Annotated in this window: 56 protein-coding genes and 1 other RNA gene (1 of these 57 only partly in view); 33 read left to right on the top strand and 24 right to left on the bottom strand. The window is 66.5% G+C overall.

What is annotated here, in order from left to right; all coding sequences use genetic code 11:
* The first annotated feature begins 29 nt into the window (after positions 1 to 29).
* Positions 30 to 662: a fasciclin domain-containing protein gene (locus ASF31_RS01370; protein WP_055752966.1), complete on the top strand. Its 633-nt coding sequence runs from the start codon at positions 30 to 32 to the stop codon at positions 660 to 662.
* A 184-nt stretch (positions 663 to 846) separates the two neighbouring features.
* Here ASF31_RS01370 and ASF31_RS01365 read toward each other — a convergent pair whose 3' ends face one another.
* Entirely contained in the window at positions 847 to 1,170 is a 324-nt protein-coding gene (locus ASF31_RS01365; RefSeq protein WP_039244540.1) for a DUF1476 domain-containing protein, read from the bottom strand.
* Between the two features lie 289 nt (positions 1,171 to 1,459).
* Between ASF31_RS01365 and purC the strand changes: the two genes are divergently transcribed.
* From purC to ASF31_RS01335, 6 genes are all read left to right on the top strand, one after another.
* Positions 1,460 to 2,218, top strand: a complete 759-nt coding sequence (purC, locus tag ASF31_RS01360; protein ID WP_055752965.1) for a phosphoribosylaminoimidazolesuccinocarboxamide synthase — start codon at positions 1,460 to 1,462, stop codon at positions 2,216 to 2,218.
* Positions 2,218 to 2,469, top strand: coding sequence for a phosphoribosylformylglycinamidine synthase subunit PurS (purS, locus tag ASF31_RS01355; RefSeq protein WP_055752964.1), 252 nt, complete (start codon positions 2,218 to 2,220; stop codon positions 2,467 to 2,469). Before purC ends, purS begins: the two co-directional genes overlap by 1 nt.
* A 96-nt stretch (positions 2,470 to 2,565) precedes the next feature.
* On the top strand, positions 2,566 to 3,045 hold the full coding sequence (locus tag ASF31_RS01350) for a YbhB/YbcL family Raf kinase inhibitor-like protein (protein WP_055752963.1): 480 nt from the start codon (positions 2,566 to 2,568) through the stop codon (positions 3,043 to 3,045).
* 60 nt (positions 3,046 to 3,105) lie between these two features.
* Entirely contained in the window at positions 3,106 to 4,308 is a 1,203-nt protein-coding gene (locus tag ASF31_RS01345; RefSeq protein WP_055753338.1) for an MFS transporter, read from the top strand.
* 33 nt (positions 4,309 to 4,341) lie between these two features.
* On the top strand, positions 4,342 to 5,004 hold the full coding sequence (purQ, locus tag ASF31_RS01340; protein ID WP_055752962.1) for a phosphoribosylformylglycinamidine synthase subunit PurQ: 663 nt from the start codon (positions 4,342 to 4,344) through the stop codon (positions 5,002 to 5,004).
* 31 nt (positions 5,005 to 5,035) lie between these two features.
* Positions 5,036 to 5,869, top strand: coding sequence for a hypothetical protein (locus ASF31_RS01335; protein ID WP_055752961.1), 834 nt, complete (start codon positions 5,036 to 5,038; stop codon positions 5,867 to 5,869).
* 6 nt (positions 5,870 to 5,875) lie between these two features.
* Here ASF31_RS01335 and ASF31_RS01330 read toward each other — a convergent pair whose 3' ends face one another.
* Both ASF31_RS01330 and ASF31_RS01325 read right to left on the bottom strand, forming a co-directional pair.
* The gene (locus ASF31_RS01330) at positions 5,876 to 6,076 is read right to left on the bottom strand and encodes a hypothetical protein (RefSeq protein WP_055752960.1); all 201 of its coding nucleotides are present in this window, start codon (positions 6,074 to 6,076) and stop codon (positions 5,876 to 5,878) included.
* A 56-nt stretch (positions 6,077 to 6,132) separates the two neighbouring features.
* Positions 6,133 to 6,552, bottom strand: a complete 420-nt coding sequence (locus ASF31_RS01325) for a hypothetical protein (protein ID WP_200918521.1) — start codon at positions 6,550 to 6,552, stop codon at positions 6,133 to 6,135.
* A 75-nt stretch (positions 6,553 to 6,627) separates the two neighbouring features.
* On the opposite strand from ASF31_RS01325, the gene ASF31_RS01320 reads away from it, so the two are divergent.
* On the top strand, positions 6,628 to 7,425 hold the full coding sequence (locus tag ASF31_RS01320; protein ID WP_055752958.1) for a hypothetical protein: 798 nt from the start codon (positions 6,628 to 6,630) through the stop codon (positions 7,423 to 7,425).
* 3 nt (positions 7,426 to 7,428) lie between these two features.
* Here ASF31_RS01320 and ASF31_RS01315 read toward each other — a convergent pair whose 3' ends face one another.
* Together ASF31_RS01315 and ASF31_RS14360 are read right to left on the bottom strand one after the other, a co-directional pair.
* The gene (locus ASF31_RS01315) at positions 7,429 to 7,674 is read right to left on the bottom strand and encodes a hypothetical protein (protein ID WP_055752957.1); all 246 of its coding nucleotides are present in this window, start codon (positions 7,672 to 7,674) and stop codon (positions 7,429 to 7,431) included.
* On the bottom strand, positions 7,671 to 7,811 hold the full coding sequence (locus ASF31_RS14360) for a hypothetical protein (RefSeq protein WP_153922446.1): 141 nt from the start codon (positions 7,809 to 7,811) through the stop codon (positions 7,671 to 7,673). Before ASF31_RS14360 ends, ASF31_RS01315 begins: the two co-directional genes overlap by 4 nt.
* 110 nt (positions 7,812 to 7,921) lie before the next feature.
* On the opposite strand from ASF31_RS14360, the gene purL reads away from it, so the two are divergent.
* The 6 genes from purL to ASF31_RS01280 all read left to right on the top strand — a co-directional run bounded on the left by purL (position 7,922) and on the right by ASF31_RS01280 (position 15,092).
* Positions 7,922 to 10,138: a phosphoribosylformylglycinamidine synthase subunit PurL gene (gene purL, locus ASF31_RS01310; protein WP_055752956.1), complete on the top strand. Its 2,217-nt coding sequence runs from the start codon at positions 7,922 to 7,924 to the stop codon at positions 10,136 to 10,138.
* A complete protein-coding gene (locus ASF31_RS01305; RefSeq protein WP_055752955.1) occupies positions 10,135 to 10,572 on the top strand; it encodes a DUF305 domain-containing protein in 438 nt (145 codons plus the stop codon). Before purL ends, ASF31_RS01305 begins: the two co-directional genes overlap by 4 nt.
* 558 nt (positions 10,573 to 11,130) lie before the next feature.
* On the top strand, positions 11,131 to 12,534 hold the full coding sequence (locus ASF31_RS01295; protein ID WP_055752953.1) for a cytochrome P450: 1,404 nt from the start codon (positions 11,131 to 11,133) through the stop codon (positions 12,532 to 12,534).
* Between the two features lie 61 nt (positions 12,535 to 12,595).
* Positions 12,596 to 13,384 carry a hypothetical protein gene (locus ASF31_RS01290; RefSeq protein ID WP_200918520.1) on the top strand — a complete coding sequence of 263 codons (789 nt, stop codon included), beginning with the start codon at positions 12,596 to 12,598 and terminating at the stop codon, positions 13,382 to 13,384.
* A gap of 26 nt (positions 13,385 to 13,410) precedes the next feature.
* Positions 13,411 to 13,953, top strand: coding sequence for a tyrosine-protein phosphatase (locus ASF31_RS01285; protein WP_235551235.1), 543 nt, complete (start codon positions 13,411 to 13,413; stop codon positions 13,951 to 13,953).
* 65 nt (positions 13,954 to 14,018) lie between these two features.
* On the top strand, positions 14,019 to 15,092 hold the full coding sequence (locus ASF31_RS01280) for a glycosyltransferase family 4 protein (RefSeq protein ID WP_235551213.1): 1,074 nt from the start codon (positions 14,019 to 14,021) through the stop codon (positions 15,090 to 15,092).
* Here the strand turns inward: ASF31_RS01280 and ASF31_RS01275 are convergent.
* The 5 genes from ASF31_RS01275 to ASF31_RS01260 form a co-directional block, all read right to left on the bottom strand.
* Positions 15,089 to 15,910 (bottom strand): TIGR00282 family metallophosphoesterase, encoded by an 822-nt coding sequence (locus tag ASF31_RS01275; RefSeq protein WP_055752952.1) that lies wholly within the window; start codon positions 15,908 to 15,910, stop codon positions 15,089 to 15,091. The genes ASF31_RS01280 and ASF31_RS01275 overlap by 4 nt on opposite strands.
* Positions 15,907 to 16,455 (bottom strand): 5-formyltetrahydrofolate cyclo-ligase, encoded by a 549-nt coding sequence (locus tag ASF31_RS01270; protein ID WP_055752951.1) that lies wholly within the window; start codon positions 16,453 to 16,455, stop codon positions 15,907 to 15,909. The genes ASF31_RS01275 and ASF31_RS01270 overlap by 4 nt, the downstream gene beginning before the upstream one ends.
* An 80-nt stretch (positions 16,456 to 16,535) precedes the next feature.
* Positions 16,536 to 16,696, bottom strand: a non-coding RNA gene (gene ssrS / locus ASF31_RS14185) — 6S RNA.
* Between the two features lie 63 nt (positions 16,697 to 16,759).
* Complete coding sequence (locus ASF31_RS01265; RefSeq protein WP_055752950.1) at positions 16,760 to 17,083, bottom strand: cell division protein ZapA; 324 nt, start codon at positions 17,081 to 17,083, stop codon at positions 16,760 to 16,762.
* On the bottom strand, positions 17,083 to 17,331 hold the full coding sequence (locus ASF31_RS01260) for a hypothetical protein (protein WP_055752949.1): 249 nt from the start codon (positions 17,329 to 17,331) through the stop codon (positions 17,083 to 17,085). The genes ASF31_RS01265 and ASF31_RS01260 overlap by 1 nt, the downstream gene beginning before the upstream one ends.
* A gap of 94 nt (positions 17,332 to 17,425) precedes the next feature.
* Between ASF31_RS01260 and tkt the strand changes: the two genes are divergently transcribed.
* The 6 genes from tkt (at position 17,426) to ASF31_RS14680 (ending at position 24,619) form a co-directional block, all read left to right on the top strand.
* Positions 17,426 to 19,417, top strand: a complete 1,992-nt coding sequence (tkt, locus tag ASF31_RS01255) for a transketolase (protein ID WP_082464946.1) — start codon at positions 17,426 to 17,428, stop codon at positions 19,415 to 19,417.
* Positions 19,418 to 19,591: 174 nt separating this feature from the next.
* Positions 19,592 to 20,434 (top strand): alpha/beta hydrolase, encoded by an 843-nt coding sequence (locus tag ASF31_RS01250; protein WP_082464989.1) that lies wholly within the window; start codon positions 19,592 to 19,594, stop codon positions 20,432 to 20,434.
* Positions 20,431 to 20,835, top strand: a complete 405-nt coding sequence (locus ASF31_RS01245) for a VOC family protein (RefSeq protein ID WP_197458422.1) — start codon at positions 20,431 to 20,433, stop codon at positions 20,833 to 20,835. Before ASF31_RS01250 ends, ASF31_RS01245 begins: the two co-directional genes overlap by 4 nt.
* A 5-nt stretch (positions 20,836 to 20,840) precedes the next feature.
* Complete coding sequence (purT, locus tag ASF31_RS01240) at positions 20,841 to 22,037, top strand: formate-dependent phosphoribosylglycinamide formyltransferase (protein ID WP_055752946.1); 1,197 nt, start codon at positions 20,841 to 20,843, stop codon at positions 22,035 to 22,037.
* A 271-nt stretch (positions 22,038 to 22,308) separates the two neighbouring features.
* Positions 22,309 to 24,396: a carbon starvation CstA family protein gene (locus tag ASF31_RS01235; RefSeq protein ID WP_055752945.1), complete on the top strand. Its 2,088-nt coding sequence runs from the start codon at positions 22,309 to 22,311 to the stop codon at positions 24,394 to 24,396.
* Entirely contained in the window at positions 24,389 to 24,619 is a 231-nt protein-coding gene (locus ASF31_RS14680) for a YbdD/YjiX family protein (RefSeq protein ID WP_369814622.1), read from the top strand. Before ASF31_RS01235 ends, ASF31_RS14680 begins: the two co-directional genes overlap by 8 nt.
* Position 24,620: 1 nt before the next feature.
* Here ASF31_RS14680 and ASF31_RS01225 read toward each other — a convergent pair whose 3' ends face one another.
* Complete coding sequence (locus tag ASF31_RS01225) at positions 24,621 to 25,880, bottom strand: S41 family peptidase (RefSeq protein ID WP_235551212.1); 1,260 nt, start codon at positions 25,878 to 25,880, stop codon at positions 24,621 to 24,623.
* Positions 25,881 to 25,930: 50 nt separating this feature from the next.
* On the bottom strand, positions 25,931 to 26,641 hold the full coding sequence (locus ASF31_RS01220) for an SDR family NAD(P)-dependent oxidoreductase (RefSeq protein WP_055752942.1): 711 nt from the start codon (positions 26,639 to 26,641) through the stop codon (positions 25,931 to 25,933).
* Positions 26,642 to 26,682: 41 nt separating this feature from the next.
* Here ASF31_RS01220 and ASF31_RS01215 point away from each other — a divergent pair, with 41 nt between their 5' ends.
* From ASF31_RS01215 to ASF31_RS01195, 5 genes are all read left to right on the top strand, one after another.
* The gene (locus ASF31_RS01215; protein WP_055752941.1) at positions 26,683 to 27,384 is read left to right on the top strand and encodes an HAD family hydrolase; all 702 of its coding nucleotides are present in this window, start codon (positions 26,683 to 26,685) and stop codon (positions 27,382 to 27,384) included.
* A 272-nt stretch (positions 27,385 to 27,656) separates the two neighbouring features.
* Complete coding sequence (locus ASF31_RS01210) at positions 27,657 to 30,977, top strand: TonB-dependent receptor domain-containing protein (protein ID WP_055752940.1); 3,321 nt, start codon at positions 27,657 to 27,659, stop codon at positions 30,975 to 30,977.
* Positions 30,978 to 31,209: 232 nt separating this feature from the next.
* The gene (locus tag ASF31_RS01205) at positions 31,210 to 31,524 is read left to right on the top strand and encodes a ribonuclease E inhibitor RraB (protein ID WP_038293704.1); all 315 of its coding nucleotides are present in this window, start codon (positions 31,210 to 31,212) and stop codon (positions 31,522 to 31,524) included.
* A gap of 25 nt (positions 31,525 to 31,549) precedes the next feature.
* Positions 31,550 to 34,849, top strand: a complete 3,300-nt coding sequence (carB, locus tag ASF31_RS01200) for a carbamoyl-phosphate synthase large subunit (protein WP_055752939.1) — start codon at positions 31,550 to 31,552, stop codon at positions 34,847 to 34,849.
* Positions 34,850 to 34,919: 70 nt separating this feature from the next.
* Entirely contained in the window at positions 34,920 to 35,198 is a 279-nt protein-coding gene (locus ASF31_RS01195) for a DUF1294 domain-containing protein (RefSeq protein WP_055752938.1), read from the top strand.
* Here ASF31_RS01195 and ASF31_RS01190 read toward each other — a convergent pair.
* A complete protein-coding gene (locus tag ASF31_RS01190; protein WP_055752937.1) occupies positions 35,188 to 36,486 on the bottom strand; it encodes a dicarboxylate/amino acid:cation symporter in 1,299 nt (432 codons plus the stop codon). The genes ASF31_RS01195 and ASF31_RS01190 overlap by 11 nt on opposite strands.
* Positions 36,487 to 36,614: 128 nt before the next feature.
* On the opposite strand from ASF31_RS01190, the gene ASF31_RS01185 reads away from it, so the two are divergent.
* The 5 genes from ASF31_RS01185 (at position 36,615) to ASF31_RS01165 (ending at position 39,428) form a co-directional block, all read left to right on the top strand.
* Positions 36,615 to 36,815 (top strand): hypothetical protein, encoded by a 201-nt coding sequence (locus ASF31_RS01185; protein WP_055752936.1) that lies wholly within the window; start codon positions 36,615 to 36,617, stop codon positions 36,813 to 36,815.
* A 70-nt stretch (positions 36,816 to 36,885) separates the two neighbouring features.
* On the top strand, positions 36,886 to 37,551 hold the full coding sequence (locus ASF31_RS01180) for a glutathione S-transferase family protein (RefSeq protein WP_055752935.1): 666 nt from the start codon (positions 36,886 to 36,888) through the stop codon (positions 37,549 to 37,551).
* 54 nt (positions 37,552 to 37,605) lie between these two features.
* The gene (locus ASF31_RS01175; protein ID WP_055752934.1) at positions 37,606 to 37,806 is read left to right on the top strand and encodes a hypothetical protein; all 201 of its coding nucleotides are present in this window, start codon (positions 37,606 to 37,608) and stop codon (positions 37,804 to 37,806) included.
* 147 nt (positions 37,807 to 37,953) lie between these two features.
* The gene (greA, locus tag ASF31_RS01170) at positions 37,954 to 38,427 is read left to right on the top strand and encodes a transcription elongation factor GreA (protein WP_055752933.1); all 474 of its coding nucleotides are present in this window, start codon (positions 37,954 to 37,956) and stop codon (positions 38,425 to 38,427) included.
* 47 nt (positions 38,428 to 38,474) lie between these two features.
* On the top strand, positions 38,475 to 39,428 hold the full coding sequence (locus ASF31_RS01165) for a mitochondrial fission ELM1 family protein (protein ID WP_235551211.1): 954 nt from the start codon (positions 38,475 to 38,477) through the stop codon (positions 39,426 to 39,428).
* 123 nt (positions 39,429 to 39,551) lie between these two features.
* On the opposite strand, the gene ASF31_RS01160 is transcribed toward ASF31_RS01165, so the two are convergent.
* Positions 39,552 to 39,839: a hypothetical protein gene (locus tag ASF31_RS01160; RefSeq protein WP_055752931.1), complete on the bottom strand. Its 288-nt coding sequence runs from the start codon at positions 39,837 to 39,839 to the stop codon at positions 39,552 to 39,554.
* A gap of 69 nt (positions 39,840 to 39,908) precedes the next feature.
* Here ASF31_RS01160 and trxB point away from each other — a divergent pair, with 69 nt between their 5' ends.
* Entirely contained in the window at positions 39,909 to 40,916 is a 1,008-nt protein-coding gene (gene trxB / locus ASF31_RS01155; RefSeq protein ID WP_039244395.1) for a thioredoxin-disulfide reductase, read from the top strand.
* 16 nt (positions 40,917 to 40,932) lie between these two features.
* Here the strand turns inward: trxB and ASF31_RS01150 are convergent, their stop codons facing one another.
* The 4 genes from ASF31_RS01150 to ASF31_RS01135 form a co-directional block, all read right to left on the bottom strand.
* Positions 40,933 to 41,892, bottom strand: coding sequence for an aldo/keto reductase (locus tag ASF31_RS01150; RefSeq protein ID WP_055752930.1), 960 nt, complete (start codon positions 41,890 to 41,892; stop codon positions 40,933 to 40,935).
* Between the two features lie 70 nt (positions 41,893 to 41,962).
* Positions 41,963 to 42,370: a response regulator gene (locus tag ASF31_RS01145; protein WP_055752929.1), complete on the bottom strand. Its 408-nt coding sequence runs from the start codon at positions 42,368 to 42,370 to the stop codon at positions 41,963 to 41,965.
* Between the two features lie 63 nt (positions 42,371 to 42,433).
* Positions 42,434 to 44,371 (bottom strand): PAS domain-containing protein, encoded by a 1,938-nt coding sequence (locus tag ASF31_RS01140; RefSeq protein ID WP_235551210.1) that lies wholly within the window; start codon positions 44,369 to 44,371, stop codon positions 42,434 to 42,436.
* A 79-nt stretch (positions 44,372 to 44,450) separates the two neighbouring features.
* On the bottom strand, positions 44,451 to 45,632 hold the full coding sequence (locus tag ASF31_RS01135; protein ID WP_055752928.1) for a cell wall hydrolase: 1,182 nt from the start codon (positions 45,630 to 45,632) through the stop codon (positions 44,451 to 44,453).
* Positions 45,633 to 45,867: 235 nt separating this feature from the next.
* On the opposite strand from ASF31_RS01135, the gene ASF31_RS01130 reads away from it, so the two are divergent.
* Positions 45,868 to 49,107 carry a PAS domain S-box protein gene (locus tag ASF31_RS01130; protein WP_235551209.1) on the top strand — a complete coding sequence of 1,080 codons (3,240 nt, stop codon included), beginning with the start codon at positions 45,868 to 45,870 and terminating at the stop codon, positions 49,105 to 49,107.
* Between the two features lie 79 nt (positions 49,108 to 49,186).
* Here the strand turns inward: ASF31_RS01130 and ASF31_RS01125 are convergent, their stop codons facing one another.
* Both ASF31_RS01125 and ASF31_RS01120 read right to left on the bottom strand, forming a co-directional pair.
* Positions 49,187 to 49,543, bottom strand: a complete 357-nt coding sequence (locus ASF31_RS01125) for a DUF6481 family protein (protein ID WP_055752926.1) — start codon at positions 49,541 to 49,543, stop codon at positions 49,187 to 49,189.
* 246 nt (positions 49,544 to 49,789) lie between these two features.
* Complete coding sequence (locus tag ASF31_RS01120) at positions 49,790 to 49,975, bottom strand: hypothetical protein (protein WP_055752925.1); 186 nt, start codon at positions 49,973 to 49,975, stop codon at positions 49,790 to 49,792.
* A gap of 448 nt (positions 49,976 to 50,423) precedes the next feature.
* On the opposite strand from ASF31_RS01120, the gene ASF31_RS01115 reads away from it, so the two are divergent.
* The gene (locus ASF31_RS01115) at positions 50,424 to 51,548 is read left to right on the top strand and encodes a cell wall hydrolase (protein WP_082464944.1); all 1,125 of its coding nucleotides are present in this window, start codon (positions 50,424 to 50,426) and stop codon (positions 51,546 to 51,548) included.
* A gap of 21 nt (positions 51,549 to 51,569) precedes the next feature.
* Here the strand turns inward: ASF31_RS01115 and nadC are convergent, their stop codons facing one another.
* The 4 genes in view from nadC to nadA are tightly spaced (at most 58 nt apart) and all read right to left on the bottom strand, a layout consistent with a single transcriptional unit that may run on beyond the window.
* On the bottom strand, positions 51,570 to 52,427 hold the full coding sequence (nadC, locus tag ASF31_RS01110) for a carboxylating nicotinate-nucleotide diphosphorylase (protein ID WP_055752924.1): 858 nt from the start codon (positions 52,425 to 52,427) through the stop codon (positions 51,570 to 51,572).
* Positions 52,424 to 53,938 (bottom strand): L-aspartate oxidase, encoded by a 1,515-nt coding sequence (locus ASF31_RS01105; RefSeq protein ID WP_055752923.1) that lies wholly within the window; start codon positions 53,936 to 53,938, stop codon positions 52,424 to 52,426. The genes nadC and ASF31_RS01105 overlap by 4 nt, the downstream gene beginning before the upstream one ends.
* Positions 53,935 to 54,795 carry a metalloprotease gene (locus tag ASF31_RS01100; RefSeq protein WP_055752922.1) on the bottom strand — a complete coding sequence of 287 codons (861 nt, stop codon included), beginning with the start codon at positions 54,793 to 54,795 and terminating at the stop codon, positions 53,935 to 53,937. The genes ASF31_RS01105 and ASF31_RS01100 overlap by 4 nt, the downstream gene beginning before the upstream one ends.
* Before the next feature lie 58 nt (positions 54,796 to 54,853).
* Positions 54,854 to 55,398, bottom strand: the 3' portion of a protein-coding gene (gene nadA / locus ASF31_RS01095) for a quinolinate synthase NadA (RefSeq protein WP_055753331.1). The gene runs 535 nt beyond the window's last position; the window shows 545 of its 1,080 coding nt (coding positions 536-1,080); the start codon falls outside the window, past its right edge — the gene reads right to left on this strand; its stop codon occupies positions 54,854 to 54,856.

Below are 55,398 nucleotides of genomic sequence, written 5' to 3'. Positions count from 1 at the left end.
TTGAGAGCGGCCCAAAGGGAACGAAACACATGACCAAACTTCGCAATCTTATGCTCGTCGCCGTCTCCGGCGGCGCGCTGATGGCGCTCGGCGCCTGCGGCAACAACGAGCCGGCCGCCACGACGCCGGCGGAATCGACCGCCATGGCTCCGGCCGACGGCGCCGCCATGGCCCCCGCGACCGACCCGATGGTGGGCGGCGCTGCCATGAGCCCGAACGAGACTATCGTCGCCAACGCCTCCAAAGCCTCCAACCTGACCACCCTGGTCGCCGCCGTGAAGGCCGCCGGCCTGGTCGACACCCTGCAAGGGGCGGGCCCGTTCACGGTCTTCGCCCCTGACAACGCCGCCTTCGAGAAGATCCCCGAGGCGACGCGCACCAGCCTGATGCAGCCGGCGATGAAGGCTGATCTGACCAAGATCCTGACCTACCACGTGGTCGCCGGTCGTCTGACGGCCGCCGATATCGCAGCTCAGGCGGAGGCAAACGGCGGCACCGCCACGCTGAAGACGGTTCAGGGCGAAGAACTGAAGGTTTCGGCCGGCCCGAACAACACCTGGGTCATAACCGACGCCAAGGGCGGCAAGTCCACGATCACCCAGGCCGACGTGGGCCAATCGAACGGCGTCGTCCACGTCGTCGACACGGTTCTGATGCCGTAAAAATATTTGGTTTCGGGCGGCGACGCCTGAAACCAAATCTCGGCCCTGGTGTTCTTCAGGGGCGCGAGACGCACAGTACGCCGGGTGAGACATCCCCCCAACGTCCCCGGCAAGAAGAAAGGGCCGCACTTTCCCCCGGGTGCGGCCCTTTCGAATTCTCAGATCAGTCCAAAGACCGAGGCGATTACTCGCCGGCGCGGATCTGCTCGCGGGCGATCGAGGCCAGTTCATCGATCTTGGAGCGAATCTCGCCCTCCGATACCGACAGGCCCGAGGCCTTGAAGTCGCCGGCGACCTTGCGGAACACGTCCTCGTCTCCCGGCTGTTCGAAATCGGCACGCACCACGGCGGCGGCGTACTGGTCCGCGCTTTCGCTCGACAGGCCCATCTTTTCCGCAGCCCAAAGGCCCAGCATCCGGTTGCGCCGGGCGATGGCCTTGAACTCCTGCTCCTGATCGAGGGCGTATTTGGCTTCGAAGGCCTTTTCCCGATCGTCGAAGGTCGTCATTTCGCTCAGCAAAGCTCCGTCCACCCCGCTAACGTCGGGGCAAGCGCCGTCTATAGACCGCCCGCCCGCGAACGCAACCTGACTTCCGTCGCATGGACATCCTGTCCCCAATGATTGCGGCGCCGGCCATCCTCATTTGTATCGAGGGCCGCCTTCGGCTAAGGAGACCCCGAACGAGATTGACTGCCCGAACGATTCCGAAACGCGCCGCCAGGACCGGGTCTTCCCCCTCCACATATGGCCGCGCGATTTTTGTTTCTGGAGGGCGCCCGTAAGCCGGGACCGGACCATGAACAGCAAGCGCAAGAAGATCTACGAAGGCAAGGCCAAGATCCTGTACGAAGGACCCGAGCCCGGCACCCTGATCCAGTATTTCAAGGACGACGCCACCGCCTTCAACGCGCAGAAAAAGGCCGTTCTCGAAGGCAAGGGCGTGGTGAACAACCAGATCAGCGAGTTCATCATGTCGCGCCTGAACGGCATCGGCGTGACCAACCACTTCATCAAGCGTCTGAACCTGCGCGAGCAGCTGATCCGCGAAGTCGAGATCATTCCGCTGGAAGTCGTGTGCCGCAACATCGTCGCCGGCTCGATGAGCCAGCGCCTGGGCATCGAGGAAGGCACGCCTCTGCCGCGCTCGATCATCGAATTCTACTATAAGAAGGATGAGCTCAACGACCCGATGGTCACCGAAGAGCACATCACCGCCTTCAACTGGGCCTCGACCCAGGAGCTGGACGACATGCTGGCGATGACAGTGCGGGTGAACGACTATCTGTCGGGCATGTTCAGCGCCGTCGGCATCACCCTGGTCGATTTCAAGATCGAGTTCGGCCGGGTGTGGGAAAACGACTTCAGCCGCGTCCTGCTGGCCGACGAGATCAGCCCCGACAGCTGCCGCCTGTGGGACGCCTCGACCGGCGAGAAGCTGGACAAGGACCGCTTTCGCCGCGACCTGGGCAATGTGATTGAAAGCTATACCGAAGTCGCGCGTCGCCTGGGCATCATGAAGGGCATGCCGACGGTGATCCAGGGAGGACTGCACTGATGGCCCCAACCGCTTCAAGCAAGGTAAAAGTTCACGTCTTCCTCAAGCCCGGCGTCCTGGATGTTCAGGGCAAGGCCGTCGAAGGCGCCCTGCAGGGTCTGGGTTGGTCGGGCGTCTCCAATGCCCGCGTCGGCAAGCTGATCGAGTTCGACCTTACCGGCGCCGAAGACCCGCAAGGCGAAGCCAAGAAAATGTGCGAGCAGCTGCTCGCCAATACGGTGATCGAAAGCTACCGCATCGAGGTGGCGTAAACTCTGCTGTCTCCTTTCCCATGTCGCGGGAAGGAGACGGTTGCATCCTTCGGCATCGACGCCAGTTTAGCAGACGGCTTGATTGACGGAGCGCCCATGACCTTCACCCTCACCTCCACCGACATCCAGGACGGCGGCGTGCTGCCCGACGCCCAGGTGCACGCCAAGGGCAACCAATCGCCCCAACTGTCATGGTCCGGCGCGCCGGAGGGGACCAAGAGCTATGCGATCACCTGCTTTGATCCCGATGCGCCGACCGGCTCGGGCTTCTGGCACTGGACGGTGGCCAATATTCCGGCGGATGTGACCGAGTTGCCGTCCGGCGCCGGTTCGCCGGGCGGGCATCTCCCCCACAGCGCCATCCAGGGCCGCACCGACTATGGTCAGCCCGGTTTCGGCGGCGCCGCCCCGCCCCCCGGCCATGGCCCTCACCGTTACATCTTCACCGTCTTTGCGGTGGATGTCGAAAGCCTGGACGTCACGGCCGACAACTCCGGCGCCGTGTTCGGCTTCAACCTGCATTTCCACACCCTGGCCAAGGCGTCGATCACGGCGACCTACGAAAACAAAGCGTGATCGTTGCGGGGCGGCGTCGCCCTTGTGGCGTCATGAACGCTGATTAGTGTGCAGCGCAACATGACCGACGCCGTCTTCGACACTCCCCGTCCCGTCCGCTCGCGCGGGGCGGTCGCCCTCGTGCTGATCGCCCTGGCCATGGGCGGGTTCGCCATCGGCGTGACCGAGTTCGCGGCCATGAGCATCCTGCCGGACTTCGCCGCCGGGCTTGGCGTCGATGCGCCGACCGCCGGCCATGTCATCAGCGCCTATGCCGCAGGCGTCGTGGTCGGCGCGCCGATCTTGGCCGTGCTAGGCGCACGCTACCCACGCTGGCTGCTGCTGATCGCCTTCATGGCCCTGTTCGCCATCGGCAATGTGGCCAGCGCCCTGGCCCCCACCTATCACTGGATGCTGCTGTTCCGTTTCTTAAGCGGCCTGCCGCACGGAGCCTATTTCGGCGTGGCGGCTCTGGTCGCGGCCTCGATCGTGCCGCTGCATTTCCGCACGCGCGCGGTCTCGACCATTTTGATGGGGCTGACGGTCGGGACCGTTCTGGGCGTGCCCGTCGTCAACATCATCAGCCATGCCCACGGCTGGCGCTGGACCTTCGCCATCGTCGGCGTGCTGGCGGTTCTGACCATGGCGCTGGTCGCCCTGTTCGCACCGCGCGATCCGGCCCATCCCGACGCCAGCCCCTGGCGCGAGCTGGGCGCCCTGAAGCGCAGTCAGGTCTGGCTGACGCTGGGCGTGGGCGCCATTGGCTTTGGCGGCATGTTCGCGGTCTACGCCTATCTCGCCTCGACGCTTGAGGCGGTGACGGGCGCCGGCCCCGACGTCCTGCCCTGGGTCTTCGCCGTGTTCGGGGTCGGCATGTTCCTGGGCAATATCCTGGGGGCCTGGGCGGCGGATCACCTGGGGTTCAAGGCGGCGGGCGGCCTGTTGCTCTGGAGCGCAGCGGCGCTGGCGCTTTATCCGCTCGCGGCGCCTCACCTGTGGGCCGTGATGGTCGTGGTCTTCCTGATCGGCGGCGGGGGCGGCCTGGGTTCGATCCTGCAGACGCGACTGATGGATGTCGCCGGCGACGCCCAGACCCTGGCGGCGGCGCTCAACCATTCGGCGTTCAACACGGCCAACGCCATCGGCCCGCTGCTGGGCGGGATGGCGATCGCGGCCGGCTATGGCTGGGCCTCGACCGGCTGGGTCGGCATGGGCCTGTCCCTGGGCGGCTTCGTCATCTTCCTGATCGCCTGGCTGACCGGTCGGGCGCGCGCGACGGCCTGACAAGGCGAAAGAACCCTGCTAAAGGCCCGCGCCATGAGCGCAGCCGTCATCGTCTTCCCCGGTTCCAACTGTGATCGCGACTGCAAGGTCGCCGTCGAACGCTCCACCGGCGAGCCGGTCTCGATGGTGTGGCACGCCGACACCGAACTGCCCCAGGGCCTGGACCTGATCGTCATCCCAGGCGGCTTCTCCTACGGCGACTATCTGCGTTGCGGCGCCATGGCGGCCCAGTCGCCGGTGATGCAGGCGGTCAAGAAGGCCGCGGACGACGGCGTCGCGGTGGTCGGCATCTGCAACGGCTTCCAGATCCTGTGCGAGGCCGGAATGCTGCCCGGCGCCCTGCTGCGCAACAAGGGTCTGAAATACGTCTGCAAGCCGATCGCATTGACCGTCGCCAACGGCCAGACCCGCTTCACCGCCGGCTATCAGGGCCAGCGCGAAGTGACGATGACCCAAGGCAACGGCGACGGAAACTTCTTCGCCGACGCCGAGACACTGGCCCGGATCGAGGGCGAGGGCCAGGTCGTCTTCCGCTATGTCGACAACCCCAACGGCTCGGTCAACGACATCGCCGGCATCCAGAACGCGCGCGGCAACGTCCTGGGCATGATGCCCCACCCGGACCGCGCCTTCGAAGCCGAACTGGGCTCGTCCGACGGCGCGACTTTGTTCCAGAGCATCTACGCGGCCGCTTGACGGCAATCGCAAGTTGGTGCGGATTGGGTCGATGCACAATTGCCTCCGATTCATCTTCGCCTTCGCCGCCCTCGCCGCCGGCGCACCCGTTATGGCTCAGGAAAGCGCTCCGCAGAGCGAGGACTGGACGCTAACGTCCGTGCCCGAGCGCAAGGCCGTGCTGGCCACGATCGACTTTACGTCTGGTTTGGCTATCGCCGCGCGCTGCGTCGATGGAGCTTACGACGTCTTGATCTCGGGACTGCCGGAGGCGCCCCGTCGCGATATGTCGCGTGAGTTGGGCATTCAGGCCGGCGACCAGGAAGAGCCCTACACGTCCGTATGGACGGTGGGGACGCAGCGCAACACCGCATTCAGCCGCATACCCGCAGTCGTGGCGCGCGATCTGGCGAAAGGCGGCAAGCTTCAGGTCATCGTTCCATCCACGTCCGGCGGTCCGCGAACGCGATATGTCATGGATTTGGATCCATCCAGCACCGCGATCGAACAGACATTGACCGCCTGTGGCCGACCGATGATCGACCCACGCGAAGCGCGGGCTAAGGAGATTGACGGCAACGGCCAAGATGGGCTGCCTGATACCGTACAATGGCAGACGATGCCGCGTCCGGTTTTCCCAGCATCGGTGAATGGTCGAAGCCCGCTGGAGGGCTATTTGGTTTTGTCCTGCGTCCTCACTGACGCCGGTCAGATGACTGAATGCCAGACAGAGAGCGAGCAGCCAGCGGGTTACAACCTGTGGCGGTCAGTTGAACGGTCGCTGCCGCGAGCGCGCCTCAAACTGTCCGAACAGGCCGCTGCGGCCGGTCTCTCGCTTGCCGGCCGAATGGTCCGTTTCTCGGTCACCTTCAAAATGGAGCCCTGACGGCCGTCAGATGTCCTTGATCTGAGCGCGACCGTCCGACAGGTCGGCAGCTTCATCGTCTTCGGCCCGATCGTCGTCGAACAACTTTTCTCCGGCCTCGCGTTGAGCAGCCAGTTCGCGGGCGCCGACGCCGAGGCCCTGTTCGATCGCGAGATTGGCCTCGACCTCTTCGGTCAGGTTCAGGTCTTCGTTGTCTGGGTCGGCCATGCGAGCATCCTTTTGAGGGTTTCCCGCGAACAACCGCCCGTGGGCGCCTTCGGTTCCTAACGGCCGAAGAAGGGGTCCAGGCTGGCGCGGGACCGCGGACGGAAGATCAGGAACTGACCGTCCACCGTCACCGTGACCTCATGCGCTTGAGGGCGCTGCAGAAGGGCCGGGTCGTCCAGCGACACGGCGTGGCCTGAGGCGATATCGCGCGCATCCAGCGCCGGGGTCGTCGGCCGCCCCTTTTCGTTGGCCAAGATCGACAGGAAACCGCGCACCTCATTAGCCTGTTGCTGAGGCGTCAGGGCGGCGCGAACCCGTGACCAGGCGGTCTGGACCGAGGTGGGCAGGGGCGCTCCGCTCGTCTGGGCGGACGCCTGGCCCGCTGCCAAGCCTATTGCGCTCAACAGAGCCGGCAGGGAGGTTTTCAGCGTCATGTCGGGCAGGATGAAGCCGCCGCCCGCCAATGCAAGCTTCACTTTTCTGCCGGTCGCGGTGAACCTTCTGGCGTGGCGAGGCGTAAAGGCGGGAACACGCGTCGCACTGGAAATCGAATGTCCTCCATAATCCGTCCCACGCCCCGCCAACGCACCCGTCGTCTGATCGTCCTGGCCGCCGCCCTGTTCGCCATCATCGTGCCCCTGGTTCAGAACCTGGCGGGCTTGGGCCTGAACCAGGCCGAGTTCGCCGCCGACGGCAACAGCACCCTGCGCGTTGCGGGCTACGCCTTCTCGATCTGGGGCCTGATCTATATCGGCATTCTGGCCTATGCCATCCGTCAGGCCCTGCCGCAGACGGGCGAAAGCCCGCTGCTGGGCCGAATGGGTCTGCCGTCCGCCGTCGCCTTCTTCGGCATCGGATTCTGGATCATCGTGGCGGCCCTGAACCTGAAGGCCGCCAGCGTGGGCGTGATTTTCGCCTCGCTTATCGCGCTGTTGCTGCCGATGCTGGCCGTATCCGGCCACATCCGCGCGCTGCGGATGTTCGATCGCGAGCGCATCCTGCTGGTCTGGCCGCTGGCGGCCTTGGCGGGCTGGCTGACGGTGGCTGCGCCGCTGAACCTGATCACGACGGCGACCGCGTTCAACGCTCTTCCCGCCGCCCTGACGCCTGACCTGTGGGCCATCGTCGCCATCGTCGCCGTCACGGTCGTCGCCCTAGCGGTGACGGCGGTGCTGCGCACCCTCGCCTATCCGCTGCCGACGGCCTGGGGTCTTCTGGGCGCGTTCGTCGCCGAACAGGCGGACAAGCCGACCGTCGCCTTCACGGCCTTGGCCGGCGCGATCGTCCTGTTGATCGGCGGCCTGCTGCTGACCTTCCGCCTGCGACCGGGCGTCGAACGCGCTCGCTAAGCCTCAGGGTTTGTCGGTGACCGCGTCGTCCTGAGGCGCATGGTCGTCGGCGCCCACGTCGAAGGCGCCGGTTTCGTCGAAGCCGACGCTGCCGACCCCGACGGCCGAACCGGTCAGCCGCTGACGACGGCTGGCCAGAGCCGCTTGCGGCGCCGCGGCGTCCATCTCCGCAGTGGTTTCAGGATCATTTGAACGATCCATCTGCTGGCCCGAGGCCGGGACGATGCGGTCGGTGTGGGGCTTGCTCACGCCTCGTCCTCCTCGGCATCATCGGCCTGTTTCTGAGCCCGCTCGGCCAAGGCGGAGGCGCCGGCGTCGTCGGCGGCGATCTCGGGCAGGTCGTCATCTTCGGGGGTGGCGGCGGGGTCGATGGGCGTGTCGGTCATAGAGGCTCCTTTGGCTGTCGACGAAATCAACCACCTGCGATGGACGATGTTCCCCGTTCTTGCGCCGCGCGGGCTGACATTCGGCCCATCTGCGGCTAGAAGCGCCGCCCATGAGCGCTCCGCAAAAGACCATGGCTGAACTGGCCGCCGAATACGGCCTGGCCCCCAATGAATATCAGGTCGTCCTCGACCGACTGGGGCGCGAGCCCAACCACGTCGAGCTGGGCGTCTTCTCGGTCATGTGGTCCGAGCACTGCTCCTACAAATCGTCCAAAATCCACTTGGGCAAGTTCCCCACGACCGGAGAGCGCGTCATCTGCGGGCCAGGCGAGAACGCCGGCGTGATCGACATCGACGACGGCGACGCCTGCATCTTCAAGATGGAGAGCCACAACCACCCATCCTACATCGAACCCTATCAGGGTGCGGCGACCGGCGTGGGCGGCATCATGCGCGACGTCTTCACCATGGGCGCCCGGCCGGTGGCCCTGCTGAACGCCCTGCGTTTCGGCGATCCCAGCCATGAGAAGACCAAGCGTCTGGTCAGGGGTGTCGTCTCGGGCATCGGCGGCTATGGCAACTGCGTCGGCGTGCCCACGGTCGCGGGCGAGACCAACTTCCACAAGGGCTACAACGGCAATATCCTGGTCAACGCCATGTGCGTCGGCCTGGCCCGCGCCGACGAAATCTATTATTCGGCCGCGCCGGAGGCGGGCCATGACGTGGTCTATTTCGGCTCCAAGACCGGCCGCGACGGCATCCACGGCGCCACCATGTCCTCGACCGAGTTCGACGACGAGTCGGAGGCCAAACGCCCCACGGTTCAGGTCGGCGACCCCTTCGCCGAAAAGCTGCTGATCGAGGCGACGCTGGAGCTGATGGCGTCCGGCGCCGTCGCCGCCATTCAGGACATGGGCGCGGCGGGCTTGACCTCCTCCTCCGTCGAAATGGCGGGCAAGGGCGGCGTCGGCATCGAACTGAACCTCGATAAGGTGCCCCAGCGCGAAACCGGCATGACGGCCTATGAGATGATGCTGTCGGAAAGCCAGGAGCGGATGCTGGCGGTGCTGAAGCCCGGCTATGAGGACGTCGGCTATCGCATCTTCCAGAAGTGGGGCCTGGACTTCGCTATCATCGGTGTGACCACCGACACCGGCCATCTGGTGCTGAAGCATCACGGCGAGACCGTCTGCGACGTGCCGCTGGCGCCCCTGTTCGACGACGCGCCCCTGTATGACCGCCCGTGGGTCCAGCCGGCGCTTCAGCCCAAGCTGAACCACTCGGACATTCCTGCGCCCGAAAACTGGGCTGATGCGGTGATGAAGGTCGTCGCCTGCCCCGACATGGCCTCCAAGCGCTGGATCTGGGAACAGTACGACCGCCACGTCATGGCCGACACGCTGCAGGACTCCTCGACCGGCGCCGACGCCGGCGTGGTGCGCGTGCATGGCACGGACAAGGGTCTGGCCGTCACCTCGGACTGCACCCCCCGCTACGTCCAGAACGACCCCTATGAGGGCGGCAAACAGGCGGTGGCCGAGGCCTGGCGCAACCTGACGGCCGTGGGCTCGCGTCCGATCGCCATCACGGACAACCTGAACTTTGGCAATCCGCAGCGCCCGGAGATCATGGGCCAGATCGTGCGCGCCATCGACGGGATGGCCGAGGCCTGCCGCGAACTGGTGTTCCCGGTCGTGAGCGGAAACGTGTCGCTCTATAACGAGACCAACGGCGTCGCCATTCCGCCGACCCCGACCGTGGGCGCCGTCGGCCTGCTGCCCAACTACGACGTCGTGACGGGCTTCTCGACCATGGCCGAAGGCGATGCGCTGGTCCTGATCGGCCAGACCCAGGGTGAACTGGGCGCCTCCATCTATCTGCGCGAGGTCCTGGGCCGTGAGGACGGCGCTCCGCCGCCCGTGGACCTAAAGCTCGAAAAGAAGACCGGTGATTTCGTGCGCGACCGGATCGAGGCGGGCGAGCTGACCGTGGTTCACGACCTCTCGGACGGCGGCCTGATCGGCGCCGCCGCCGATCTGGTGCTGGCCTCCGACGTCGGCGTGACCCTGGACGCCTCCAGCGCGGCCCACGCCCACATCTTCCTCTTCGCCGAGGATCAGGCCCGTTACTTGGTCGCCGTCCCCGACGCCGACGCCATCATCGCCAAGGCGCGCGAGGCGGGTCTGCACGCTTCGGTCGTCGGCCATGCGGGTGGCGCCGCCTTCGCCTCCAAGGGCGACAAGGGCGAACTGTTCAGCATCCCTATCGCCCACCTGCGCGAATGGCACGAAGGCTGGATGCCGGGTTGGCTGGGCGACGCCGCATGATCCGCGTCCTGACGCCGCTCGCCCTGCTCGGCCTGCTGAGCGCCTGCGATGGCGGTGGCGATCCGGTGCAGCAGGCGCTTCGGGATACCTCGGCCGCCAACCAGGCTGCGGCGGCGCGCACGACGGAACAGATGGAAGCCGCGGGTCATGCCGGTCACGACATGGGCGGCTCTACCCCCGGAGACAAAGCCTTCGCCGCCTCCGAGGCCGAGATGCACCGCAAGATGGCCGCCGCCTCGGGCCAGACGATCGATCAGGCCTATGTCGCCAAGATGATCGCGCACCACGAAGGCGCCGTCGCCATGGCCAAGGTCGCTCTGCGCGACAGCCGCGACCCCGAAATCCGACGCATGGCCCAGAGCGTCGTCGACACGCAGACGCGCGAGATCGCCGAGATGAAGGCCTGGGCGCCGACCGCCCCTCCGGCGAACTGAGATTGGCCAAGGGACCCTATCGCGGCGGCGGAAAGCCAGCGGCGCCCACCCGCACCAAGGCTCCGTCGACTGGGCGCCCGTCGTCCAAGCCTTCGCAGATCACCAGAGACGAGCTGAGGCATTTCGCCTTTCGTGATCGCTCCAAAGAGGCATTTCTGGACGAGCTCGMCCCCCTGCTCCGCGCCTGTTTCAAAAGCGGCTTCACCCGGCCTAACGAGGTCGCCGGCCTGCTGAACAAGGCGGGAAAGAGCACCGCCTGCGGCCAGCCGTGGACGCCTCACCTGGTCTGGGGTCTTCAACGCTTCCTTTTCGAAAGGCGCGAAAAGAAGAGAGCGGCTCAAGCCGCGGCCCCCGCAGCGACGATTTCAAAACCCGCCGTGTCCAGCCAGCGCGCGAAAGATCTGGCTGCCGAAGATATGACGCGCTTGCTCGCCGCGATCGGCAGGGCGCGCCCGTCGCGTTGACTTCGCATTGATCCCGCATGAACGCAGGAGCCGGATGGCGCGTTTCAGAAGCGATGCGCCTGGCTGAACCGGCGACTTGAACAGGGAGCGTCTGATGGACGCGACGACCGCCGACACCATTTTCCGCCCTGCCATACCGCCCCGGCGCGCGGGCAAACCGCTGTCGCTGCTGCCCTTCCTGTGGATCAGTTGGCGCGATCCGATCCAGATGTGGTCCGAGCGGCATTTCACCGAGCCGCAACTGCACGGAAACTCGGCCTTCGGCGAAATCCTGGTTGTCAGCCATCCGGAAGGCGTGCGTCACGTCCTGACTGAAAACGCCGCCAACTATGAGAAGGGCGACCTGCAACGCCGCGTGCTGGGGCCGATGCTGGCCGAGGGCCTGCTGCTGACCGAGGGCGAGGTCTGGCGTCGCGCCCGGCGTATCTTGGCGCCCCTGTTCACCCCGGCCAAGATGGCGACGCTGAACGCCCGCATGGCCGAGGTGTGCCACGCGCGCGTCGCGGCCTGGTCCCTGTCGGCGCGCGGGCGGGTGCTGGATATCGACAGCGAGATGTCCGGGCTGACCTTCGACATCCTGTCGGCGACCATGTTCTCGGACGAACTGGGCGGCGAGGCGCGCGGGTTCGAACGGGCGCTGAACCAGTTCCTGGCCAATGGCGCGCGTATCGATCCGCTGGACGTGCTGGGCGCGCCGGACTGGGCCCCGCGCCTGGGCCGCCTGGCCAGCTTCCGCTCGGCCCGCTTCTTCGAGCAGCGCGTGACGGCGTTGGTCGAGGCCCGCCGCGCCCGGATCGAGCGTGGCGTCGAAACGGGCGATGCGCCGCCGGCCGATCTGCTCAGCGCGCTTCTGCTGGCGCGGGATGAGAACGGCGGTCCGGGTCTGACCGACGAAGAGGTCGCGGCCAACATTCTGACCTTCATCCTGGCGGGGCACGAGACGACGGCCCGCGCCCTGGGCTGGACCCTGCATCTGCTGTCGCGCCAGCCAGAGTATTTGGCCCGGCTCCAGGCCGAGGCCGACACCTTCGAAGTCTCCGATCCGAAGTGGGCCGAGGCCCTGCCCTGGACCCGCGCCGTGCTGGAGGAAACGATGCGCCTGTTTCCGCCCGCCCCGACCATGGCCCGCAAGGCCCTGGCTGACGACGAGATCGGCGGACAGACGATCAAGGCCGGCGCCACCGTCATCATCTCGCCGTGGATTCTCCAGCGTCACCAGCTGCTGTGGGACGACCCAGACGCCTTCAAGCCAGAGCGCTTCCTGCCCGAGAACCGCAAGGCCATTGATCGCTACGCCTACATTCCCTTCAGCGCCGGACCCCGCGTCTGCATCGGCGCCGCCTTCGCCCTGCAGGAGGCGATGATCGCCTTGGCCGCCATCCTTCGCGTCGCCGATGTCGAGGCCCTGACCACGGTGGAACCCCGTCCGGTCCACCAGATCACCCTGCGCAGCCGCGAGCCCATGCGATTGCGGCTGAGGGCGCGGCGCAAGGGCTGATCCAGCCCAGACTTGGCCGCAAATCCGGCGCGTCGTGGGCCGTCGAAACCGGATCGCCACGATGAGCACCACGCCCGCTGAACCGTCTATCGCCGGCACGGTGGACAAGGTGGCGAAGGTCACATTGGCCTTCTGGTTGATGAAGATTTGCGCGACGACGGTCGGCGAGACCGGCGGCGATCTGGTCTCGATGACGCTGAAGGTCGGTTATGCCGTCAGTTCGCTGATCCTGCTGGGCTTCTTCGTCATCACCCTGATCGCTCAGTTGCGGTCAAAGCGGTTTAATCCCGCCCTCTATTGGCTGGTGATCCTGTCCACCAGCACGGCGGGAACGACCCTGTCCGACTTCATGGATCGCAGCCTGAGCCTGGGTTACGCCACGGGTGCGACGATCATCGCCGGCGTCCTGATTGCCGTTCTGGCGGCCTGGCGGCTGACCTATGGCTCGTTGAAGGTCGATCATATTCGCGAGCCGGGGGTGGAGACCTTCTACTGGCTGGCCATCCTGGCGTCGAACACGCTGGGTACGGCCCTGGGCGACTTTCTGGCCGACACCTCGGGCCTGGGGTATCTGTGGAGCAACGCCCTGATCTCGGGCGGCATCGTCCTGACGATCCTGGCCTGGAAATTCACCCGGATTTCGACCACCGTCCTGTTCTGGATCGCCTTCGTCCTGACCCGCCCCTTCGGAGCCACAATGGGTGACCTGTTGACGAAATCGCACGCCAAGGGCGGACTGGACCTGGGCACCATCGGATCGACGGCGGCGTTGCTAGGCCTGCTGGTCGTGCTGCTGATCGCCACCACGGCCAACTATCGCAAATGGTTTACGGGAGCGCGCCCCGCGTGATCCGCCGGCTCTCACCCTTGAAGCTCGTGCTGATCTCGGCCGCCGTCAGTCTCGTCTGCCTGATCGCCTACATCATCGGCGTCGCCCTGAGCGGCAATGTCCACACCGTCATCGCCGGAGAGATTTATCGGGCCGGTCAGCCGCGCCCCGGCCTGCTGGACCGGATGGAGCGCCAGCACGGCATCCGCACCGTGCTGAACCTGCGGGGCCACAACCCCGGCTCACCCTGGTATGACGACGAGGTCGCCGAAAGTCGTCGCCTGGGCATCCAGCACATCAACTTCCGCATGTCGTCCAAGGAAGAGCTGACGCCGCAGGAGGTCCGCACCCTGATCGCCATCATGCGCGATGCACCAAAGCCCCTTTTGATCCACTGCGCCGGCGGATCGGATCGCACCGGGCTGGCGTCGGCCTTCTACGTCGCGGCGGTATCGAAGGGCGGAGAGTCCGCCGCAGAGGACCAGTTGTCGCTGCGCTTCGGCCATATCGCCCTGCCCAATCTGGACGCCTACGCCATGAACCGCACCTTCGAGAGGATGGAGCCGGAACTGGGCTACCCGAACAGCTAAGGCGCCGTCGCCGTTCCGCCACGAACCGTCTATAGGTCGCGCCGACTTTCCCACTGGAGGCGACCTTGCGCACCGCCATCCTGCTCCCGCCGGGATGCCTGTTTTCCGAAGCCCAGCCGAACTCGATGGAGACGGTGGTGCGGACGATGGCGGGTGTCGATCAGGGCGGCGAGACGCGCATCTTCTGTTGTCAGGGCGCGGACGACGGCGTTTCAGCAAGCGTGGACGCCCTGCCGGCGGGGCGTAGCCGCATGCCGACACTTATCGAACGGCTGCGCGCCTTTCGACCTGATGTGATCGAACATCATCAGCAGGTGAAACAGGCGCTGGCCGTGCAGCAGGCCCTGCCCGAGACGCCCCACCTTCTCTATCGCCACAACGCCCTGCGCCCGCCGCGCCACCCCATCGACCGATGGCGTTATCGGGCGCGTTATGAGCGGCTAGACGGCCTGGTCTTCGTGAGCGTGGCGGAGCGCGACGCCTTCGTGCGCACCTTCCCCGATCTGCACGACCGGGCGTTCGCGGTGCCCAACCCCATCGAGGCCGGCGCCTGGCTGGCCTCGCCCGAGGATCGAGAGCCGGTGATCGCTTTCGCCGGGCGCGCCATGCCGGAAAAGGGCGTCGATGTGCTGTGCGCCGCCCTGCCCTGCGTTCTGGACGCCCATCCCGACTGGCGCGCCGTGCTGATGCTGAACGACTGGGACGATCATGCGCGCTGGGCGGCCCGGCATGTCGCCCCGCTGGAAAAGTATGGCGACCGGGTCGAGGTGCTGAAGTCCGCGCCTTTGGGCGAGGTGCGGCGACGGATGCAGACGGCCGCCATCGCCCTGACGCCATCCGTCTGGGACGAGCCGTTCGGCCTCACGGCGATCGAGGCCCATGCGGCAGGCGCGGCCCTGATCTCGTCCGGGCGCGGCGGCCTGCGTGAAGCCAGCGGGCCGCACGCCCTCTACGTCGATGCAGTGACGCCGAAGACATTGGCGGCGGCGATGGACCGGCTGATCTCGTCACCCGAGGAACGATTGGCGCTCGCGCAATCCGCCCAAGCCTATGTGCTGGCGACCCATACGCCGCAACGTCGTGCAGCCGAGCTGATGGCCGTCCGCCAGACGGTGATCGACCGTCGCCGGGCGCGTTAGACGACCGGGATCGCCTGAGACAACCGTCCGCCGACCCGGATCGGCTCGACCCGCTTGGCCAGACCCGTCCGGTCGTCCGTCTCGACGAAGACCCCGCATACCGTCGCGGGGCCGGAGGCCGGCATGTAGCGACCGCCAGAAATCCGGGTGGTGAAGCGGCGCAGCGGCTCTTCCTTTTCGTTGCCGATCACGCTGTCATAGTCGCAGCAGCCCCCGGCGTCGGTCTGATAGGCCGTGCCGCCGGGCAGGATCTGGCAGTCGGCGGTGGGAACATGGGTGTGGGTGCCGACCACCAGCGACGCGCGCCCGTCGCAGAAATGGCCCATCGCCATCTTCTCGGACGTGACCTCTGCGTGCATGTCCACGATAACGGCGTCCGCCACCGCGCCCAGCGGCGCCGCCGCCAGTTCGCGCTCCACCGCTCCGAACGGATCGTCCATCGGGTCCATATGCACCCGGCCCAGCACGTTCATGACCAGGACCGTCCGGCCCGAATGGGTCTCGAACAGATTGGCCCCGGCGCCTGGCGCATCCATCAGGCGCGGATAGTTGGCCGGCCGGATCAGGCGCGGCTCGCGCACGATATAGGTCAGGGCCTCGCGTTGGTCCCAGCTGTGGTTGCCCAGCGTCAGGCAGTCGGCGCCCGCCATGAACAGTTCGCGCGCCGTGTTCTCGGTAATGCCGAAGCCGCCCGCGGCGTTCTCCGCATTCACGACCACGAAGTCGAGCTTCAGGTCCCGCTTCAGGCCCGGAAGATGATCGCTGATGCCGTCACGGCCGGACTTGCCGATGACGTCGCCGAAAAATGCCAGTCTCATTTGGAAGCCGTATAGCCGGTCTCGGTCAGAACGCCATGCAGTCGAATGTCGTGAGGCTCCAGCGCCAGCCGTTCGACCCTTTGGCCGGCATAGGCGAAACCGATGCGGATGGCGTCGGGTCGGGCGGCGAACGTCCGGTCGTAATAGCCCCCGCCTTGCCCCAGGCGGCCGCCCTGATCGTCAAAGGCCAGCAGCGGCGTCAGGATCAGGTCCGGCATGACGACCTCGGCCAGCGGCAGAGGCGCGGGGCATCCGGCGGCGTCCATCTCCAGCGGCTCGCCGGGCGACCAGGCGCGGAACTCCATCGGCGCGTCGCGCTGGACCACGACCGGCAGGCACAACCGGCGGCCCGCCGCCTCCAGCGCCGCAGCCAAGGCGTCGGTATCCAGCTCCGACCCCATGGCGCGATAGAGCGCGACGATCCGAGCGGCGGGAAGCGCATCGGCATGGTCCGCCGCCCGGCTGGCGGCCAGCGGATCGGCCTCGGCCAGACGCTTGCGCAAGGCGCGGGCAGCTGATCGAAGTTCGTGCTTGTCCTGGATCATCGAACCGCCCCTGCGAACGCGTGCTCATGCAGCGAGCCGCCGCGCGGCGAGCGATAGCACATCACAAAGGCGAGGAAGGTGGCGGCGCCGCGCGAACCGTGAAGAACGTTTAAATCCTCTCGACCTGGGTAGCCAGGTGGGCTCCGTATGCCCAAGCCCTCGAGCCCGGACAGGGACAGATCCCTATGAGTGAATTAAGGTCAGAAGGATATGTTGTCTTCGACGTGAGCCGCAGCAAGACCCGCCGTCGATCAAGATAGGCCTTCGCCGGCCCCGACGCCAGCATCCGCAGCGGAATAATCGCCTAGAGGTTTTGGGCGATCTTTTCGATCCGCGCGGCGACGGCGTTCAGCGCCTCGGCGACCCCGTCCGTCGAGGCCGGAGCCGGGGCTGTCGCTGACGAAGGCCCCGCCTTGCCGGCGTTCAGCCGCGCCTCATGCAGTTCGTCGGCCAGGATCAGCGCGGACATCAGAAACAGCCGCAGATCGCCGACATGGCCCACGTCGCCTGCGACCTGGCGCACCTGATTGTCGAACTGTTTGGCCAGGATGCGGACCCGCTCTTCCTGCCCGTCGGCGCAGCCTACCGCATAGGGGCGTCCGTTGACCTCGACCGTCACCGTCGCCATCAGCCGGCCTCGCTTTCGGCCAAGGCCTCGCGCACGGCCTGGGCGGCGCGGCCCAGCGCATCGGACGCCTCGCGCCCGGCGGCCTCCAGTTCAGCCACGCGCTGATCTGTGGCACGCGGGGCGAACAGATCGTCGTCCGCGATCGCGGGCGCCGAGGCGGGCCGCGCCTTCAGCTCCACAATCTTGCGTTCCAGTTCGGCCAGGGCGCGGTCGATACGCGCCCGTGCGGCCGTGGTGGCGTCTGCCATCGGTCGCTCCTTTAGATTCCGTATAGAAGCCGAGGACGCGCCGGGGTAAAGGGGCGCGCCCCCTTTTTCCGCCTTCCCAACAGAGGTCTCCACAGTGACCGACGCAAAAACCGCACCAAAGGCCACGCCCGAGCAGATGGCGAACGCCATTCGCGTCCTCGCCATGGACGGCGTCGAGAAAGCCAAGTCCGGCCACCCCGGTATGCCGATGGGCATGGCCGACGTGGCCACGGTGCTGTTTTCCCGGTTCCTGAAGTTCGACGCCTCGCGACCCGACTGGGCCGACCGCGACCGCTTCATCCTGTCAGCCGGTCACGGCTCGATGTTGATCTACGCCCTGCTGCATCTGACCGGCTACAAGGGCGCGACGAAGGAAGAGCTGTCCAACTTCCGCCAGTGGGGCTCCAAGACCGCAGGCCACCCGGAGTACGGCCATATGCCGGGCGTCGAGGTCACCACCGGCCCGCTGGGCCAAGGTCTGGCGACCTCGGTCGGTTTCGCCATGGCCGAGCGCCATCTGGCGGCGAAGTACGGCGATGATCTGGTCGATCACCGCACCTGGGTCATCGCCGGCGACGGCTGCCTGATGGAAGGCGTGTCGCAGGAAGCGATCGCGCTTGCCGGCCGCTACAAGCTGAACAAGCTGCACGTCCTGTGGGACGACAACGAGATCACCATCGACGGCAAGGTCTCCCTGTCGGACACGACCGACCAGAAGGCGCGGTTCAAGGCCGCCGGCTGGGCGGTCAAGGCCATCGACGGCCACGACATGAACGCCATCAAGGCCGCCATGAAATGGGCCATGCGTCAGGACAAGCCGACGCTGATCGCCTGCAAGACCAAGATCGGCAAGGGCGCCGCCACCATGGAAGGCAGCCACAAGACCCACGGCGCCGCCTTGGGCGCGGCCGAGATCGCCGCCACCCGCCTGGGCCTGGCCTGGGATCACGAACCCTTCGAAATGCCCCAGACCATCGCGGATGCCTGGGCCAAGGTCGGCCGTCGCGGGTCCAAGGACCGCAAGAAGTGGGAAGCCCGCCTCGCCGCCTCCGGCCAGGCCGCCGACTTCACCCGCGCCATGAGGGGCGACCTGCCCGAGGCCGCCTTCGACGCCCTGAACGCCAAGATCGCCGAACTGGTCGAGACCCAGCCGGCCCAGGCGACGCGCCAGTCGTCGGGCGCGGCGCTGGATGAACTGTTCGCCACCATTCCCGAACTGGTCGGCGGCTCGGCCGATCTGACCGGATCGAACAACACCTTCGTCAAGGGCACGCCGATCCTGGACGCGCCGACCTATGAAGGACGCTACGTCAACTGGGGCATCCGCGAGTTCGGCATGGCCGCGGCCATGAACGGCCTGACCTTGCACGGCGGGGTCATTCCTTACGGCGGCACCTTCATGGTGTTTTCGGACTATAGCCGCCCGGCCATCCGCCTGGGCGCCCTGATGGGCGTGCGCGTCATCCACGTCCTGACGCACGACTCGATCGGTCTGGGCGAAGACGGCCCGACGCACCAGCCGGTCGAACATCTGGCGGCGCTGCGCGCCATTCCGAACCTGCTGGTCTTCCGGCCCGCCGACACCATCGAGGCCATGGAATGCTGGCAAATCGCCCTGCAGACCAAGACCGCGCCATCGGCCCTGGCCCTGTCGCGCCAGAAGACCCCGGCCGTCCGCACCGTCGCCTCGACCGAAAACCTGTCGGCGAAGGGCGCCTATGAGATCAAGGCCGCCAATGGCGAGGCCAAAGCCACCCTGTTCGGCACCGGCACCGAACTGGCCCTGGCGTTGAAGGCCGCCGAGACGCTGGAAGCCGAAGGCGTGGCGACCCGCGTCGTCTCCGTCCCCTGTTTCGAGCTGTTCGAGCAACAGGACGCCGCCTACCAGGCCTCGGTCATCGGCCGCGGCACGGTCCGCGTCGCCGTGGAAGCAGCAATCAAGCAAGGCTGGGAACGCTTCATCGGCGAAGACGGCGCCTTCATCGGCATGACCGGCTTCGGCGCCTCGGCCCCGGCCGAGGTTCTGTATGAGAAGTTCGGCATCACGACCGAGGCGGTCGTCGCGGCGGTCAAGGCGCGGCTGTAAGAAATCTACCCTTCTCCCTGAGGGAGAAGGTGGCCCGAAGGGCCGGATGAGGGGTTACGGTGCTGATCGCGTCGCACAGCGTAACCCCTCACCCTTTCGCGCAAGAACGACGGCTTCGCCGCCGTGCGCTCAAGCCCTCTCCCACCGGGAGAGGGAAGGCTTGTGGAGATGTCGATGATTTCGGTTCGCGGTCTGCTGCTGACCATCGGCGTGGCCCTCGGCATGACGGTGCCCGTCGCCCACGCCCAGACGCCGACCATCGCCGAAACCCCCATCGTCATCGGCCGGTCCTACGCCCTGCCCTCCGCTATCATGGGCGCGACGCGTGAGATCAACATCTGGCTGCCGCCTGGTTATGCCGACAGCGGCAAGACCTATCCCGTCCTTTATGTCCTCGACGGCGGTCAGGATCAGGACTTCCACCACATCTCCGGCCTCGCCCAGTTGGGAACCGTCGTCGGCACGACCCGCGACGTCATCGTGGTCGGGATCGCCTCGGTGGATCGCCGCGACGAACTGGCCCTGCCGACCACAGATCCCGAGCTGATCGCCCGCTATCCGACCCAGGGCCAGTCCGACCGTTTCCGCCGCTTCGTCGCCGAAGAGGTCTTGCCCTTCGTCCAGGCTCGTTATCGCACTAGTGGCGAGACGGCCCTGATGGGCGAGTCGCTCGCCGGCCTTTTCGTGGTCGAGACCTTCCTGAAGGAGCCCCAGTTGTTTGACGCCTATGTCGCCGTCAGCCCCAGCCTGTGGTGGGACGGGGGCGAACTGGCGCGTCAGGCGGGGGCCCGTCTGCGCGACCAATCGAACGACCCGCGGACCCTGATCCTGACCCTGGGCGACGAAGGCCCGGAAATGCAGGCGCCGATGGACGTTTTGACGGCCAATCTGCGCGACCACGCCCTGCCCGGACTGAGCTGGAGCTTCACCCCCCGCCCGACCGAGAGCCACGCCACCATCTACCACGGCGCCGCCCTCGACGCCTTCCGCCAGCTCTATGCGGAGCCTGCGAAATGAGCCGGCCCATGCACCGGCTCGGCGCGATCAGCCTGCTGGTCCACGACTATGACGCGGCCATCGCCTTCTATGTCGGCAAGCTGGGCTTCGCGCTCAGCGAAGACACCGACATGGGCGCAGGCAAACGCTGGGTGCGGGTCACGCCCAAAGGTGGCGAGACCAGCCTGCTGCTCGCCCGCGCCATGACAGACGCCCAGAAGGCCCAGGTCGGAAACCAGGCCGGCGGCCGGGTCTGGCTGTTTCTGGAAACCGACGACCTGATACGCGACCACGCCGCCTGGCTTGCCGCCGGCGTCCACTTCCGCGAAACCCCGCGACATGAGACCTATGGCAAGGTGGTGGTCTTCGAAGACCTCTACGGCAACGCCTGGGACCTGATCGAACCCGCTACCGGAGCCTGACGCCCATGAAACTCGGCACCCCGCTTTCCGACACCGCCGTCCGCGTCATGCTGCTGGGCTCGGGCGAACTGGGCAAGGAGGTCGCCATCGAGCTTCAGCGGCTCGGCGTCGAGGTGATCGCCGTGGACCGCTATCCCAACGCCCCGGCCATGCAGGTCGCGCACCGCAGTCATGTCATCCCCATGACCGACGCCCAGGTGCTGAACGGCGTCATCCTGGCCGAAGCCCCACACTTCATCGTGCCCGAGATCGAGGCCATAGCCACCGAGGTCCTGGCCGATATCGAGGCCGCCGGCCTGGCGACGGTCATCCCGACGGCTCGCGCCGTGCAACTGACGATGAACCGCGAGGGCATCCGCAAACTGGCCGCCGAAGAGCTGGGTCTTACCACCAGCCCCTACGCCTTCGCGGGCTCGGCCGAGGAACTGGCCGCCGGCGCAGAGGCCGTCGGCTATCCCAACTTCGTCAAGCCGGTCATGTCGTCATCCGGTAAGGGGCAATCCTTCGTCGAAAGCGCCGATGAAATCGCCGACGCCTGGACCTACGCCCAGGACAGCGGTCGCGTCGCCGGCGCCCGCGTCATCGTCGAGGGACGCATCGACTTCGACTTCGAGATCACGCTGCTGACCGTCCGCTCGCGCGACGCCGACGGCACGACCCGCACCGATTTCTGCGCGCCCATCGGCCACCGCCAGGTCAAGGGCGACTACGTCGAAAGCTGGCAGCCGCAGCCCATGACGCCCGCTGCGCTGGCCGCCTCCCAGGACATCGCCGCCAAGGTTACTGCGGCCTTGGGCGGTTACGGCGTCTTCGGCGTCGAACTGTTCGTCAAGGGCGACCAGGTCTGGTTCTCCGAAGTCTCGCCCCGCCCGCACGACACCGGCCTGGTCACCCTGGCCAGCCAGACCATGAGTGAGTTTGCGCTGCACGCCCGCGCCATCCTGGGCCTGCCCATCGACGTGAGCCAACGTGAACCCGCCGCCAGCGCCGTCATCTATGGCGGCATTGACGCGCAAGGGATCGCCTTCGAGGGCGTTGCGGAGGCCCTGTCGGTCCCGACCGCCGATCTGCGTCTGTTCGGAAAGCCCGAAGCCTTCGAGCGCCGCCGCATGGGCGTGGCTGTCGCCCGCGGCGCCGACGTCGAACAGGCCCGCGACCGCGCGCGCGAAGCCGCAGGCTGTGTGAAGGTGGTTCGGGGCTGATTTCCTTTCGTCATCCTCCGACGAGCGCAGCGAGATCGGGGGACCCAGCGGCGCCATAGGCGATGCATCAGCCACGAGACTCTGACGGCAGATGATGCGGCAGGTTCGCGCTCTCGCGCGCCGCTGGGTTCCCCGGTCTGCGCCGCAAGCGGCTTGCCGGAGAATGACGACAGCGGAGCCATTTCTACGACTTTAGTCGATTGGCCTTGTCCCGCATTGTGGTGCAAACCAAGGGCGAGGGTCGCAGTCAGCCGGCCGGGAGGGATCTGTCGTGGGCAAACTCAGCACACCCATAATCTTCGGCGCCATCGCCATCCTGGGGGCGGTGTCCCTCGGCATCATCGCCCTGCATCAGGGCGAAAGCATCAGCGCGGTCTGGATGGTGGTCGCCGCCGTCTGCACCTATGCGATCGCCTATCGGTTCTACAGCCGCTACCTGGCCAACAAGGTCATGCAGCTGAACCCCGCGCGCCTGACCCCGGCCATGCGCCGCAACGACGGGCTCGACTATGTGCCGACGCCCAAAAACGTCCTGTTCGGCCACCACTTCGCCGCCATCGCCGGCGCAGGCCCGCTGGTCGGGCCGGTGCTGGCCGCCCAGATGGGCTATCTGCCGGGCGTCCTGTGGATTCTGGTCGGCGCCGTGCTGGCCGGCGCGGTGCAGGACATGATGGTCCTGTTCATGTCCACGCGTCGCGACGGCAAGTCGCTGGGCGACATGATCCGCACCGAAATGGGCAACATCCCCGGCATCATCGCCCAGGTCGGCGTCCTGATGATCATGGTCATCATCCTGGCGGTTCTGGCCCTGGTCGTGGTCAAGGCCTTGGCCGAAAGCCCGTGGGGCACCTTCACCGTCGCCGCCACCATCCCCATCGCCATCTTCATGGGCCTATACACCCGCTTCCTGCGGCCGGGCCGCGTGGGCGAGGTTTCGGTGATCGGCGTCGTCCTGCTAATCCTGGCCATCATCGGCGGCGGCCATATCGCGGCCGATCCGTTCTGGGGTCCGGCCTTCACCCTGACCGGCCCGACCCTGGCGATCCTGATGATGGTCTATGGCTTCATCGCCTCGGTCATTCCGGTGTGGCTGCTCTTGGCGCCGCGCGACTATCTGTCGACCTTCCTGAAGATCGGCGCGATCGTGGCCTTGGCCGTCGGCATCCTGATCGTGCGCCCGCACCTGCAGATGCCGGCCATCACCCCCTTCATCGACGGCACCGGCCCGGTCTTCGCCGGCGCCCTGTTCCCCTTCCTGTTCATCACCATCGCCTGCGGCGCCGTGTCGGGCTTCCACGCCCTGATCTCGTCGGGCACCACGCCCAAGCTGCTGGAGAACGAGGCCCAGATCCCGATGATCGGCTATGGCGCCATGCTGTGCGAAAGCTTCGTCGCCGTCATGGCCCTGATCGCCGCCACGGTTCTGGATCCGGCCGTCTATTTCGCCATGAACAGCCCGGTCGCCGTCATCGGCAACGATGCGGTCTCAGCCGCCGCCGCCGTGGCCCAGTGGGGCTTCCACATCACGCCCGGAGAGCTGGAACAGCTGGCGCGAGACGTGGGCGAACATTCCATCCTGTCGCGCGCAGGCGGCGCCCCGACCCTGGCGGTCGGCATGGCGCACATCCTGTCCGGCGTGATCGGCGGCAAGGCCATGATGGCCTTCTGGTATCACTTCGCCATCCTATTCGAAGCCCTATTCATCCTGACGACCGTGGACGCCGGCACCCGCGTCTGCCGCTTCATGATCCAAGACCTGCTGGGCGTCGCTTTGCCCAAGATGCGCGAAACGAAGTCGTGGGGCGCCAACGTTGTCGCCACGGCCCTGACGGTCGGGCTGTGGGGCTATTTCCTCTACACCGGCGTGGTCGATCCGCTGGGCGGCATCAACAGCCTGTGGCCCCTGTTCGGCATCGCCAACCAGATGCTGGCCGCCGTCGCCCTGATCCTGGGCACCGTCGTCCTGTTCAAGATGAAGCGCGAGAAGTTCGCCTGGGTCATGGTCGTTCCCGCGACGTGGCTGCTGATCTGCACCCTGACGGCGGGCTTCCAGAAGCTGTTCCACCCGGACGTCCGCATCGGCTTCCTGTCCCACGCCCGCAAATATCAGGAGGCGCTGGGCGCCGGCGAACTGATCGCCCCAGCTAAGAGCATCGGCGACATGCACCGCATCGTCGTCAACGACTACGTCAACTCGACCCTGACGGCGGGCTTCCTGTTCGTGGTCGTCACCATGGTTGTCTATGGCGTCCTGGCGTGCCGCAAGGCCTATGCGAACAACCGCCCGACGGTCCGCGAGTATCCGGAAAGCCACCAACTGACGGCGGCCGACGAGGCGGCGGATGCGGCCCGTGCCTGACGTTCAGGACGACCTGCTGTGCCTGTGTCGCGACACCGCCCTGCGGTGGGGTCGCGGCGTTCGGCGCACGGCCGGCGCCATGATCGGTCAGCCGGATTATCAGGCCTATGTCGATCACGCGGCGACGACCCATCCCGACCAGCCGCCGCTGGACAAGACCGCCTTCTTCCGCCTGCACGAGCAGCGCCGCTTTGGCGGCGCCGGCGGGTTCAAATGCTGCTGATCTAGAGGCCGCTGGCGGGGGTGTCGGCCCTGGCGCGATCCTCGGCCTGAAGGGCGGCGATCGCCGTCTCCAGTGTCGGATCGTCGCCCGCGCGGCGTTGGGCCACGGTGCGAGGCGCGGCGATGTCGGGCGTGACCCCCCGCTTCTCCAGCCGAATCCCGCCCGAAGTCACGAAGTCCGCCCGGCTCAGCGTCAGCCGCCCGCCGTCCGGCAGATTGGTCTCCTGAGCGATCAGCACCGATCCGCCGGTCTTCTCGCCCACCACGATGCCACGCCGCGCCTCCTGCAAGGCGGCCGGCGTCAGTTCGGCGGCGCTGCGGCTGCCTTGATCCACCAGAACCGCCACATCATTGGCCAGGGGATCGCGCCGATCGCCGCAGTCGCCAGCCGCCCTCAGCACCACCGGCCGACCGCTGCGTCCCGTCCGCGTCGCCCAGACCTGATCGCGCGGCAGGAAACAGGTCAGGACCGATTCCGCCTCCATCAGCCGCCCACCGGGATTGCCACGCAGGTCCAACACCACGTCCACATCCGGCGGCAGGCCTTCCAACTCGCTGCCCATCCAGGCGCCCAGCCCCTTGTCGAACTGCTCGACGCGCAGCACCAGCACCCCTGGTCGCGACTTGTCGGCGGTGAATGGTTCGATGGCCTCCATCACCCTCGGCGTCAGGGCGATCTCGCGCCTCTGTCCCGCATCGTCGGTCAGGACCAACTGCACCGGAACCCCGGCATAGGTCTCGACATCCGGTCCCCAGGGCTGCCCATCGACCGAGTTCAGAGCCCAGCCCATCTGCACGCCCGCCGCCTCGGCTGGCGAGCCCGGCCGGACACGCTCGACGGTCCAGTCGTCCGGCGTCTCGCCCCGCATCAGGGTCAGGCCCATTACGGCGCGCCGGGCGAACTGCGCCTCCTGACGCCGCACCGCCGCCGGCGGACTGGCCGCCGCATGACCGTCGTCCAGCAGATCCAGCATCGCATTGATGACGCGGTACAGCCCGCGCTCATCGCTCGCCGCCAGGGCCTGGGGCCGGAACGTCGCCCGTGCGGCGTTCCAATCCACGCCGTGCAGGGTCGGATCGTAATAGCCCCGCCGCACCTCGCTCCACACCCGATCGAACACGCGCTGATTCAGCCGCGCGCGATCCCGCGAGGGCGCTGCTGCGACGACCGTATCGACAGCGGGCATGGCCACGGCCGGAACGCTCAACGGCAGGCAGAGCAACATGAGGCTGAAAAGCCGGGCGGAAACGCTCAGACGCATGACCACCATCTGACGTCAGTCGCCCGCTTTGCTCAAGTCACGACTGCGCGCTATTCCGGCACCCGCACCCCGTCCCAGGCGAACACGCCGCCGCTGTCGGCCGGGGTCAGGTTCGACAGCACGGACAGCAGCCGCTCGGCGGAATGGTCGGCCGTGAACAACTTGCCCTCGGCCACCCCCTTCTGGAACGGCGCGCTCAGGTCCGTCGCCACAGTACCCGGATGCAAACCGGCGATCACCGCCTGCGGATGGCTGCGCGCCATCTCGACCGACAGATTGCGCAGGATCATGTTCAGCGCCGCCTTGGATGCCCGATAGGCGTGCCAGCCGCCCAGCCGATTGTCGGCGATCGACCCCACCCGCGCCGACAGGGCCGCGAACACCGCCCGCCGATCGCGCGGCATCAGCGGCAGCAGATGTTTCGCCGCCAGCGCGGGCCCCACCGCATTGACGCGGTAGTCCCGCAACAGGTGTTCCGCATTTAACTGACGAAACGACCGTTCCGGTTGAAGCCCGTCGTGCAGCACCCCGGTCGCAACGACGATCAACGTCGGCGCCGGCCCCTGGCCGATCCGTTCGGCGGCGGACGCCAGACTGGCCTCGTCCTCCAGATCGGCGGCCAAACCTTGCGCGTCCGCCATATCCGCGCCGGACCGCGACACGGCCCACACCGTCTCGAACGCGCCGTCCGCCACGATCCGCTCGACCATCGCCCGGCCGATGCCGCCCGTCGCCCCGATCACCACCGCCGATCCGTTCATCCCGTCTCCCTTCCGCGTTCATCCCATGATAGGGGCGCGGCATGAGCATCACCACGGTCGGCCTCGATGCCGACGACACCCTCTGGCACAACGAGACGATCTTCCGCCTGACCCATGCGCGGTTCGTCGATCTTCTGGCCGATCACGGCGACGAGGCGACCATCGAGGCGCGTCTGGCCGAAACCGAGCAACGCAACCTGCGTCTCTATGGCTACGGCATCAAGGGCTTCACCCTGTCGATGATCGAGACGGCGATGGAACTGACGAACGGCGAGGCTCCGCCCCATGTCGTGCGCGAGATCCTGGCCGCCGGTCGCGAGATGCTGGCCCACCCGGTCGAGACCCTGCCCGGCGTGGATGCGGTCGTCGCCGAACTGTCCGAAAAATACCGCCTGGTCCTGATCACCAAGGGCGACCTGCTGGATCAGGAGCGCAAGCTGGCGGCATCAGGCCTGGGCGACCTGTTCAGCGCCGTCGAGATCGTCTCCGAAAAGGATCGCGCCACCTACGAGCGGGTCTTCAACCGCCACGGCACCGGCCCCGCCGAGGCCGTCATGGCCGGCAACTCCATGAAGTCCGACGTCCTGCCCGCCATCGCCGCCGGCGCCTTCGGCGTCCACATCCCCTATCACGTCACCTGGGCCCACGAACTCGCCGACGCCCCGGTTGACGAGCCCCGCTATACTTCATTGTTCAACATTGCCGGCTTAAAAGAGGCAATCGATGGTTGGTATACTGATTAGATTTTCCTTTGTACCAAGTCAGCATCAGCTCAATAATCGGACGGATTTCCGCTCATTTCTGGACTCGGAATAAGAATTTGACTGAAAATCAATGCGACAAATTGGGCGTTGCATAGAGACCACATTATCTCAATACCGACGTTATATTGACACGAACGCAAAGGCGACGCTTGACCGATTGAGATGTGTCCGGTCTGTGGCACGCCTGCGGCAGTTCAGCGACGGCTCTACTAGCACTCCTGATCCCCCCTGCTGCGATCATTGGAGAGTAAATGCGCAATTTCCTTCTGACTTCGACGGTCCTTGCGGGCGCCTTGGCGGCGTCTAGCGCCTTCGCCCAAACTGCAGATCAACCCACCAGCACCGCACCCGCTGCTGACAGCCAACAGGCCGCCGAGCTTGGTGAAATCGTGGTGACCGGGTCGCGTATCCGTCGCGACGCAACCAACGCCCCCACCCCCCTGATCCAAGTATCGCGCGACGAACTGCTGTCGACCGGCCAAACCACGGTCATCGACTATCTGGCGACCATTCCCGCCCTGTCGAACTCGGTCGTTCCGTCGGATACGACGGGCTCGGGCCTAGGCGACGGCGGCCTTTCGCTGCCGAACCTGCGTTCGCTGGGCTCCAACCGCACGCTGACCTTGGTCGACGGACGTCGCCACGTCGGTTCGTCGGGCGGTTCGCTTTCGGTCGATATCGACACCATTCCGCGCCTGCTGATCCAGAACATTGAGATCGTCACGGGCGGCGCGTCGTCGGTGTATGGCGCAGACGCTGTATCCGGCGTGCTTAACTTCATCCTGCGCAAGGACTTCGAAGGCCTGGAAATCGACGCCAACTACGGCCAGATCAACCAGGACGGCGAAGCCAACCAGCGTGTCTCGGCCCTGATCGGCAAGAACTTTTTCGACAATCGCCTGAACGTCTATGCGCACGCCGAATATGAGAAGGTCGACGAAGTCACGTCGATGGACATCGACTGGATCCGTCGCGCGCCGGTCCGCATCGGCGTCGACGCCGATCCGACCACGGCGCCGTTCGATGGTCGTCAGGACGCCTTCCTGTTCACCGGTGTTCGTCGCCTAGACATCCCGCGCTGGGGCCAGACCACCCTGGCCAACGTGCAGCAGCCGAGCGACCTGACGAATCCGAATGTCCCGTACGCAGACTGCTTCCCGGGCGGCAATGTCGCCGGAAACTTCAGCTACAGCGCCAACTGCTTTGGCGTGACTCCGGGCAGGACATATTGGTACGACGGCACCACCGCCCGCCTGGCCAACTTTGGCGAGCGGGTAGGCAACACCGGCATCAACCGCCCGTACAACATTGGCGGCGATGGCGAAAACCCGGCCGACTTCTCGACCGGCTCGCGCGTTCCAAGCTCGGAGTCGCAACGCTATCAAGTTGGCAGCACCTTCAAGGTGACAAGCGCGATTGAAGCCTACGCAGAAGCCAAATACGTCAAGGAGAACACCTTTGACTTGGCTCAGCCGACCTTCTTCGACATCGACCTTGTGAACTCGTACGGCGCGAACGAGGTCAACCCGATCTACGCCGTGAACAACTTCGACCTGCGCTGGTCAGACAACGCCTTCCTGCCGCAAAACGTCAAGGATGCGATCCGCACGAACGTGGTCACGCCTTACGCACCGCCGACCGCGACCACCCCAGGCGCCGCCCAACCGGGCGTCCTGCTTCAGAATGCGCGCCACACCCTGTTTGGCCCAGACCGTACGCAAGACAACACACGTGAGTTGCAGCGTTACGTCTTGGGGCTCCGCGGCAACCACGACCAGATTTCATTCGTCAAGGACGTGAGCTGGGATATCGGCTACACCTACGGCAAGGTCCAGATCGAGAACCGCGAACGCGCGGTCGATGGTCAACGCTTTGCGCTTGCAGCGGATGCGGTTGTGGACACCTTGGGTGTTGTAAATGGCCGAGCCGGTGAGATTGTCTGCCGGTCGCAACTGTTGCTGAAGCAGGGCGCCGCCCTAGACGACTATCAGCGTGGCGGAGATCTGCGTGATACGCAGTATGGTCGCGACTCGGTGGCGCAATGCGCGCCGCTAAACGTGTTTGGCAAGGGCAACCAGAGCGCCGCAGCGCTTGACTATGTCGGCGCCGAAATCGGCATCACTGAGCAGAACGAGCAGCAGCAGGCGATCGCCTCGGTCTCAGGTAGCCTGTGGGACTTCTGGGGCGCCGGTCCCATTGGCGTCGCTCTAGGTGGTGAGTATCGCAAGGAAACGACGGAAGCCACGGGTCGCGACCGCGATACCGACGGTCGTCTGCTGTTCCTCAACTCTGGCCCTGACTTCCCCGAAGCCAGCTATGAGTCCAAGGAAGTCTTCACGGAAGTCTCGCTACCGCTCTTCCGCGACAGCATGCTCGGTGAATACGCTGAACTCAGCGGCTCTTATCGTTACGCGGACTATTCGACGGTCGGAAACGTCGATGTTTACGGCGTAAACCTGGTCTATCGTCCGATCCGGGACATCACCTTCAAGACCAGCTACAACACCTCGGTTCGCGTTCCCGATTTGGCCGAAAACTTCGCCCCGAACAGCGAAACCTTCCTGAACTCGTTCACCGATCCCTGCACGACCGCAGCAATCGCGGCAGTAAATGACAGCGAAACGAGGGCCAACCGCATCAGAAACTGCACGGCCTTGGCCGCTCAGCAAGGTCTGACCTTCGACTTCGCCGGCGCGACCCCGCAAAACACCGACGACTTCAACCCGACCTACACCTCGGGCATCTCGGGCGTCTCCGGCGGCAACCCAAACCTTCAGCCTGAAGAGTCGAACAGCTTCACCTTCTCGACGGTGCTGCGTCCGCGCTTCATGCCCAACTTCAGCCTTGCGCTCGACTACTACGAGATCAAGATTGACCGCGTCATTGCGGCTGTCACCGCCGACACGGCGGCGGCGAACTGCGTGAACGGCGCGGAGTTGAACGTCGATGCCTGCTCGACCATCTTCCGCAACAATCCGAACATCCTGTTCGGCATTGGCGCGCCGGCTGGCGATCCGATCGGCGGCTTCATCGAGCGTTCCTTCAACTATGCGTCGCTGGAAACCCGCGGTCTGGACTTCACGGGTCGTTATCGCCTCGACACCAGCGACAGCTTCGGCCGTAACTGGGGTGTGTTCGATTACTCGCTCGCCGGCTCGTGGCTGATCGAACAGAAGCAGTTCCTGAATGAAGCCGATCCCGGCGACTTCGATGAACTGGCCAGCACGCTGCAATACCCGCGCGTTCGCTTCACCTCCTCGTTGACCTGGACCCCCAACGAAACCTGGAGTGTGAACTGGACTGCGGACTGGCAATCGGCTCAGAACATCGTCTTCCGCCGCGACTTCGTGAACAATGCGGACGGCCGTTCGGCCGATCAGCTGGACACGGGCAACTTCGTGCGCAACGACTTCACCGTCCGCTACAACGTCAACCAAGATCTGACGCTGCGCGCCGGCGTCGTGAACGCCTTCGATTCGGAACAGGCGCCGTACCTCGGCACGACGCTGTATTCGAACTTCGATCCTTACGGCCGCCGCTTCTTCATCGGCCTGAACTACAAGGTGTTCTAAGACTCACATATCCTGTGATCTTGAAACGAGGGGGCGACCGGCGACGGTCGCCCCTTTCTTTTTGCGCAATCCATGCCGCGCCCAAACACCGGGAAATCTGCTTTGCATCTTGCCCCCTCGCCCCTCCCTCTCTAAACGGGCCGCTTAACCGACAAGCAGACGTGAGCGTCGCAGGGCCAAGGCTCTGCGGGGACTTCTCGCGCGCGTAGAGAACGAAGGACGACGCACTCCCTTGGACGCCTCGGACATCCGTCATGACGAACGCGACGCCATGGTGCGCGCGGCGCTGGCCGAACAGGGCGACAGCGGCGTCACGCCGCGCCATACGTTGTTCTACTTTTATGGCGAGGGCGACCACGGCGACCTGAACGAGGTCGCCCGGCGCGCCGGCTTTCTGACGCGCGGCGCCGACGACATGACGGTGCTCGAAACGACCATGGCGGTGGACGAGGCGTCTTTCGCGGCGACCTCGGCAATGATGCAGACCTGGGCCGCGGCCTTCCAGCTGGAGTACGACGGCTGGGAATGCGCGGTCGTGACCCATTAGCGTTCAATAAGAAGAAGAGCTGGCGATGCCCAAGCGCACAGACATCCAATCCATCCTCATCATCGGCGCAGGCCCGATCGTCATCGGCCAGGCGTGCGAGTTCGACTATTCCGGGGTTCAGGCCTGCAAGGCGCTGAAGGCGGAAGGCTATCGGGTCATCCTGGTCAACTCGAACCCCGCCACCATCATGACCGACCCGGAGGTGGCCGACGCCACCTATATCGAGCCGATCACGCCCGAGATGGTCGAGAAGATCATCATCAAGGAAAAGCCCGACGCCCTGCTGCCGACCATGGGCGGCCAGACCGCGCTGAACACCGCCCTGGCCCTGCATGAATCCGGCGCGCTGGCCAAGCACGGCGTCGAGATGATCGGCGCCAAGGCCGAGGTGATCGACAAGGCCGAGGACCGCCAGAAGTTCCGCGACGCGATGGACAAGCTGGGTCTGGAGAGCCCCCGCTCCAAGGCCGCCCATTCGATGGAAGAGGCGCTGGAGGGGCTGGAGTTCGTCGGCCTGCCCGCCGTCATCCGCCCGTCCTTCACCCTGGCCGGCACCGGCGGCGGCATCGCCTTCAACCGCGAGGAGTTCGACGAGATCGTCCTGCGCGGCCTGGACCTGTCGCCGACGACCGAGGTCCTGATCGAGGAATCGGTCCTGGGCTGGAAGGAATACGAGATGGAGGTCGTCCGCGACACGGCGGACAACTGCATCATCATCTGCTCGATCGAGAACGTCGATCCGATGGGGGTCCACACCGGCGACTCCATCACCGTCGCCCCTGCCCTGACGCTGACCGACAAGGAATATCAGCGGATGCGGACGGGCTCGATCAATGTGCTGCGCGAGATCGGCGTCGAGACGGGCGGGTCGAACGTCCAGTGGGCGATCAACCCCGCCGACGGCCGCATGGTCGTGATCGAGATGAACCCGCGCGTGTCGCGCTCGTCTGCGCTGGCGTCCAAGGCCACAGGCTTCCCCATTGCCAAGGTCGCGGCGCGTCTGGCGGTTGGCTACACCCTGGACGAACTGACCAACGACATCACCCAGGTCACGCCGGCCAGCTTCGAGCCGTCGATCGACTATGTCGTCACCAAGATCCCGCGCTTCGCCTTCGAGAAATATCCGGGATCCGAGCCCCTGCTGGGCACCTCGATGAAGTCGGTGGGCGAGGTGATGGCCATCGGCCGCACCTTCCAGGAATCGATGCAGAAGGCCCTGCGCGGGCTGGAGACCGGCCTGTCGGGCTTCGACGAGATCGAGATCGAAGGGGTGGCCGGCGCCGAAGACGACGCCACGGCCCGCGGCGCCGTCGTCCGCGCCTTGGGCGTTCCGACCCCCGACCGCATCCGCGTCATCGCCCAGGCCTTCCGCCACGGCCTGACGGTCGAGGAGGTCAACGCCGCCTGTTCCTACGAACCCTGGTTCCTGCGCCAGATCGCCGACATCGTGCGCGAGGAAGGCCATGTGCGGGTCAAGGGCCTGCCGACCGACCCGACCGAGTTCCGCCGCCTGAAGTCCAAGGGCTTCTCCGACGCCCGTCTGGCGCAACTGACCGGCCAGAGCGAAAAATCCGTCCGGACCGCCCGTCGCGGCCTGAACGTGCGCCCGGTGTTTAAGCGCATCGACACCTGCGCCGCCGAGTTCGCCAGCGCCACCGCCTATATGTACTCGACCTATGAGACCGGCGCTCTGGGCCAGATCCCCGAGTGCGAAAGCGAACCGACGGACAAGAAGAAGGCCATCATCTTGGGCGGCGGTCCGAACCGGATCGGCCAGGGCATTGAGTTCGACTACTGCTGCTGCCACGCGGCCTTCGCCTTCGACCAGATCGGCGTCGAAAGCATCATGGTCAACTGCAACCCCGAGACCGTCTCGACCGACTACGACACCTCCGATCGCCTGTATTTCGAGCCGCTGACGGCCGAGGACGTGCTGGAGCTGATCGAGGTCGAGCGCTCGAACGGCGACCTTATCGGTTGCGTCGTCCAGTTCGGCGGCCAGACCCCGCTGAAACTGGCCCACGCCCTGCAGGAGGACAACATCCCCGTCCTGGGCACCAGCGTCGACTCCATCGACCTGGCCGAGGACCGCGAACGCTTCCAGCAGATGCTGGAAGGCATCGGCCTGCGCCAGCCGCCCAACGGCCTGGCCCGTTCGGCCGAGGAGGCCGCGCAAAAGGCCGAAGAGGTCGGCTACCCCGTCGTCCTGCGCCCCTCCTACGTCTTGGGCGGTCGCGGCATGATGATCGTCCACGACCGCGAGCAACTGGACCGCTACGTCCACGAGGCCATGCGCGTCTCGGGCGACGATCCCGTCCTGATCGACCACTATTTAAACCGCGCCACCGAGGTGGACGTGGACGCCCTGTGCGACGACGAGACGGTCTTTGTGGCCGGCGTCCTGGAACATATCGAGGAAGCCGGCGTGCACTCGGGCGACAGCGCCTGCTCCATGCCGCCCTTCTCGCTGCGGCCCGAGATCGTGGACGAGCTGAAGCGTCAGACCACCGAAATGGCCAAGGCCCTGAAGGTGCGCGGCCTGATGAATGTGCAGTTCGCCATCGAGGAGCCGCACAGCGAAAGCCCGCGCATCTTCGTGCTGGAGGTCAATCCGCGCGCCAGCCGCACGGCACCCTTCGTGGCCAAGACCATCGGCCAGCCTATCGCTTCCATCGCCGCCAAGGTCATGGCTGGCGTGCCGCTGAAGTCGTTCGGTCTGACGGACCAGCCTTACGACCATATCGCCGTCAAGGAAGCCGTTTTCCCGTTCGCCCGTTTCGCCGGGGTGGACACCGTCCTGGGCCCGGAGATGCGTTCGACGGGCGAGGTCATGGGCCTGGACTTTAAGCGGCCGGGAGAGGCCGACATGGCCCCCGCCTTCGCCCGCGCCTTCGCCAAGTCCCAGATCGGCGGCGGCACCACCCTGCCGACCTCGGGCTGCGCCTTCATTTCGGTCAAGGATGAGGACAAGCCCTTCATCGTCGACGCCGCCCGGACGTTGCTGGCCGAGGGCTTCAGCCTGATGGCCACCGGCGGCACCCACGCCTATCTGGTCCAACAGGGGCTGGAGGTGAAGCTGGTCAAGAAGGTGCTGGAAGGCCGCCCGCACATTGTGGACGCGATGAAGAACGGCGAGGTCCAGCTGGTCTTCAACACCACATCGGGCAAGCAGTCGCTGCAGGACAGCTTCTCGTTGCGCCGCACCGCCCTGATGATGAAGATGCCCTACTACACCACCACCGCCGGCGCCCTGGCGGCGGCCCAGGCCATCGGCGCCATCAAGGCTGGCGACCTGGATGTACGGGCGATCCAGGATTACGCCTGACGTTGACGAAATCTCCGGTTTTCGGCCGCACGCTGCAAGGCTGTAGCGGCCGAACGCCGGAGATACGCCGATGTCCAATCTCGACCTCGCCCTGATCGCCATCCTGTGCGGCGAAATGCTGGGGTTTCTCGCCTTCGCCAGGGACAAGCGGCGCGCCAGGGCCGGCCTGTGGCGCACGCCGGAATCCATGCTCTTGCTGTTCGGCCTGATCGGCGGGCTGGGCGCCTGGATGGGTCAGCACATCCTGCGCCACAAGACGCGCAAGGAGCCGTTCAGGACCCAGTTCGGCCTGATCGTCTTGCTTCACCTGATCCTGCTGGCGGGCGGCGCCGCCTGGGTCATTCTGTAACGCGACCGTCCTCGCCTGCCCCATCTTCGCCGGCCACGATCCGGGTCGCGGCCAGGTCGGCGGTGACATTGCCTACGGTGCGGAAGATGTCCGGGATGACCTCGACCGCCAGCAGTAGCGGCAGCACGCCCAGCGGCAGGCCCATGGCCAGGCAGATGGGGCCGATGGCGGCGAAGAAGCTGACCTGGCCCGGCAAACCGACCGAGGCGATGGACACGGCGATGGCCGTCAGTCCGCCGGCGATCAGCACGCCGAGCCCCAGCTCCACCCCGTGCAACTGCGCGACATAGAGGCAGACCGCCAGGTTGGCGACCGGGCTGGTGATGCGGAACACCGCCACCGCCAGCGGCAGAACGAGGCCGGCGGAGGTCTGGGGCACGCCCAACCAGTCGCGCGCGCGCTCGATCATCACCGGCAGGCTGGCCAGCGACGACTGGGTCGAGACGGCGACGACCTGGGCCGGGGCCACGGCGCGCGCGAAACGGGCCAACGAAATCCGACCCCACACGATCGCCACGACATAGATGATCAGGATCAGGCCGATCTGGCTGAGGCAGACGATGGCGACATAGTGGGCCAGCGTCCCCGCCACCCCCAGGCCCGCGCGCAAACCCACGCCCAGCGCCAGGGCGAACACCCCGAACGGCGCGGCCAGCAGCACCCAGTGGACGATGACCACCATGGTCTCGGCCACCGCCTCGAAGAAGCCGGCCAGAGGTCGCCGCAGCTCGGCCTTGATCCGCGTCGCGGCGAAGCCGAAGGCGACGGCGAAGACCACCACCGCCAGCACCCCGTCGTCGGACGCCGCCTTGATGACATTGGCCGGCGCCAGACTGGCCAGGAAGGCGCGCAGGCCGTCGGTGCGCGCCGCCTCGCCCACGGTCGCCAAGGATTCGGCGCTGACGCCCGCCAGCAGGCCACGCCCCGCCTCCGGATCGATCGGCCAGACCGCCAGCAGGCCCAGGCCCGCAAGGATCGCATAGATCGTCGCCCCGACCAGCAGCACCGCGAACACCACCAGCGACCGCACCGCGATCCGGCCCGTCGCCGCCGCATCGGCGATGGAGACGATGCCGGTCACCAGCAGGCTGAACACCAGGGGAATGACGGTCATGCGCAGGGCGTTCAGCCACACCTGGCCCAGGCTCTCGACCACGCCCAAGGCGCCGGTCAGCCAGGCGGCCTGCGACCCTTGCGCCAGGGCGCCGACGACGACGCCGGCGACCAGGGCGGCGATGACGAAAAAGCTCAGAGAGGTGAAGAAGGCGGCGATGCGGGATTGGCTCATGCCCTAGCGCTAGCACCGCTCGGCGCGTCGCGCGCGCCAAACCTTCTGTGGGTCGCTGACAGTTCATGTCGTCGCAGGGCGAACCCCGATCACGCACGGCGCGTTGGGACGACGAAAGGAACTCAATCATGTCCCGTCTGAACAAACTCGTCCCGTTGATCGGCAGCCTGCTGCTCTCCAAGGGCGGCCGCCGCGTCGCCGGTCGTCACGCCGGCAAACTGGCTCTGGCGACCCTGGCCTATGAGGTCTGGCGCAACCGCCGCGAAGGCGCCAAGCCCAAGGTCGCGCCGCAACCCCGCGGACGCTGGAGCGGCCGCCGCCCGCGTTGAGGCCGCAATCGCCGCTCGACTTCTGGGGCGGCGTTGCGAATAGTCACGCCTCGCCGCCCGGAGCCGACCCATGATCAAAGTCCACCATCTGAACGACAGCCGCTCGCAACGCGTCCTGTGGCTACTCGAAGAGCTGGGCCTGGACTATGAGGTCGTGCGCTACGAACGAAACCCTGGAAACCGGCTGGCGCCCCCCGAACTGCTGGCGATCCACCCGCTGGGCAAGTCGCCGGTCATCGAGGACGGCGCGGTGAAGGTCGCAGAGACCGGGGCCATCGTCGAATATCTGCTCGATACCTATGGTCAGGGCCGGCTGCGTCCGGCGGCGGGAACCGAGGACGGCCGTCGTTTCACCTATTGGCTGCACTATGCCGAGGGGTCGGCCATGCCCCCTTTGCTGCTGAAGCTAGTGTTCAGCATGCTCCCACGCCGTGCGCCGGCCCTGCTGAAGCCGATCGTCAATGGCGTCGCCAACAAGGCGATCACCAGTTTCGTCGACCCGCAACTGCGTACCCACGTCGGCTTCTGGGAAGACGAACTGGGCCGCTCGGAATGGTTCGCGGGCGATCAGTTCACCGCCGCCGACATCATGATGAGCTTTCCAGTCGAGGCCGGCGCCGACCGCGCGTTCAATGCCGAGACCAAACCTCGTCTAAAGGCCTTCTTGAACCGCATCCATGCGCGGCCTGCCTATCAACGCGCGCTCGAGCGCGGCGGTCCCTACAGCTACGCGTGATCGGATCGTGATCGCGGCGGCGCAACCCGCCGTGGTCGAGGGCGTTAAGTTCTCATGCGCCTTCAAACCATTCAGATCGTCGCCGGACTGGCTGCGGCCGTCGCCTTCGTTCTCGCCTTCATGGCGGCAGGAGCCGCCCTGATTTCCGGCGTCTTCATGCTCGCTGGCCTCGCCGCCGTCGGTTGGCTGGCCTACAGCCTCATAAAGGGCGTCCTGCGCCGCGACCACAAGCCCGAACCGCCGGCCCGCGCCTGAGCGGTCAACCGGTGCGGGCGTTGGGCTCTTGAATTGTTGAGCGAGAAACCCTAGTCTTGATGCCCGGCCGCGCCCGCCCCGCGGCCTTTTGTGTGCTTATCTCGCGTCTTTCCAGTCTCCGGGCGAACCAGAAAAATCACGACACAAATGGAAAAAGTGCCGATGACGGGCGAGGGCTACCGTGCCCTCGACGATCAACTGAAGCAATTGAAGTCGGTCGAAAGGCCGAGCGTGATCGCCGCCATTTCCGAGGCGCGTGAGCACGGCGATCTGTCCGAAAACGCCGAATACCATGCCGCCAAGGAGCGTCAGGGCTGGATCGAAGGCCAGATCGCCGAGATCGAGGATAAGATCAGCCGCGCCCAGGTTATCGACGTGTCCAAACTGTCGGGCAGCCAGGTCAAGTTCGGCGCCACGGTCACCGTGGTGGACGAGGACACCGAGGAAGAGGCCACCTATCAGATCGTCGGCGAACACGAAGCCGATGTGAAGAAGGGCAAGATCTCGATCGCCTCGCCGATCGCGCGCGCCATGATTTCCAAGGAGGTCGGCGACGTCGTGGAGGTCAACACCCCCGGCGGCGTGAAGGCCTACGAGATCCTCAAGGTCGAGTGGAAGTAACAGCGGTGGCTGGGGCAGCGTCTGCTCGCCCCCTCTCTCCCAATCCTTTGGCCATCTGGGTCGTCTCCGACGGCCGCGCCGGCATCGAGAATCAGGCGCTGGGTCTCGCCGAGGCCGTACAGCGCCTGACCCCGGCCGAGGTTACGATCAAACACATCCGCTGGCGGCCGATCTTCGACCGCCTGCCGTCGGCGTTAAAGACCCCGGCCATGCTGGCGTCCGCGCCGCCGGTCGCCCCCTGGCCCGATCTGTGGATCGCCACGGGTCGTGCGACCCTGCCGCTGTCGACCCGCGTCAAGGCCTGGAGCGGCGGCAAGACCTTCGTCGTCCAGACCCAGGATCCACGCTGGGCCAACGACCGCTACGACCTGATCGTCGCCCCCGCCCATGACGGTCTGTCGGGCGACAATGTCTTTGAAATCACCGGCTCCCCCCACCGCATCACGCCGCAGCGGATCGCCGAGGCCGCGCCCGCCTTCGCCGACCGGATCGCCCCCCTGCCCCATCCGCGCATCGCCGTGCTGATCGGCGGCAAGTCCAAGGCTTTCGACCTGACCGAGGCCCATGCGGCTGACTTGGCCGACCAGATCGCGGACGCCGTGCGAGCATCTGGCGGCGCACTGATGCTGACCTTCTCACGCCGCACGCCCGATGCGGCGAAGGCCGTCATGACCGCTCGCCTTTCGGATCTGCCGGGGTGGATCTGGGACGGGACAGGCGAAAATCCGTTGTTCGGCTTTCTGCATTTCGCCGACCACATCCTGGTCACCGAGGACAGCGCCAATATGGCCGCCGAGGCCGCCTCGACCGGCAAGCCGGTCCACGTCCTGCCGATGATCCCGCTGAAATCCGGCGACAAGTTCGCTCGCCTGCACGACGACCTGCAGTCGCGCGGCGCCACCCGCCCGTTCGACGGCGCGTTGGACGGCTGGACCTACGACTCGCTGGCCGAAACCGACCGCGCCGCGCGCGCCGTCTTGGAAGCGATGCGGACGCGATAGCGGCCCACGTCCGTTCCTGACGCAGCCAGCCCCCAGAGTGGCGACCGTCATCGGCAGAATTCTAAAGAACGATTCGCAAAAATCTGCACTAAAGTGCACTCCAAAAATTTGGAGTGGCCTTCCCTAGTCGCCGCCACCGCCGCCGCCGTCACAGCCGCTGTCCCCGCTACAGTCTGAGCCGCTGTGCTGCGACGTATCCGATGAAGGCATGACCGCGCCGCCGTCCGACCCGCCGCTCTTCTTGGCCTTGGCGTTCGCCGCGCTCATCAGGGCCACGCCAAAGCCCGATCCGATGGCCGTGCCGAGGGCGAGGCCCAGGCCGACGTTGTCCAGGGCCACGCCCAGCGCCACGCCGATCGACAAGCCCATGCCGATCCCGATCGGCAGGAACGCCGCGTTCTTGTTCGTCATCCCCATCTCCCCTGCGTGTCAGGCGAGACTAGCATCGCGCAAACGGGAATCACCGCCTAAATAGGGGCCATGACCCAAGCTCGTACCGTTCGCGTCGCCATCATCGGCTCCGGCCCCGCCGGCTGGACTGCCGCCATCTACGCCGCCCGCGCCTCGCTGAACCCCGTCGTCATCGCCGGCATCCAGCCCGGCGGCCAGCTGACCATCACCACCGACGTTGAGAACTATCCCGGCTTCGCCGACACCATCCAGGGCCCCTGGCTGATGGAGCAGATGCAGGCCCAGGCCCTGCATGTCGGGACCGAAGTCATCCACGACATCGTGGTCTCCGCCGACCTGTCGCAACGCCCGTTCCGCCTGAAGCTGGACAGCGGCGAAGAGATGCTGGCCGAGACCGTCATCATCTCCACGGGCGCCCAGGCCAAATGGCTGGGGCTGGAGAGCGAGGCCGCCTATCAGGGCTTCGGCGTCTCGGCCTGCGCCACCTGCGACGGCTTCTTCTATCGCGGCAAGGAAGTCGTGGTCGTCGGCGGCGGCAACACCGCCGTCGAAGAGGCGCTGTTCCTGACCAACTTCGCCTCCAAGGTCACGGTCGTTCACCGTCGCGACGAGTTTCGCGCCGAGAAGATCCTGCAGGACCGGCTGTTCGCCCACCCCAAGGTCGAGGTGATCTGGAACTCGGCGATCGAGGAGATTGTCGGCGTCGTGGACGGCATGGCCAAAAATGTCACCGGCGTTCGGCTGAAGAATGTCCAGGACGGCTCGACCCGGGAAATCCCCGCCGACGGCGTCTTCATCGCCATCGGCCACGCCCCGTCGTCGGAACTGTTCAAGGGCCAGTTGGAGACAAACGCCGGCGGCTATCTGCGGGTCAAGCCCGGCACGGCCTCGACCGAGATCGAAGGCGTCTGGGCCGCCGGCGACGTGACCGACGACGTCTATCGCCAGGCCGTCACCGCCGCCGGCATGGGCTGCATGGCCGCCTTGGAAGTCAGCCGCTTCCTCGCCGAAGAAGACCACGCCAAGGCCCACAACCCCATCAGCCACGCCGAGGCGGAGAAGATCGGGGTCTGGTGACCCCGGTCCTGCGCGATCAGTAGGCGCTCGCCTCCATCAGTTCCGCCACGTCCTCGTCCGACAGCATCAGGGTCGCCGCCTTCAGCGTGTCGGCCAGCTGTTCGGTCGAGGTCGCGCTTACAATCGGGGCCGTCACGCCCGGCTGGGCCAGCAGCCAGGCCAAGGCGACCTGGGCCGAGGTGGCCTCGGCCTTCTGGGCCACGGCGTCCAGGACCGCCAGGATACGCACGCCGCGCGCGTCGAACTTGTCCTTCAGCATTCCCTCGCGCTTGGTCCCGGCGATCTGATCGACGCTTTTGTATTTGCCGGTCAGGAAACCGCTCTCCAGGCTGAAGTAGGTGATGACGCCCAGGCCCTGTTCGACGGCCAGGTCCTGAAGTTCGCCCTCGAAGGTGTCGCGGCTGTAGAGGTTGTAATGCGGCTGGATCGTCGCATAGGCGGCCAAAATCTCGCGCTGCGAAATATCCAGAGCTTCGGACACCTGTTCGGCCGAATGGTTGGACGTGCCGATGGCGCGCACCTTGCCGGCCTGCACCAGCTTATCCAGCGCGCGCAGCGTCTCCTCCTGCGGTGTCTTCGGATCGGGCCAGTGGGTCTGATACAGGTCGATATAGTCGGTCTGCAGCCGGCGCAGCGACGCCTCGACCGCCGTCTCGATCCAGGCTGGCGACAGGTCGTTGTGGCCCTGCCCCATGTCCGATCCGACCTTGGTGAGGATCTTGACGTCGTCGCGCCGGCCGCGCGCCTTCAGCCACTTGCCGATGATCGTCTCGCTTTCGCCGCCGGAGTGGCCCGGAACCCAGCGCGAATAGGCGTCGGCGGTGTCGATGGCGTCGAAACCGGCCTCGACGAAGGCGTCCAGCAGGGCGAATGAGGTCGCCTCGTCCGCCGTCCAGCCGAAGACGTTGCCGCCGAACACCAGGGGGGCGATGTCCAGGTCGCTGGAGCCGAGCTTGCGTTTGGAAAGGGTGGTCATGCGGAGATCTCCTCTTGGGGAGACCTCGACATATGCCGCATCATTGCGACCGCAACCGCCTCGGCTGCGGTCAGCCGAACAGTTGAAGACCCGGAGGCGCGTAGTCGACCGGCTGTCCCTGGCGACGGCGCAGGGCGTAATCCACAGCCGTCTGGACCGCATGTTCGTCTGTCGGTTTGGACAAGACGCCGATGGTGCCGGCGACGCCGTCGCGCACCATGCCGGGGTTGGCCGTCATGAACAGGACGGAGACGCCCATGTCCTGACCCAGTTCGCGGCCCAGATTGATTCCTGTGGGACCGTCGGACAGGTGGATATCGACCAGCGCCAGATCGACATCGTTCTCGCGCACCAGATCGCGCGCGGCCTGTGCGGTCGCGGCGACGCCCAGAACCTCGTGGCCGAGGTCCTCCAGGACGAACCTGAGCTCCATCGCAACGAGAGCTTCGTCTTCGATGATGAGGATACGCGCAGTCATGGGTTCAATCAGTGCTCGGGAGCGTACGTAACGTCAGTGTGAGGGATAGGTTTCAATAGAAGACTAATTTGAGTATCCGCCTGCCGCGCGGCGCCTGGACAGGGCCGTCGCCGGCAGGTCCACGATGACCTGGAGCCCCTCTGGCCGCCATTCGCGCGACAAACGCCCGCCGAGCTGTCCCTCAACCGACAGGCTGGCCAGGGACGAACCGAAGCCGGTGCGTTGCGGCATGCCCTGGATGGCCGGACCGCCCGTTTCCGACCAGGTCAGGACGAAGCGATCCTCCTTTCGTTCTGTGTCGAGCGTCACGACGCCCCCACGCTCGGAAAGCGCGCCGTATTTGGCGGCGTTGGTCGCCAGTTCGTGGAACAGCAAGGCCACGGAGGTCGCCGCTTGATCGTCGAAGACGGCGTCCTCACCCTGAATGACGACGCGCGCCCCACCCGTCTCGTCCGCATAGGCCTTGAACAGATCGGACAGGAAGGAATGCAGGGTTGTCGCCCCGATCGTGGTCTTGGACGTCTCGGTGTGCGGCCGCACGAACTCATGCGCCCGGGCCAGGGCGGCGATGCGTGTGCGGAGAGAGGCCGAAAACGCCTTGGCTTCCGGATACTGGCGCGCCGAAAGGGCGACCAGGGCGGTGACGACGGCGAAGATGTTCTTGATCCGGTGGCTCAGCTCCTGGCTGACCAGCTCGCGGCCCTGCTCCAGCCGCTTCAACTCGTCGATGTCGGTGCATGTGCCGAACCAGCGCGTGATCTGGTCGTCTTCATCACGGATCGCCACCGCGCGTCCCAGCGTCCAGCGATAGACGCCGCTATTATGCTTCAGGCGGTATTCGATTTCGTAGGGTTCTCCCGTCTCAAGCGAATGCCGCCAAGCCGCCCAGGCTCGCTCCTGATCATCCTTATGGAACATGTCGTTCCAGCCTTCGCCGTCGGTAGAGCCGACCGGCACGCCGGTGAACTCATACCAACGCGCATTGTAGTAGTCGTGGAAACCGTCGGGCTGTGTGGACCAGACCATCTGCGGCATGGCATCGGCCAGAACCCGGAACCGGGTCTCGCTCTCGCTGAGAGCACGAGCGGTTTCGGCGAGGTCTGTCTCGATGGTCTTGCGTTCGGTGATGTCCACCGCGACGCCGGGAAAGCGGATCGGCGCGCCCTCGGCGTCGAAATAGACCTGACCGCGCGCCAGAACCCAACGCACGTCATCGCCTTGGCCCAGACGATATTCGCTGACGAAGGCGCCGTCGCCCGTCATGGCTTGGTCGATCCCGTCGGCGACCCGCTGGGCGTCGTCGGGATGGACGCTGGAGGTGAAGACTTCGATAGCCGCGCCCTCGCGCGCCGCTTCGGGGTCCACGCCATACATCCGCGCGAACCGCTCGTCGGCGATCACGCGATTCTCTGGAATGTCCCAATCCCAGGCCCCGACATAGGCCGAGGCCTCCATCGCCAACCGCGCGGTGCGGTCGCTGAGGTCCCGGTCCAGCAAGGCGCGCCGCAGCTCCAGTTGCGTCATCACCTGTTGCGCCAGGGTCTTGAGCGCCATCAGCTGAAGCTCGGTCAGACCTTGCGGGCGCGGCGTGTCGTCCAGCACACACAGGGCGCCCAGCGGCACGCCGTCGGGTGTCCTCAGCGGATAGCCCGCATAGAAGCGGATGTGCGGCGCGCCCGTCACCAGGTCATTGTCGATGAAGCGGTCGTCCTGCATCGCGTCGGGGATGACCATGACGTCGTCGCCCAGCATGGCGTGGGCGCAGAACGACAGCGGGCGCGGCGTTTCGCGCACGCCCAGACCGACCTCGGACTTGAACCACTGACGCTGGGAATCGACCAGACTGACGGCGGCCATCGGCGCCTCACAGATGCGCGCGGCGAGCGACGCCAGATCGTCGAACGACCCTTCGGGCGTCGTGTCCAGGACGCCGTAACTTGTCAGGGCCTTCAGACGGTCGCCTTCGTCCCACCTCGGACAATCGACTTCGGGGTGGGTCAAGCAGGCGTCCTCGCTGGGCCGGTCAGGTCCGGCCATCGACATCAATGCTCGGAGTGGCGAAGCGTTGCAATGCAGGATGTCAGTTCGCGGGGCGACCGACTTCCTCCACATCCATCGTTGTGACGCCTGTGGGCGCTGGGGCGGCGGGTTTGATCGACGATGCGGGCCGCTCCAGGGCGTTCAGGCGCGCGTTGATGGCGGCGACTTCGTCACGCGTGGGCAGGCGGCGACCGCCCAGGCTGACCACGCCGACGACCCGCTGCTGACCATCGATCTCGACCGTCTTCAGAGGCGCGTCTTTCAGCGGAGCGTCGGGATCGGCGCCGCCGGTTGCGGATCCGGCGGCGATCGTCATGCGCGGACGCGAGAAACGCGCCTCGTCGATCGCCGGCTCGCGCCCATTGTAGGTTTTGCGGAAGGCGGCCGTTTCGCCATAGACGCCCTTCCAACGATAGAAGATGTGCGCGCCGATCTGCGTCACCTTGGCCACCGTCGGCGCCCACCAGGGATGCACATAGTCGGCGTGATAGTGGGTGGCTGTGCCGACTTCCTGAGCCACGGCGCCGTTCAGCGCGCGCTCCGCCACCTTGCGCGCCCGCTCCCACGCCCAGCCGACCGGCGCCTGGCCTAGCGAGCCGTCGCAGGTGAAGCTGAACTGACATCCCGTGACGCGTTCGGCGCCCTCGAACACCACGCCGCAGACGGTGTTGGCGTAGTTCGGATCGCGCACGCGGTTCAGGACCACCTGGGCCACGCCGGCCTGGCCGTTGTCCGGCTCCAGCGCCGCCTCATAATAGACCGCCTGGGTCAGACAGCGCAAAGCCCGCCTGCGATCCTCGGCGCTGCCCTTGAACACGAACGGCAAGGCGGGACGCAGCGCGCCGGACGCGGGCGCCATGGCTGCGTTCAGACGTTGGGCCTCGAGGCCGCTCTTGCCCGATTCCAGACCTGGCTTGCCGGCCAGCGTCAAGCTCTCCCAGCCCGGCGTCAGTCCGTAGAGAGCCGGCTGCAGAAGGTTGGGATCATGCCGCATGGCGACGGCCAGCTGCGACGACGTCAATCGCCCCTTGATCGCGGCCAACCCGCCCGCGCCGAGGTCGCCGCCGGTGATGCGCGAGACAGCCTCTGCCGTCCGATCCATATCGGGTCGCACGCTGGACCCCGCCGCCATGGCGACGCCCAGCACCGCGCCGGCCGCGGGCAAGGCCGCCGCCGAACGCCGCAGCGCCTTCCACATCGTCTTCCAGGGCAACCGGGTCATTCAGGGTCCAATAGCCGCGATCGGCGCACCGGCCTTTCGCTGAGATCGCGCGTCTAGTCCGACTTCTAGGCCATTTTCCGGCGTCACGACGACCGCCGTTATCAAACCCCCTGCGCGTCAGGGGTGGTCGCCCCAAACGCAAGGTGTAAAACTATGTTCCAGCGGGGCAAACGCGTCGCTGGTGGGGCGAACCGACGATATGAGCGCAGGCGGATCGAAACGGCGGATCGCGGTCATGGATCGCTGGCTGATCGGCCTGGCGCGCCTGTCGACGGCCTCGCCGACGCATCGCCTTTTGATCGGGATCGGCATCGCCCTCGCGGGTCTGGCGATCCGGGCGGCGGCGGCGCCGCTGTATGGCGAGGTCACCGGCTTTACCATCCTGTTGCCGGCGGTGACCCTGGCCGCTCTGGCGGCCGGCTGGACCGGAGCCTTGACGGCGCTTTTGGTCTGCACCTGCGGCGGCTGGGCGATCGTCGCGCTGACGGCAACCGGCCGGGATGGCGTGCTTCACGCCATCGGTGGTGCGGCGACCTGGAATTTCGTTCTCGTCGGCCTGTTCATCGCGGCGGTGGGGGCCTCGCTCCGCAAGGCCCTGTCGCGGCTGAGTGAAAGCGAGACCCGGTTCCGCGAACTCGCCGATACCGCCCCCTCGCCGATCTGGCTGCTGGACGCCAAGGGCGAGTTCGAGTTCGTCAACGCCGCCGTCTTCACCCTGCATGGACTGGACATCGAGGCGTTGCGCGAGGGCGGCTGGAAGACAGCCGTTCACCCCGACGATCTGAAGACCGTAAAGGCGGCCGAGAAGGCCGGCGCCGCTGATCGCAAGCCCTTCCAGATGGAGGCGCGCGTTCAGGGGCAGGACGGCGTCTGGCGCTGGATGCGGGCCGTCGTGCGTCCGCGCTTCGATGGGCAAGGCGCCTTCGTCGGCTATGCCGGCATTTCGTTCGATGTGACCGAAACCCATGAGGCGCTGGATGCGGCGGCGCGCGCCGCGCGACGTCAGGCGTTCCTGCTGGACCTCAGCGACCGGCTCCGCGACCTGACCGATCCCGAAGACATCATGGCCGATGTGGAGAGCACGCTGGGGGCACTGCTGGATGTCGAGCGAGTGGGCTATGGCGAGGTGGACCAGGCGGCGGGCGTCGTCTCCATGAGCCGCGACTGGACCGCCGGTGTCGAAAGCGCTCAGGGTCAATTCAGCCTGAACGCCTTTGGCGAAGGCCTGATCGCCGACCTGAACGAAGGCCACACGATCCAGATCTCGGATGTGCGCGATGATCCTCGCACGGCGGCGGTCGCCGACGCCTTCGACGCCATCCAGACCCGCGCCCTGGTGCGCGCGCCGCTGATCCGCACCGGACGTTTGCGCGCGTTTCTCTATGTCCATTCGGCGACGCCGCGCGACTGGACCGAGGCGGAGGTCAGCCTGGTCGAGGAAGTCGCGGCGCGCACCTGGGCCGAGGTCGAGCGCGCCCGCGCGGAAAACGAGACCCGTGAGAGCGAACAGCGGTTCCGCGCCATCGCCGACACCGCGCCGGTGCTGATCTGGGTCACCAACCAGGATCGCACGCGCGCCTTCGTGAACCGCGCCTATGTCGATTTCCACGGCTCGGACTACCAGACCGTCCTCAACCTGGATTGGCGAAGCGCGCTGCATCCCGAGGATCAGGCGCGCATCCTGGCGGAATCGATTAACGGGGAAGCGACGCGCGAGCCCTTTTCGATGGAGGCGCGCTATCGCCGTCACGATGGCGAATGGCGCTGGCTGAAGTCCTTCTCCCGTCCCCGTCTGGCCGGTCAGGAGGTCGTCGGCTTCGTGGGCGTGGCGTTCGACGTGACGGACATGCGCACGGCCCAGGCGCGCCTAGAGGAATCCGAGAACCGCTTCCGCACCGTCGCCGACAGCGCGCCCGCCCTGATCTGGATGAGCGACGACGCCGCCCAGATGGTGTTCGCCAACAGGCGCTACCGCACCTTCTTCGGCGTCGAGGCGGACGCGCATCTGCCCGACAGTTGGAGGCGACTGATCCATCCGGACGACGAGGGGGTCTTCGCCGCCGCCTTCATGCGCGCCTTCGAGGCCCGGGATCGGTTCGAGGCGCTGACGCGGATCAATCATCCAACGCTCGGCCCGCGCTGGCTGCGGACTGAAGGCGTGCCGCGCTTCGACGCCTCGGGCCTTTTCCAGGGCTATGTCGGCGCCTGTCTAGATGTGACCGACGCCAAGCGGGCCGAAGACGACCTGAAACGCATCAATGAACTGCTGGAAGAACGGGTCGACGAGGCCCTGATCGAAAAGGCTCAGGCCGAGGCGCAACTGGTCCATGCCCAGCGGATGGAGGCGGTCGGGCGGCTCACCGGCGGGGTCGCGCACGACTTCAACAATCTGCTGACCGTCGTGATCGGGGCCTTGGACATCATCCTGCGCAGCGAGGACGCGGCCAAGCGCAAGAAGCTGGGCGAGGCGGCGCTGGCGGCGGCCCGACGGGGTGAGAGCTTGACGCATCAGTTGCTGGCCTTCTCGCGTCGTCAGGCTCTGCGACCCGAGCCGATCGATCTCAACGCCCTGATCCGCGAGAGTGAACCGCTGCTGCGCCGGGCCGTCGGCGAGGCGGTTGACTTCAAGGTCAAGCTGAAGCGTGGCGGCGCGCCCGCCAATGTCGATCCGGCCCAGTTCGAAGCCGCGCTGCTGAACCTGATCGTCAATGCGCGCGACGCCTTGGGCGATGTGACCGGGGCCAAGGGCCGCCAAGCCCGCATCACCGTGCAGACGCGGGCCTGCACGGTCGAGGCCGGACAGATCGCCGAACTGGCGGCGGGCGACTATGTCTGCGTCAGCGTCGCCGACAACGGCGAAGGCATGTCGCCGGACATCCGCGACCGGGTGTTCGAACCCTTCTTCACCACCAAGGGCGTCGGCAAGGGGACAGGCCTGGGGCTGAGCCAGGTCTATGGGTTCGCGCGCCAATCGGGCGGCGGCGTCCAGATCATCTCCGAGCCGGGACGTGGGGCCGAGATCTGCATCTTCCTGCCGCCTCTGTCGGCGGAAGACGCCGCAATGACGTCCAGTCTGGTCGCCGCCGATGGCGTCCCCGTGGTCGAGGGCGGGCGGATGTTGCTGGTGGAGGACGACGCCGGCGTCGCCGCTATCGCGCTCGACATCCTGGAAGGTTTCGGGCTGGAGGTCGACTGGGCCGAGACGGGCGACGATGCGCTGAAGTTCCTTCAAGCCGACGACTTCGATCTGATGCTGACCGACATGGTGATGCCCGGCGGCATGAGCGGGATCGATTTGGCGCGCGAGGCGGCGGCGCGCTGGCCGGATTTGCGGATCGCCCTGACCTCGGGCTACGTCGGCGAGGACGTGGATGCGGTGCTGGCCGACACGATCTGGCCGCTGCTGCGCAAACCATATTCATCGGACCAGTTGCGCGCCCTGCTGGAACGCCTCAGCGCCGCGACGACGAACTAACGAAGCGGGGACCTGACGGCCAAAGAAAAACGCGCCGCAGCGATGCGACGCGTCGATCTGTTTGGAGCCGCAGCTGGATTTAGCGGCGAGCCTTGCGGGCGGCGTAACGGGCGTCGCGCTTGGCCTTTTGCTCTTCCTTGGTCAGTTGCTTGCGCGCCTTGCGGTCGGCGCGTTTTTCCGCGTCGATCTCTTCCTGGGCGGCGAGTTCGGCGGCCAGACGAGCGGCTTCCTTTTCAGCCTTTTCACGACGCTGCTCGGCCTTGGCCAGCTCGTGCTGCTGACGTAGAGCTTCCTTTTCGGCGGCGCGTTTTTCAGCCAGACGCTCGAACTCGGGATCGGGCGCGGCGGCCTTGGGCTTGAATTTGGCGAGCAGGGCCTTCTTGGCCTCTTGCTGGGCGGTAATGCGGTCGGAGAATCCGGTCTTCAGATCTTTCATGCGAAAGCGTCAGGGTTCCTTGTGAGCGACCAGGGCGGTCGTCGGGGGTCAGGCTGCGCCACGCACGGCCTGAAGCGGGGCGCACAAAGCCGATAAGCGCGCGAAAATCAAGGTTCGCAGCCCGCAAATCGGCCTGATGCGTCATTTGGAGCGTCGCGGCGGCGTGGCCGCAACACTTCGTTCAGATAGGCGACGCAGCCCTGATCGCAAGCACTGCGATAAGAGCGTGCGTCGACCGAACTCGTCTTAGTTCGGCTTTTGCGCCTGACCGACAGCCGTCCCGGCCGCACCGCCCACGGCGGCGCCGACCGGGCCGCCGACGACCGCGCCGGCGATAGCGCCGCTGGCGGCCTTCTGTTCGATGGTCGCGCCGCAGGCGGACAGGGCGATGGCCGCCGCAGCGGCTGCGGTCACGGTGATAATTTTTATCATGGGCTTCTCTCCAAAGGCCACGCTTGAACGCGAACGCGGCATAGCGGTTCCTGGCTTGGGCTCTAGTTGCGCCGACGACCACCGCCACAATTCTAAACAGATTTGTTTGTTCCATTTAGTTTGCTGCGATGCAGCATATCTATACATAACAAGTTCAACTGTTAATGGATACAGTATTCGTCCTATAGATTTATCCAGTCTTGCCGTTTTGCAGCCACACGGGTCGCCACGACTGAAAAATATCTACTGAATTCGATGCGTTAACCATCGGATTGCAAATCGAACACATTGAGGCCATAAAAGGCTGGCTAAAGGCCCGTCCTCGACGCCCGGGCCACTGAGCCGAGCGCCGGAATTTGCAGGCTGGACCGCGACCGCAGTGGGTCGCCTGGCTGGCAAGACTACCCCGGGGGCCGCGTTTCTCGCCCTGCTGAACAGGACTATCTCGTTGTCGCATTCCTCGCAGACGCGCGCCATTTTGCGCGCCGATCGTGTGGCCAAGATCAAGCCCATGACGGCTGCTGCAGCCTTTGGCGGTCTGTTGGGACTGGCGATCGGATGCGCCTATCTAGGCGGCACGACGGCGCGCGCGACGACGCTGCGCGCCCAAGCCGAACGGATTCAAGGCGCCACCGCCGCCGGTTTCACGGAAGAAGCCCTCGCCGCCGCCGCCGGCGGCCTCGACGCCAGCGCCCTGACCATTGCGCGTCGTCATGATCCCTACACCAGCGCGGGCTCGGCCCAGCGCGATCGCCAGGCCGAACTGCTGGCCGCCCGTCTGGAACAACTCCGCGCGCCCGGCGACCCCAACCTTCGCCGCGCCAGCCTGACCGCACCGACCGCCGCGCCCGCCTTCCGCGTCGCCAACGCCCTGGACGCCAGCCGCGATCTCGATTGCCTGACCCAGGCCGTCTATTATGAAGCCCGTGGCGAGGGCGCCGACGGCATGAAGGCCGTGGCCCAGGTCGTACTGAACCGCGTGCGCCACCCCGCCTTCCCCAAGACTGTCTGCGGCGTCGTCTTCCAGGGCGCGGCGCGCAGCACCGGTTGCCAGTTCTCCTTCACCTGCTCCGGAGCGATGCGCGGCCGCGTCAACCAGGCCGCCTGGAACCGCGCCAGGACCGTGGCCTCGAACGCCATGTCGGGGTCGGTCTTCTCGCGCGTCGGCAATGCGACCCACTTCCACACCACAGCCGTGACGCCGGGCTGGCGTTCGTCGCTGGTGCAGGTCAGCCAGGTCGGCAGCCATCTGTTCTATCGCTTCGGCGGCCGTTCGAGCACCGGCGGTACCTTCACCTACGCCGCCCGTCGCGCGGCGCCGGCGGACCAGCCGCGCCTGATCCAGGCCGGCCTCAACCCGGTCGAAACCGCGCGTCAGGCCGGACAGGCGGTCGCCTATTCGATGGTGCTGGCGCAGGAAGGTCGCGCCCTGCCCGCGCCGGCGGCCCAGTCGACGACGTCTTCGCCTGCCGCCACGCGCGCCGCCGTGTCCCAACCGGCTTCCCGCCCTGCGCGGGCGAACGAGACCTCGGCCAAGACCGACGTCGCCGAAACGGCCTCCAGCCCCGCTTGATCGGCGGAGGCCTACAAGCCGTCAGAGCGCGTCCAGGCCGATATCCAAAACGGGCGCCGAATGGGTCAGGGCGCCGACCGAGATGACGTCCACACCCGTCTCGGCGATGCCGCGCACCGTCGTCAGATCGACCCCACCCGAGGCCTCAAGCACGATCCGCCCAGCGACGCGCGCCACGGCGGCGCGCAGGTCGTCGAGGCTGAAGTTGTCCAGCATGATGACGTCGGGCGCCGCGCCCTCGTCGATCAGGGCCAATACGGCGTCCAGCTGATCCAGCCCATCGACCTCGACCTCGACCTTCATCAAATGCGGGGCGAAGGCTTTGGCCCGCCGCACCGCCTCGGCAACGCCGCCACAGACAGCGACGTGGTTGTCCTTGATCAGGATGGCGTCATCCAGACCGAAGCGATGATTGATACCGCCGCCGCAGGCCACGGCGTGCTTTTCCAACGCGCGCAGCCCGGGCGTGGTCTTGCGCGTATCCGCGATCCGCGCCTTGGTCCCGGCGACGGCTTGAACATAGGTGCGCGTCAAGGTCGCCACGCCGCTGAGCCGTCCGACCAGATTAAGCGCCGTCCGCTCGGCCGAGAGGAAGGCGCGCGCGTCGGCCTCGACAACCACCAGCACTGCGCCCGCGTCAAAGGCGTCGCCGTCTCTCAATCTCAAATCGACCGAGGCCCTGGGGTCCATGGCCAGCACGGCCAGACGCACGCAGTCGATGCCCACCAGCACGCCAGCCTTCCTCGCCGCAAAGGCCGCCTTCATCCGCGCACCCTCAGGGATGCAGGCCATGGCGGTCACGTCGCCCGCCCGGCCCAGATCCTCGGCCAGGGCCATACGGACGACGGGTTCGATCAGGACATCGGGAAGTCTTCTCATTCCGCCGCCTCCAACGCCGCCGGGTATGGCATCCGCACACGCGTATGCACAGCGACCCCGTCCGTCTGCGGATAGTCCGACCGGTAGTGCCCGCCCCGGCTCTCATGCCGGTCCAGCGCCGCCTGAGCGATGAGCCGCGCCGCTAACAGAACGGCCGCCGGCCCGTACTGGCTCTCCAGCCGGTCGATCAGGGCGATCAGGCCCGACAGCCCCTCTGCATCACGCACCACACCCGCATGCGCCGTCATTGCGGTCCGCAGTTCGGCCATCGCTGCATCCGGCAAATCAGGCGAAATATCAGCCGTCAAGGCGCGGCCGCCCCCGACTTCCTGGGCCGCCGACATGCCCGCGCGCCGACCGAACGCCGCCGCTTCCAGCAGGGAGTTGGACGCTAGCCGGTTGGCGCCGTGAACGCCGGTCGCCGCGCACTCTCCGACCGCATAAAGGCCCGCAACCGTCGTGCGGCCGTCTGCATCGGCGGCGATCCCGCCCATGTGATAGTGGCACGCCGCCATCACCGGGATCGGGCTGACGCGCGGATCCAGGCCGGCGCGCATGCAGGCACCGAAGACGGCGGGAAACGCGTGGGGAAACTCGTCCCCGATCGCCGTGCGTGCATCCAGATAGGCCCCTCGCCCGTCGGCGCGCGCCGCATGGACCGCTCGCGCCACCACGTCGCGCGGCTTCAGATCGGCGTCGGCCTCGTCGCCCAATAGAAAGCGCCCCTGACCATCGATCAGTCGCGCGCCTTCACCCCGCAAAGCCTCTGTCGCCAGCGGCGCGGGGTCCAGTCCCACGTCGATGGCGGTGGGGTGGAATTGCACGAACTCGGGATCGAGAATTTCCGCCCCGGCTCGCGCGGCCAACGCCATCCCCTCGCCCTTCAACGCCGCTGGCGTCGTAGTCGCCGCGAACAGACCACCCGCCCCGCCTGTGGCCAGCACCACCGCCGTCGCCGTGATCTCGACTAGGCGGTCGCCACGCATCACAACCGCCCCGACTACTCGGCCGTCGGCGTCCTGAAGCAAAGCCTTCAGCCGCGCGTCGTCCCAGACCTCGATCAACTTTTCAGCCCGCACCGCCGCAACGACAGCAGACAAGATGGCTCGGCCAGCGCCGTCGCCGCCGACCCGGGCCACGCGAGGAACGGAATGAGCCGCCTCCAGACTGACCACGAAGCCGCCGTCCGCATCCTGATCGAACGGCGCGCCCAGGGCCGCCAGCCACTCCACCGTCTCACGCCCGGCGTCGGTCAGGGCGCGCGCCGCGACCGCCTCGACCAGACCCGCGCCCGCCGCCTCGGTATCCTTGGCGTGCAATGCGGCCGAATCCTGCGCCGTCAGCGCCGCCGCCATCCCGCCCTGCGCCCAGGCGGACGAACAGGCGTTCAGCAAGGGCTCGGGCGTCACGACGAGAACCTTCGCGCCGGTCTTGGCCCCCTCCAGCGCGGCCGACAGCCCCGCCAGGCCCGCCCCGACGATCAGAGGTCCGTCATGCCGCATTCGGTTCATCGTCCAAAGCCCAAGTAGTTGAGGCCCAACTGCACCGCGCCGGCCGGATCACCCCCCGTCATCGGCATCAGCGCGCCGACGGCCGCCGCCGCGCACACCGCGAGGGTCAGCAGATAGAGCGCCAAGCTCTTGGCCGCCTCGGGCCAGCTCAGCGTGCCCCAGGCCGCACGCCAGACGCCGCGCTTCAGATGGCTGAACACCGACAGGGCCAGGAAGGCGGCCAGAATGAACCGCCCGGTCGTCAGCCCCCACCAGACCACCGCCACGCCAATGACCAGCAGCACGATCTGCTCCAGACGCGGATGCACACGCGTCAGCACTGGGCCTAGAGCCTTGGACCCATCCAAAGGCGGCGCCGGTACAAGGTTCACGAGATTGAGCATGGCGATGAAGAAGGCGCCCATCAGCCACTCTCCCTGCCCCAGAACCGTCCAGACCCCAACGAAGGGAATCATCGCCAGCAGTCCGAAGGCCGGTCCGGCCAACGATACCAGAACCCCGTCCCACTCGCTTTTCGGCTCACGCCGCGCCTTGGCCAGGCCGCCAAGGAAGGGGATGATGTAGATGCGGGCCGGCCCCATGCCGAGCTTGTTCATCACCAGAGCGTGACCCGCCTCATGGACGAACAGCCCGATCAGCACCGCGCCCGCCACGATGGCGCTGCCCGTGATCCACCACAAGAAGCCGCCCATCAGCGCCGTGGAAAGCATCGCCCACACCAGGCTCTGGTCCTTCTCGACCGGCGCTTCGGCTGCGGGCGCCGGCGCGGTTCCACGCGCCGATGTCGTTTCGGGTTTCGCGTCCCAAGGTCCCGGCGTGCGGTGGGGCGTCTGATCTGTGGTGTCTGTGTTGCTCATGGCGTCCAGATGGGCGCGGACGACCGTCCCGTCGCCGGGACCGATCGCCGCGTCACGCTCAGATCAGCTCCACATCGACGTGGTGGCGCGCCTTGACCAGGTCGTAGCGCACGGGAATGGCGGGCGGCGGCAGGTCGATCATTCGCTGCACCGCCAGGCGTCCACGCTCGATCATGTCGGCCGGAACCGTCACCTCGAACTGCATGTGCAGCAGGCAGTCATGGATGTTCTGAAGCGTGATCCGCTTCATGTGCGGGCACAGGTTGCACGGGCCGATGAACTGCACGCCCGGCACGTCGCCGGCCACGTTCGAGGCCATCGAACATTCGGTGATCATCACCACCTGTTTGGGCCGGCGCGCCTCGACGTAGTCGGTCATCGCCGCCGTCGAGCCGGCGAAGTCCGCCGCCGCCAGCACGTCTTCGGGGCATTCGGGATGGGCCAGGATTTCGGCCCCCGGATAGGCGGCGCGCATCTCGGCGATGTCGTCCACCGTGAACCGCTCATGCACCTCGCAGCGACCTTTCCAGGCGATGATGCCGACCGTCGTCTGGGCCGCGACGTTGCGCGCCAGATATTCGTCGGGGATCAGGATGACGCGGT

The organism is Brevundimonas sp. Leaf280, assembly GCF_001422455.1.
Classification (GTDB): domain Bacteria; phylum Pseudomonadota; class Alphaproteobacteria; order Caulobacterales; family Caulobacteraceae; genus Brevundimonas.
This window is presented reverse-complemented; position numbering and strand designations above follow the sequence as displayed.

Bases quoted from the DNA above. Each gene is read 5' to 3' on its own strand.
- ASF31_RS01210 (WP_055752940.1), top strand. From the start codon at position 27,657: ATGCGCAATTTCCTTCTGACTTCGACGGTCCTTGCGGGCGCCTTGGCG.
- ASF31_RS01220 (WP_055752942.1), bottom strand. From the start codon at position 26,641: ATGAACGGATCGGCGGTGGTGATCGGGGCGACGGGCGGCATCGGCCGG.
- ASF31_RS01100 (WP_055752922.1), bottom strand. From the start codon at position 54,795: ATGAGCAACACAGACACCACAGATCAGACGCCCCACCGCACGCCGGGA.
- ASF31_RS01330 (WP_055752960.1), bottom strand. From the start codon at position 6,076: ATGGCCGACCCAGACAACGAAGACCTGAACCTGACCGAAGAGGTCGAG.
- ASF31_RS01215 (WP_055752941.1), top strand. From the start codon at position 26,683: ATGAGCATCACCACGGTCGGCCTCGATGCCGACGACACCCTCTGGCAC.
- ASF31_RS01185 (WP_055752936.1), top strand. From the start codon at position 36,615: ATGTCCCGTCTGAACAAACTCGTCCCGTTGATCGGCAGCCTGCTGCTC.
- ASF31_RS01130 (WP_235551209.1), top strand. From the start codon at position 45,868: ATGGATCGCTGGCTGATCGGCCTGGCGCGCCTGTCGACGGCCTCGCCG.
- ASF31_RS01305 (WP_055752955.1), top strand. From the start codon at position 10,135: ATGATCCGCGTCCTGACGCCGCTCGCCCTGCTCGGCCTGCTGAGCGCC.
- ASF31_RS01335 (WP_055752961.1), top strand. From the start codon at position 5,036: ATGCACAATTGCCTCCGATTCATCTTCGCCTTCGCCGCCCTCGCCGCC.
- greA (WP_055752933.1), top strand. From the start codon at position 37,954: ATGGAAAAAGTGCCGATGACGGGCGAGGGCTACCGTGCCCTCGACGAT.
- purS (WP_055752964.1), top strand. From the start codon at position 2,218: ATGGCCCCAACCGCTTCAAGCAAGGTAAAAGTTCACGTCTTCCTCAAG.
- ASF31_RS01265 (WP_055752950.1), bottom strand. From the start codon at position 17,083: ATGGCGACGGTGACGGTCGAGGTCAACGGACGCCCCTATGCGGTAGGC.
- ASF31_RS01270 (WP_055752951.1), bottom strand. From the start codon at position 16,455: ATGATCCAGGACAAGCACGAACTTCGATCAGCTGCCCGCGCCTTGCGC.
- trxB (WP_039244395.1), top strand. From the start codon at position 39,909: ATGACCCAAGCTCGTACCGTTCGCGTCGCCATCATCGGCTCCGGCCCC.
- ASF31_RS01120 (WP_055752925.1), bottom strand. From the start codon at position 49,975: ATGATAAAAATTATCACCGTGACCGCAGCCGCTGCGGCGGCCATCGCC.
- purQ (WP_055752962.1), top strand. From the start codon at position 4,342: ATGAGCGCAGCCGTCATCGTCTTCCCCGGTTCCAACTGTGATCGCGAC.
- ASF31_RS01180 (WP_055752935.1), top strand. From the start codon at position 36,886: ATGATCAAAGTCCACCATCTGAACGACAGCCGCTCGCAACGCGTCCTG.
- ASF31_RS01275 (WP_055752952.1), bottom strand. From the start codon at position 15,910: ATGAGACTGGCATTTTTCGGCGACGTCATCGGCAAGTCCGGCCGTGAC.
- ASF31_RS01350 (WP_055752963.1), top strand. From the start codon at position 2,566: ATGACCTTCACCCTCACCTCCACCGACATCCAGGACGGCGGCGTGCTG.
- purL (WP_055752956.1), top strand. From the start codon at position 7,922: ATGAGCGCTCCGCAAAAGACCATGGCTGAACTGGCCGCCGAATACGGC.
- ASF31_RS01250 (WP_082464989.1), top strand. From the start codon at position 19,592: ATGATTTCGGTTCGCGGTCTGCTGCTGACCATCGGCGTGGCCCTCGGC.
- ASF31_RS01290 (WP_200918520.1), top strand. From the start codon at position 12,596: ATGAGCACCACGCCCGCTGAACCGTCTATCGCCGGCACGGTGGACAAG.
- ASF31_RS01365 (WP_039244540.1), bottom strand. From the start codon at position 1,170: ATGACGACCTTCGACGATCGGGAAAAGGCCTTCGAAGCCAAATACGCC.
- ASF31_RS01150 (WP_055752930.1), bottom strand. From the start codon at position 41,892: ATGACCACCCTTTCCAAACGCAAGCTCGGCTCCAGCGACCTGGACATC.
- ASF31_RS01295 (WP_055752953.1), top strand. From the start codon at position 11,131: ATGGACGCGACGACCGCCGACACCATTTTCCGCCCTGCCATACCGCCC.
- ASF31_RS01260 (WP_055752949.1), bottom strand. From the start codon at position 17,331: ATGGCAGACGCCACCACGGCCGCACGGGCGCGTATCGACCGCGCCCTG.
- ASF31_RS01135 (WP_055752928.1), bottom strand. From the start codon at position 45,632: ATGACCCGGTTGCCCTGGAAGACGATGTGGAAGGCGCTGCGGCGTTCG.
- ASF31_RS01125 (WP_055752926.1), bottom strand. From the start codon at position 49,543: ATGAAAGATCTGAAGACCGGATTCTCCGACCGCATTACCGCCCAGCAA.
- purC (WP_055752965.1), top strand. From the start codon at position 1,460: ATGAACAGCAAGCGCAAGAAGATCTACGAAGGCAAGGCCAAGATCCTG.
- purT (WP_055752946.1), top strand. From the start codon at position 20,841: ATGAAACTCGGCACCCCGCTTTCCGACACCGCCGTCCGCGTCATGCTG.
- ASF31_RS01175 (WP_055752934.1), top strand. From the start codon at position 37,606: ATGCGCCTTCAAACCATTCAGATCGTCGCCGGACTGGCTGCGGCCGTC.
- ASF31_RS01225 (WP_235551212.1), bottom strand. From the start codon at position 25,880: ATGCGTCTGAGCGTTTCCGCCCGGCTTTTCAGCCTCATGTTGCTCTGC.
- ASF31_RS01345 (WP_055753338.1), top strand. From the start codon at position 3,106: ATGACCGACGCCGTCTTCGACACTCCCCGTCCCGTCCGCTCGCGCGGG.
- ASF31_RS01370 (WP_055752966.1), top strand. From the start codon at position 30: ATGACCAAACTTCGCAATCTTATGCTCGTCGCCGTCTCCGGCGGCGCG.
- ASF31_RS01245 (WP_197458422.1), top strand. From the start codon at position 20,431: ATGAGCCGGCCCATGCACCGGCTCGGCGCGATCAGCCTGCTGGTCCAC.
- ASF31_RS01160 (WP_055752931.1), bottom strand. From the start codon at position 39,839: ATGACGAACAAGAACGCGGCGTTCCTGCCGATCGGGATCGGCATGGGC.
- carB (WP_055752939.1), top strand. From the start codon at position 31,550: ATGCCCAAGCGCACAGACATCCAATCCATCCTCATCATCGGCGCAGGC.
- ASF31_RS01320 (WP_055752958.1), top strand. From the start codon at position 6,628: ATGTCCTCCATAATCCGTCCCACGCCCCGCCAACGCACCCGTCGTCTG.
- ASF31_RS01145 (WP_055752929.1), bottom strand. From the start codon at position 42,370: ATGACTGCGCGTATCCTCATCATCGAAGACGAAGCTCTCGTTGCGATG.
- ASF31_RS01190 (WP_055752937.1), bottom strand. From the start codon at position 36,486: ATGAGCCAATCCCGCATCGCCGCCTTCTTCACCTCTCTGAGCTTTTTC.
- ASF31_RS14360 (WP_153922446.1), bottom strand. From the start codon at position 7,811: ATGACCGACACGCCCATCGACCCCGCCGCCACCCCCGAAGATGACGAC.
- ASF31_RS01195 (WP_055752938.1), top strand. From the start codon at position 34,920: ATGTCCAATCTCGACCTCGCCCTGATCGCCATCCTGTGCGGCGAAATG.
- nadC (WP_055752924.1), bottom strand. From the start codon at position 52,427: ATGAGAAGACTTCCCGATGTCCTGATCGAACCCGTCGTCCGTATGGCC.
- ASF31_RS01105 (WP_055752923.1), bottom strand. From the start codon at position 53,938: ATGAACCGAATGCGGCATGACGGACCTCTGATCGTCGGGGCGGGCCTG.